The organism is Nostoc sp. (assembly GCF_036917755.1).
In the GTDB taxonomy this organism is placed as follows: Bacteria; Cyanobacteriota; Cyanobacteriia; order Cyanobacteriales; family Nostocaceae; genus Nostoc.
Genome location: NZ_JBALFC010000068.1, coordinates 173,014 through 215,480 on the forward strand (window position 1 = coordinate 173,014; position 42,467 = coordinate 215,480).

A 42,467-nucleotide genomic window follows, 5' to 3' on the forward strand; every position below is an offset into this window, starting at 1 on the left:
CTGAATGTTGGGACAATCTTCTAAGGGGGAAATGTAGACAATCCAAGGAGTGTCTGTTTTATGGTCTAGCTTGGTATCCTTGGCAGATTGCAACAAATGTTCGTGCGATCGCGTTAAGGTTTTCCACGTTTTTTTGATGTGCGATCGCACGGCATCAATTTCTGCGGGGGTAGGTGTTGGTGGAGTGATCATTTTTTCAATTATTTTTTAACGCAAAGGAACGCAGAGTTTTTACAACCCTTTGGGGCGGGAGTAGGGGCAATACGGTTCGGTTAGTGATATTTTGCCCAGGAGATCCCCCCAACCCCCTTAAAAAGGGGGGCTTATATCTTTTACCCCCTTTTGAAGGGGGTCGCCGCCGGCGGGGGGATCTTAACCAAACCGTATTGGAAGTACGGAGTAGGGAACAGAAGAGAAAACTAGAGATAGAAAACTTGGTTTTAAGCCTCGCCCAATGTTAAGCGAAAAAATCCCTATTTTCCAAGGTAGGTTGAAACCCCGATGCCAGTTCTCTCAAGTCGGGAAACCCGCTTACGAGACTCGCTCCCCGATGTTAAGCGACTTAGTTTCCCCACTCACCACTCCCCACTCCCCACTCCCCATTCAATCAGCAGTACTAATTAATAGGGCTACTGGAAAATGGGCGAGGGCGGCTGCGATCGATAATGTTTCTGTAGCCTGTAAGGGTTGTTGAGTGATGACGTTTTTCCAGGTGCGGGAAGTTCCAGGGGGTAATTGCAGGTGCGTATCTTGCCAAACTGACTCGCCCAAGGGGTTGTCTTCAGGCTGGATGAGGCTGGTTAGAAAACGAGGCGCGATCGCTATCGCTGTTTGATTCCCCTCCCGCCGCGCAAAGGCAATAATGTGATTGGCGTGGGTTCCCTGAACTTCTAACGGTAAATAGTCGCCGTCCTGGAATAATGAGACGTAGTTTGTTCTGGCTTGGAGTAATTGAGCCGTTAAAAATAGTTTAATTCTGCCGTCTGTTTTGTGGTTTAATAATTCTTGAATTAGTCGGAGAATGTCTATTTTTACTTGCTCGCGGATGGCGCTTAAGTAAGTACGTCTCTGTTCAAAATCTACGGGACGGCGATTGTCTGGATCAACTAAACTTAGTTCCCAAAGTTCTGTTCCCTGGTAAAAGTCGGGTACGCCGGGAGCGGTAATCTTCAGGAGAGTTTGGGAAAGGGAATTGAATATACCATAGGCTGCAATTCGCTGTTGAAAGGGGCGAAAAACTTCTAGAAATTCGCTGGAGATGGCAGGATCAAGTACTTTCTCGATAAAGGAGGTACAAGCCTCTTCGTACTCGCTATCAGGTCGCAACCATGCTGTATGCACTTTTGCTTCTCGAATTGCCTTAATTATATAGTCTTTCACCCGTTCCACAAAGGACGTATCTTCATCTTCCCCAAAGGGAAACGCCCCCACCAAGGTTTGATAGAGAAAATACTCATCGTTGCGATCGGGTATTGCGAATCCGTGGCGATCGCTGCGGTATCCTCGATTAATGGCGCTCCAAGTATTTACCTGCTGTTCCCACTCTTCGGGGATTTCTGAGAGGACATTCAACCTAGCCCGCACATCTTCGCCGCGTTTGGTGTCGTGGGTAGCTGTAGTGTTCATTGTGTGAGGCCAGGTTGTCTGGTGCTGTTGGTTAAAGGCATGAAATTTGGTTGCTGAAATCCCAAAATGACCGGGATTACCCCCCACTTCATTCAGCGACAGCAACCGATTGTAAACATATAATGTGGTGTCTTCTACGCCTTTCGCCATTAGCGGGCCGCTATATTGCTGCATTCGTAAGACAAAATATATCCACTGCTCGCGTTCTGTTTGAGTCAGAGAATTATCAAACTCTAGCAGCATTAACTTTTCAATAAAGGTCAATTCGTGCTGCAACAGGGGCGCTTGTTCTTTGGCTTGGTAAATTACTTTTTGAATGGTAGCGCGATCGCTATCCCCAATTCCATCTGGCGTAATATAGGTGCGGTAAATCGGGAACAATGTCAAAACTTCCGCGATCGCTCTTTTTAATCCATTCAGTGTAAAATCATTAGCATAGCGATATTTGCTAGAAACATTCTTTAACAAAACAGCCAGATTGTCAATATCACCGGCTAAATTCTTTTCTAATATTAGGTGCTTTTTCTCCTTGACAATGGTTGAATAATCTACTCGTGAACCGATAAAGTTATAGTAGATTTTATCGAATTGTGATTGATTTTCTGATTGACAAAATACGCCATTTACATAGTTGAGAAAGTCATATCCCGATGTACCTTCAATTCCCCAATCTTCCGGTAATTCTTCGGTGAGTTCCAAAATCTTTTCCACAGTGATATAAACATCACCTGTCTTTTCCCGCAGCCTTTCAAGATACTGGATTGGGTTATAAAGTCCATCAATATGGTCAATGCGTAAACCTGTAAATTTGCCCTCCTCAACTAGCTTTTGAATGAGGCTGTGGGTATTATTAAAAACCCGCAGTTCTTCAACTTTAACGGAAATCAGTTCATTGACAGTAAAGAAACGGCGGTAGTTCATTTCCTCCGCCCCAACTTTCCAGAAGGCGAGACGGTAAAATTGGTCATTCAGTAAGTCATCTAAGAGGTTAAAGCTTTCTGAATTACCCGCTTCTCCGTTGAAAGTTTCCAGATTTTCGTCAATGAACTCACGGATATGATCATTTGTGGTGTAGATTTCCCAAACCAATCCTTTAATAAATGCGATTTGGTCTTGTCGCTGTTTTCCCGCCACCTCTGAAGGCACACTTTTGAGAATATACAGAATTCCCAAGAGCTTAATAAAATCGGGGTGATTGCGTCCCAGTGTGCGCGTGAGTTTACCTAGATTATGAGTGATAAATTTTGTGTAAGACTCTAACCGCAGTGGGAGTTTTAAGCTGTAATAGTTTACAGTTAAACCGTTTTCTTCATATTGTAGTTGAATGTGTCCGTTTTCCAAGGATACACCGTAGAAGTCTCCCAGTAGCGGCGCTAGAATTCGCTCTTGGCGATCGCCAAAGGGAGCATTCCAAGAAAGGTCGAAGTAGTCGGTATAACTGGAATCTGGGCCGTGTTCCAATACGTCCATTAAGTAAAGGTTTTCGCTGGTATAAGCCATGTGGTTGGGCACAATATCTTGTAACCAGCCCATACCAAGGGATTGAACTTCGCCAACTAAGGCATCAAAGGATTCATTAGTTCCTAATTCTGGGTTTAGTTGAGTGGCATCTACTATATCGTAGCCGTGCGTACTCCCGGATCGTGCCTTGAAAATGGGGGAGGCATATAAATCGGAAATACCTAAATCTGCTAGATAAGCTGCGATCGCTTTAGCGTTATCAAAGCCAAACTGAGGTGTAAACTGAATTCGATAAGTTGCGGTGGGAATTCGCATAGTTTTTAGTGAGGGGGATGAGGGGGATGAGGGGGATGAGGGAGATGAGGGAGATGAGGGGGATGGGGGAGATGAGGGAGTTTGAAGTTTTGAGCTTAAAAGTTTCCTCGTCCTCGTGTCCTCGTTCCCATGCTCTGCATGGGAATGCATTCGTTGAGTCTCTGACTCAATATCTGACTGGAGGCGGAGCCTCTAATCAGTCATTCCCATGCTCTGCATGGGAACGAGAGAAAGTCCGTTGAGGCTTTAAGCTTGAACATTAAGCCTTTAAGCTTGAACATTAAGCCTTTAAGCTTGAACATTGAGGCTTTAAGCTTGAACATTAAGCCTTTAAGCTTGAACATTAAGCCTTTAAGCTTGAACATTAAGCCTTTAAGCTTGAACGTTGAGCCTTCGAGAGTGAAGTACCCCATCTTGCCTTCGGCTGAAGAAGTTGCTCTCCCAAATTCAACTAGCACAAAGACGGTCTTATTCTAATTACGAATTACGAATTACGAATTACAAATTATTCACCTTCCCCCTTCATATAGCACCAAACTGGTAGCTTTTACTCTCAGTTCTTGCCCCGCAGACAGATATTCTGCGGCTTCAGAACCAGTCCCAGACCATGAGGTATCTGCTGAGTCCAACAATTTATTAGCATTTTGCTCAAACGGCAAAGTTACTGTGACTGGAGACGAATTGAAATTCATCACAAAAATTAGTTCACTCGATTCGCACCAACGACGCACGATGACCACTTCCTTGTGTTCATCGCTAGTCCCTTCGATGAAATTGCGGTCTTGATTTAAAAGTGCTGGATGCGTCTTGCGTAAATTAATTAACTGGCGATACCAATCCCAGAGAACTTTGTGCTTACCATTATTGCGTAATTCCCAATTGAGTTTAGAACTGAGGAAAGTTTCTGCTGATTCGGGATCTGGGGGATCGTCTGCATAGTGAAATGCTTCAAATTCTTGTTTGCGTCCGGCTCGAACTGCTTGAATTAAATCGGGATCGGAGTGACTGACAAAGTAAATGAAGGGTGCTGTTTCGCCGTATTCTTCTCCCATAAACAACAGGGGTAAGTAGGGCGACAGCAACACAGCGCCAGCAGCTAACTTTAATCCTTCAAAAGAGATGCGCTGGGTGAGGCGTTCTCCTTTCATTTGATTGCCGATTTGATCGTGATTCTGGATGCAGACTGTAAACTGTGATAAAGAGCGATCGCGGCAAGATATGCCATGAAAACGTTTGCGATCGGGCGAGTATTTCCAATCGTAGACAAAAGTATCACTATAAGCTTTCGCCAGATCAGCACATTTCCCAAAATCTTGATAATATCCTTGGCGATCGCCTGTCAAGAGTGTATGCAATGCATGGTGAAAATCATCACTCCATTGAGCATCAAGACCATATCCACCCAATTCTGCTGGACGAATGATTTGGGGATTATTTAAATCACTTTCGGCGATTAAATGGCGTTTCCATTTTTGTCCTTGTTGTGAAAAATGATGAACCGCTTCCGCCAATTCCCATAAAAAATGCTTGGCTCCCAAGTCGTAAATTGCTTGAATAGCATCCAGCCGCAATGCATCAATATGAAATTCACCCAACCAGTAAAGCGCATTTTCGATAAAATAATTTCGCACACCCTGACTATGGGCGTCATCGAAATTCAGCGCTTCGCCCCACGGCGTTTTATAGGTTTTAGTAAAGTAGGGCGCGAACTGACTCATGTAGTTGCCTTCTGGCCCAAAGTGGTTATACACCACATCCAACACTACGGCGATATTATGTTGGTGGCAAGCATTTACCAGTTGCTTGAGTTCGGCTGGGCTACCGTAGGAATTTTGGACAGCAAAGGGATAAACGCCGTCATAGCCCCAGTTGCGGTATGCAAGAGTTGCCTCAATATGAGTATCTCCCGGAAACTGAGCGATCGGCATGATTTCAATGGCGTTAATTCCCAGTTCCCTGAGTTCCGCTAGGCGGGGAATGATGGCGGTGAAACTTCCTTCAGGCGTGAATGTCCCAACATGGAGTTCGTAGAAAATCATCGACTCCACAGGAATACCCGCCCATGCTTCATCAGTCCACTCAAAATGATGATCGACAATTTGAGAAGCACCATGCACCCCTTCCGGTTGATACTGCGATGCCGGATCAGGAAAAGTGTCTTGGCCATTCAAGACATACCGATAAAGCGCACCTGGATACACATCATTGACTTTAGTGTACCAGTATCCCTCAGACTGAGGCTTGAGGGGAATTAACTGCTGTTCTGGCGTTAAAATTTGTACGGTGACGCTATCTAATAGCGGCGACCAAACTGTAAATTCACATTCTCCGTCACCCAAGTAGTTAGCACCAATTCTCACGCAGTATCCTCCCATCAGATTCTATGTTGTGCCGAATTGTGGCATGACGACTGTAAATGTCATTGATTGCACAATGTTTACAAACGCGCCAGATAGCATAATGGTTGGTCTACCAGACTTTTGCTAGCACCGGGAGGCGGATTTTTTACCAGAACAAATTCTGTCTAATGATTAAGAAGAATTCAGAAGTCAGAATACAGAATTCAGAAAAAGAACCCCACCCCCAACCCCTCCCCGCCTGCGGGGAGGGGAGCTAAAGCGCAGCTTTGGCTCTTTGGGGTTCCTCGTTCCCATGCTCTGCGTGGGAATGGCTGATTAGAGGCTCTGCCTCCAGTTAAATATTGAGTCATGAGTCGGAGACTTAATGAATGCATTCCCATACTCCGTATGGGAACGAGGAAACCCCGCAGGCGAGGCCCGGTGTACACACAAGTTGAATTACCCCCCTTAATCTCCCCTTGTCAAGCTACGGTGTACACACACAAGTCTTGTCAGGTTGCCCCACAGCCTTTTGATCCCCCCAACCCCCCTTAAAAAGGGGGGCAAAAAATTCTCAAAGTCCCCCAATTTATCGGGGATTTAGGGGGATCTTACGATGTTTTGCATAGTGTGTAGAGATGATATAAAGCCTGTTTTACTTCTGAATTCTGACGCCTGAATTCTGAATTCTGCTATATTTAATCCCTAACTCAATAAATCAGCGCGGGGTTTAAAGGTTTCAATTTGACGCAACTTTTCGTAAAGTTCCCGTTCTTCTTCAGTAATATTTTTCGGGGTAACGATCTGAATTTCCACTAATTGATCCCCACGTTTCCCGTCATCGCTGGGGTAGCCTTTATTTCCTAGTCGGAATTTTTGACCAGACCTAACTCCTGTGGGAATTGTCATTTTCACTGGGCCATCCAAAGTCGGTGCTTCTACCTGTCCTCCTAAAACTGCCTCGCTGGGAGTAACGGGAACTTGGCAAAGTATATTTAAACCTTCTAGCTTAAATAATGGATGAGGCTCAACGGTAATTTTTAAGTAGAGGTCGCCACCACCAACGCCTTGATTCCGCAAACGGATAGTTTGACCTGTTACCATACCTGGAGGCATATTAACTTCTAGCGATCGCCCATCTTCTAAACGAATGCGTTCATTACCACCTTGATAAGCTTTTTCTAGTGGGAGCGTTAATCTGGCTTCTATATCCCGACGGGTGGTGCGAGGTGGGCTGTTAGGGGTATAGGCAACTTTTGTTCTGGGGGAACGAAACGGATCGTTAGTACCATTACTGGAGTTATTTGTCGCACTTTTATTTTTGACGCCGATAACTTGATTAATAAAGCTTTCAAAGTCGGAAAATTGACTGGGATCTACCTCCTGATTAGTGTTGCGATCGCTAGCACTACTCTGCCAAGTTTTAGCCTTGGGCGTTTGTTTGTTGCCCGCAAAGCCTTTTTGCTTCCAATAGCGGCTAAACTGGTCATACTGCGATCGCTTGGCTGGATCTGAAAGGACTTCATAAGCCTCACCGATATCCTTAAATTTCTCCTCAGATTCTTTGTTACCCGGATTGAGATCGGGGTGATATTGCCTTGCTAATCGCCGATAAACCTTTTTAATTTCCTCACTAGAAGCCTCTTTATTTACTCCCAAAATCTCGTAGTAATCTCGAAAGTTCGGCAAATTTTGCATAGTTCAGTTATTTAAATTTTAGATTTTAGATTTGGGATTAATTATGAGCTAGGAGTTGGGAGAGACGCGATTAATCGCGTCGGTACAGGAGTTAGGAGTTGAAAGATTTAATTTTTAACTTCTAACTTCTGTCTCCTAACTTTTAACTTTTATTAAAAGTACTACAACCAATCATTGTCTTCTTCATCATCCCAGTTATCTTGGTAGGTGGGACGGGATTTGCGTGGTGGACGGCTTTCATAGGAGGAAGAACGACTATCTCGGCTATAGTCTCTGTCATTATCTTTACCGTAATCTCTGCCATAGTCCTTACTGTTGTATGAGTCGCGTTCTCGATATGTCTCTCGCATAGGTTCGCGTTCTTTATCTTTATCACCGCCAGTAAAGATGTCCCGGATAGTACCAAATAAGTCGTCGTCTTCATCCTCAGCATAAGTCTCGCGGACTTCCCGATTTAGCTCATAGAGAGCATCTTGCAAATCGGCGTAGGCTTGATCGATACCGCGATCGCTATTTTCCTTAAGACTCTCTTTTAGTTGTCGGCAAATATTATCAATTCTTTGGCGGCGGCTGCGGGCAAACTGCATCCCAAATTCTAAAGCTACTTCTCTAAGTTGGCGTTCTGCTTGGAAAATCAACGCCTCAGAACGAGTCCGCTTTTCGACTCTTTCTTTACGTTCGCGATCGACATCGGCGTATTTTTGAGCGTCCTGAATCATCCGATTCACTTCTGACTCGTTCAAGGTGGAAGCGCCCTGAATGGTGATACTCTGCTCTCGTCCAGTGGTTCTATCGAGAGCTGTTACCTGTAAAATACCGTTAGCATCAATATCAAGTGACACCTGAACTTGGGGAATTCCTCGTGGTGCTGGCGGGATGCCATACAGCTTGAACCGTCCTAAAGACTTGTTGTTTGTTGCCATTTCCCGTTCGCCCTGGACTACGTGAATTTCCACAGTATTTTGGTTATTTTCGGACGTGGAAAAAATATCAGAACGGCGAACTGGGATGGTGGTGTTGCGAGGAATGAGTTTTTTCATCACGCCGCCGATGGTTTCCAATCCCAAAGAAAGGGGTGTAACATCCAAAAGCAGCACATCTTTGAGTTCGCCAGCGAGAATTCCTGCTTGAATTGCTGCACCCACTCCCACGACTTCATCGGGATTAACGTTTTCGTTGGGTTCTGTGCCAATCAAGTCGCGTACTAGCTGCTTCACCATTGGCATCCGTGTAGAACCGCCAACTAATACAACTTCTTCAATGTCTCTAGGTGAAAGTCCGGCATCTTTGAGCGCCCGTTTCACTGGTGTTCGCAAGCGCCCCACCAAATCACCACACAAGCCTTCAAACTGCGAACGAGTTAAACGAGTTTCCAGATGTTTGGGGCCATCTTCCGTGGCGGTGATAAAGGGTAAGTTAATATCGGTGACGCTGACAGCAGAAAGCTCAATTTTGGCTTTTTCCGCAGCTTCCATCAGACGTTGCAAAGCTTGGCGATCGCGTCTTAAGTCTACCTCTTCTGTTTCCAGAAATTGATCTGCTAACCAATCTACAATTTTTTTGTCAAAGTCATTACCACCAAGTTGCGTATCTCCACTGGTAGCTTTGACTTCAAATATCCCATCACCAACGTCTAAAATCGACACGTCAAAGGTGCCACCACCCAAGTCAAATACTAAGATAGTTTCCGTGTCACCCCGATCTAGTCCATAAGCCAAAGATGCAGCAGTTGGTTCATTGAGAATCCGTAACACCTCTAAACCAGCAATTCTGCCAGCATCGCGGGTTGCCTGCCGTTGAGAATCATTAAAATAAGCTGGTACTGTAATCACTGCCCCAGTCACTGGTTCACCCAAATAGCGACTAGCATCGTCTGCCAATTTTTTCAGCACCATTGCCGAAATTTCTTCTGGAGCGAAATCTTTATTCAGACGGGGACAGGCGATTTTAATATTACCTACTTCGTCTTTGCGGATGGTGTAGGGTACGCGCTTGGAATCTGGGTTAAGTTCGCCATACTTCCGCCCAATGAAGCGTTTCACTGCGAAAAAGGTATTTTGGGGATTGAGGACGGTTTGTCGCCGTGCCATTTGCCCAACCACCTTTTCACCATCTTTGCTAAAGCCAACTACGGAGGGGGTTGTTCGCATTCCTTCTGCATTGGCAATCACCACCGGCTTGCCACCCTCCATAACGGCGACTACTGAGTTGGTTGTACCCAAGTCGATGCCGACTACCTTGCCCATGCGTTACTCTTCTCCTAAAGTGTCTTATATATTTATTATGATTGGGCGGAACTACCTCTAGCTTTGTGCCACAGGATAAAAACACCCCAATGGTATAGTAGTGATCATTCAGGCAGTAAGCTAAGATGTGCAGCTAGAGGAGATAGTTGCAAGACTAGGATAGCATTGAGATGGTTGGTGTGCCTAAGCAGCCTCAATTCTTGTTATCCGCCTACTTCTGTTTACGGGATCTGCAAGTTGGTAAATAGACCTTAAGAATACTTGCTCTGCTTCTTTAGATTGGCTGAAAACCTTAATATTACGACTATTTTAAAAATTTGAATTTAACAGAGCAATTACAAACTTCCCTGATTGCGATCGCGCGAGAACGCGATCCTTACATGGCAACGGCTGGACATTTTTTTGTCCAAGAATATATCCGCCAGCAATTTTCCCAATGGGGGAGTGTGGAAATCCACACCTTTGAAGTCAGAGGCAAAGCTTGTAATAACTTGATATTAAATTTACCATCCCAAGGTAGAGGGCAAAAAAAGGATTTACCACCTATTTTAATTGCTGCTCATTATGATACCGTTCCGGGAACACCAGGGGCTGATGATAATGCCACAGGTGTGGCGGTGTTGCTGGAATTAGCCAGAAAGTTTGCTGCCCAAGCTGTCAGATATCCCTTAAGACTGGTTGCTTTCGATATGGAAGAATACGGCTTATTGGGTAGTGCTGCCTATGCAGCCCTGTTGCATCAACAAAAGCAACAGCTACGTTTAATGCTCTCCTTAGAAATGCTGGGCTATAAGGATTCTACACCCGGTTGCCAAAGTTACCCCTCTCCTCTGGAACGCTTCTACCCAGATAGAGGTGATTTTATTGCTTTAATTGGCAATTTGCGGACATTGCCTGACTTAATTGGCATGAGCCGTAATATTCGCAAAGCTGGCGTATCTAGTCAATGGCTACCGGTGCCGAATCGAGGTTTAATAGTTCCCGAAACCAGACGTAGTGATCATGCACCTTTTTGGGATTTGGGTTATCCGGCAATGATGGTTACAGATACGGCATTCTTGCGAAATCCACATTATCACAAAGCTAGTGATGCGATCGCTACTTTAGATTTAGATTTTCTGAGCGGTGTATGTGAAGGGTTGGAAATTGCGATTCGGGGGTTGTGAAAAGTTTTTGGTTAGTTCGTTGGTAAGACATTGCAGATGCACAACGAGACGCTGGTCAAAAATCCACATTGCCCGTTGTAGCGTTAATTACACCCGAAAATTTGGTGTGGGAGGAAACTTGATGATATATTTGCCGATTAGTCAAAACCTCTACAGGCAGGTTTGAGTTTAAATTTAGGTTAATAAAAAGTTATTTATCCTTAACCATTGTTTTATAATGCCCCTTAACTACAGCATCTAGCTCAAGTTACCGCAGATTCAGGGGAAAATTTGATGAACCAGGGGCAACGTACACCTAAATCAAGGAGATATTTGACTGAATTAGTTCAGACTTATATTGTTAAAGCTTTACACGCTGCAAGACAGTGGCGCGTACAACTAATACGAAATTGGTTGTACAAGTATTCTTCGTGGGGCGTTGTGTCTCTATTTTTGGTCGGAGTTAGTTTGAGTGTAGTGATGGCTGCCTGCTCTCCACCTAATGTCGATAACACTGGTAATACTGGCAGGGCTTCCCAGCGTGATGTAACCCTAACATTTGTTTCTTACTCGGTTACTAGTGCAGCATACCAGCAGATCATTCCCAAATTTATCGAACTGTGGAAGAAAGAACATAACCAAAACGTTACTTTCAATCAAAGCTATGATGGGTCAGGTTCCCAGACTTTTGCCGTGATTGACGGTAAGGAAGCTGATGTGGTACACCTGTCACTTGCCATTGACATTAATAAATTGGTTGAGGTGGGTTTTATTCAACCGGGTTGGGAAAAAGAAGCCCCTAATGATGCAATTGTTACCAAATCTGTAAATGCGATCGCTATTCGTGAAGGTAATCCCAAAAATATCAAAACTTGGGCAGATTTGGCACGAGACGGCGTAAATGTGGTTACACCTGACCCTAGAACCTCTGGCGGTGCTCGCTGGAACTTCCTTAGTCTTTGGGGTTCTGTGACAAAAACTGGCGGAAATGAAAATCAAGCAATAGACTTTACCTCCAAAGTCTATAAAAATGCACCTTTGTTGCCTAAAACGGCTCGAAATGCCACTGAACTGTTCTTCAACGATAATAAAGGTGATGTTCTACTCAACTACGAAAACGAGATGATTTTGTTAACAAAAAATGGCAAAAAATTCTCATATCTTGTGCCTGATGTGAATATCTCTATCGATAATCCTGTTGCTGTTGTAGACAAAAATGTTGATCAACATGGTACTCGCCCGATTGCAGAAGCATTTATCAAATTTCTTTACACCCCAGAATCGCAACGAGAGTTTACCAAATTAGGATTTCGTCCCGTTGACCTGACTGTTACAAAAGAAGTGGAAGGCAAATTTCCCAAAATTAAAACTATCTTCAAAGCTCAAGATTTAGGAGGATGGGACGAAATTCAAAAGAAATTCTTTGATGAAGGTGCAATCTTTGACAAAATTCGAGCGAAAAAGTCTTAGAATTTTTGTTATCGAAACAGAATTCAGGAGTCAGGAGTCAGAATTCAGGAGTCAGGAGTCAATAAAGCGCCCGGAACTGAAGTTCAGAGGCTCATAGCTAAAGTCGGTTTTAACGGACTATAACCTTTTCTCAGTCGTCTTTAGACGACTTTCGCTATTAGACTCAGAATTCATTCTGAGGCGGGCTAGATGAGAATGAAATAGCCCTGTAGCAGCAGCCATATCTAATGCAATTTATCATGCCACAGGTAAGCGGATTCGGGATTTGCCAATTACACCACATAAGTTACTGTGAGTGAATAGGTTTGTAGTTTGCGCTTGAGCGCATTTAGATAAACCCAAAAAGGAAGGGAGTTAGGGGTTAGGTTTCGCCTTAATTATTCTCTTTCCAGAGTTATAAAGAAGCATTAAAATGCTTGACAAAATTATTCTAGTTTTACAAAATCCTAATACAAGTATTTTTTGGAAACTCCTCATGCTAGAAACAACTTCTAAAACAGTAAAAGATTCTTTTTTCATTAGCTTTGATGACCTTGATGACAATTCATTATCTGAATTAAGCTCCAATGAAGCCTCTGAAATTACTGGAGGTTTTACAGTTATCAATAATTCCGGAAGTACGAGAGGTTTTTATAATTTTGGACAGAACGTAGTGCCAACTCAGGAACTTTTACAACCTGGACAAACCGGTAGTTATAATGGAGAATACATTTTATACAGTTCTTCAACAGCCCAATTTGCACCAGTATTATCACAGCAACTCGCCCCAACAGACACAGTAAGTTTTACTCTGCAAGGAGCAAGTACAATAGTTGTTGCTAAACCTATAAGCACTATTGGCGTTTTGTCGTTGAAAATCCCGAATTTATAAGCTGATTTGGAAAGATTGCTGTAAATTAGTAATGGCTTCAATTACTCGATTTGTACTTTTGAAAAGTAAACCAATCAATATAACCCAACGCCCTGTACAAGTTTTACTAAAACCTAACCTCCAGCCCCCTTGCTTCAGAGGGAAGGTGGAAAATTCAAAGCCTCTCTCCTTTTAGAAGAGAGGCTTTGAATATTAAGTTGCACATTGCGTAACCCAAGGTGTTACCTTCATCAGAGCGATCGCCTACAGCCAGAAAAATAATTCATAATTTGTAATTTGTAATAACCCTTGCGGACTCGCTACCGATACGCTAACGTAATTAAAAAAGTCAAAACTGCCCGCAATGCCAGCGAGAAGCAATCCCAAGCTCTGCTCCTGAATTCTTCTTCAACTAATCATCTTCTCCAACGCAACCTGCAAATCCTTTGTCAAATCGCTCACAGCTTGTCTAGCCGCCTGACGATCGCCCTGACAATTACCAAAGCGTTCTGTAACTGAAATTGGCTCTCCCACGGTGATTTGTGTCTGTCGCAAACCTAACTGAGGTCGCCCCGGAAGTGTTGTATCCTGAATTCTAGAAAGCATATCGAATACAAGCAAAGCTGTTTCTGCAAAACGTTCCGCCGTCGGTTGTTCCTGAATATAAGTAGCTGTGACAGCGACAAAACTTTCCACTATCCGCATATGTCGCATTTGTAAGTCTGCTTCCTGGGCAACCCAGTCTGCCAAACCGCGTTTAAAAGGTGGTAAAGCATTGATATCTGGCAAATCTTCCCGATAAATGTAATTCCAGCCAGCCTCTTCCAAACGGCGACATCGGTCAATGAAATTACCCTGCGCTTGAACTCCAAAATATTGTTCGGCAACTTGTAAAGCTTTATCCAGTAAGCGATGAAGTCGGGCAATCAACACCTGATTCGGATTAGCAGATTCATCGGTTGAGATGGTTTTTGGAATGTCTTGATGATAGAAGCGACGATAAAACTCTTCTATCTCTGTAATCAGATATTCAGCCAACCGATAGATACGTTGATAGTAAATCTCTTCCCTATCGCCCGAATCAATTCTGATTATCGGCAAGCCACTATCAGCTTCCAACTTACTTAGCAGCGAATCTAGTTTAGACCAAGGTGGCTGAACGTAGCGATACTGGATAGCGATCGGCACAATGATCACAGTTTCAGTCCGGTTAGCTTTTTGCAAGTCTTCTACACACCAGAACCCCATTTGAGCAACACCGGGTTCCAGTGGGCTAACAATGCCACTATGACCATTAGTACCTCCTTCTGGTGCCACTGCGATCGGTAGTTCGCCATTAGCAAACAACTCCCGTGCAGTTTGAATCGCTTGCCGATCTAGTCGCCTACCGCGATGAACCGGCACACCTCCGATTCTAGAGAACAACCAACCCAGCCAATCTCCAGCCCAAACCGTCATACCTCGGTCATAAAGAAAGTAGCTGTGAACAAGAGATTGCAGTGTAATACCTTCCTGACGAGCAACCCGTGGCACAATGCGGGAAAGCAAATACAGCATACAGAGAGGATCTTCGACTTCTGGGTGGCGAAATGCCAACAAAAAGCGAATTTTTCCAGCCTGAAATTGTTGATAAAGTTCAGCTAATACCTCAACATTTTTGGCTTCAATACGGACAATACCAGCTGTTAGCCAAGGTCGAGTGCGAAACCGTAGTGCGATCGGTAGTAACCACCGAACAATCTGGAGTATCAGGCGGTTAAACCGTTGATTAATAAATTTCAGTGGTGGTTGAGTAGACTGAATCGATCTAGGCAAGTCGCTCTCCAGATTGTATTTCTAGCGATTGTACAACGTGGGGTCTTGGTTTTGTCTAAACCCGCAGCCTCCTGTCGTCAAACATTTCAATCCCCACGTTTCGCCCTCTTGGTTACTCAGCATTGTTTCGGTGACAGATACAAACCCAGAAACCCAGATTAAATCAGGCTTTCTTAATGCAAGAATTTTGAATTTTGAATTAGTATTAGTTTGGATGTTTAGGAAAATTTCGGAATAAATAGCCAAACACTGCTAAATTCAACACAAGAATCAATATTTTTATTGCAGAGAACCCTCGGATCACTTCATAAATTTCTGGCGGAATACTGATACCGACAAGTACCAACACTAAGACATGCGCCCAACGCTTTTCGTACCATAAACCAACGGCTTCAATACTAGTAACAATAGCATAGACTCCTGCTGCAATGCCGCTAAATGCCAAGGTTCGGGGATTTAAGTTGAGAACTTTATTTAAAAGCCAATCAATAATTATCGATTTACCTTCTAAAACATAATCTTCTGAAAAAGCCTCTAGATTTTGATAATTTTTTAATGTCAATAATAAGGCGATCGCAGTAGCCATAAGCAGCAAGGCGGTAAATGTTTTGTAGAGAACAATTACCACTAATCCCAATGGACGTTTTTTCAAACAACCCCCTTAAGTATATATAAGTCTAACTTTGACTAACTGGCTCTGAATGATGCCAACTAAGACGCTTATTCTAGCAATACTTGATTGCCCGATCTTTCCACTTTTCCCAACAAGCAGGGGCACAGCATTGCTGTGCCCCTACGACAGATGTGGTTAAAATAAATGAAACCCTGTGTAAATGGAGGTTAGCGGACTCGAACCGCTGACATCCTGCTTGCAAAGCAGGCGCTCTACCAACTGAGCTAAACCCCCATAAAATTAAAATAGTAGGTAACTTTGGTTGCCGTTGTTATTGTACCTTATATTGTTCCATACCAAAGGGATGAAGCCAGAAAATATCCAAGTTGTCGCAGCACTGTATAAATTTGTTAAGCTGCCAGATTTTGCCGAGAAACGAGATCCTCTGCTGTCTTATTGCCAAGCGGAAGATGTCAAGGGGACAATTTTGCTGGCACAAGAAGGGATTAACGGTACAATTGCGGGTTCGCGTCAGGCGATTGACTCTGTTCTGTGCTTTCTGCGTTCTGACTCCCGTTTAGCAGACCTAGAATCGAAAGAATCCTATACCGAAACCCCGCCCTTTGAGCGGATGAAGGTGCGGTTGAAGCCAGAAATTGTTACTTTGGGGTTGCCTGAAATTGACCCAAGTGAGCAAGTTGGCACTTATGTCAATCCCCAGGAATGGAATAATTTGATTTGTGATCCAGAAGTAACTGTGATTGACACCCGCAATGATTATGAGGTGAATATCGGTACTTTCCAAGGAGCAGAAAATCCCCAAACTAGCTCATTCCGGGAATTTCCCGATTATGTGCTACACCACCTCGACCCAACTAAACACAAAAAGGTTGCTCTGTTTTGTACAGGCGGCATTCGCTGTGAAAAAGCCTCATCCTTCATGCTTGCCCAAGGCTTTGCTGAAGTCTATCATCTCAAAGGTGGCATTCTCAAGTATTTGCAGGAAGTTCCAGCACAGCAAAGTTTATGGGAAGGCGAATGTTTTGTCTTTGATGAGCGGGTAGCCGTTAGTCATGGTTTGGAAGAAGGCAGTTGTGAGCGGTGCTTCTGTTGTGGATGTCCGATTTCTGAAGAAGATAAGCTGTCTCCAAAGTATGAGCAAGGTATCTCCTGTCCCTATTGTTTTGATAGCCTCACCGATGAGAAAAGAGCGCGTCAGCAGCAAAAATGGCGCCACTATCAAACCCAAGTTGTTAACAAAAATCGGATGTAAATAAATAGATCCGCACTGTCGGGGTAAAGCGCATTGCTAAACCCCTACGACAGATCCGGTTTTTTCCACAACACATATAGGACTTACGCAAAATATCTCTGAAACTCTGATTTCTCCGTGTACTCTGCGCCTCTGCGGTACCCTTCTCCTGACGGAGACGCTACGCGAACGGGAAGCCACTTCGTGTCTACGTTATTCCGTAACTCGTGCGTAAGTCCTAACATATTTGGTATTTTCTGTGAATGCGTAAGTCCTAGTTTTATCTTGGGCGTCCCAATGTAGTGATATATAGAACAGCTTCATCAGCAGGGATACCCAAAACTTCATTTACTTGGTCATCAAAGAATCCACCGATTCCACTGACACCTACATTCAGGTGGATTGCTGCTAAATTCAGGCGCTGTCCTAAATGACCAGCATCCATGTGTAAGTAACGGTAAACGCGATCGCCATACTGTGCGATCGCAGCTTTCAGATCGGCTGTATGAAATAATACTGCTGCTGCATCTCGCCCTAATTCTTGTCCTAAACAGAGAAAATGCAACTCTCGCCGGAAGTTTTTAAACCGAATTTGGCGTAATTCTTGGGCTTTGGGTGCGTAATAGTAACAACCCGCCTCTAATCCTTGGACTCCGCAAACAGCAATGAATGTTTCGATTAAATTCAGATCAAAGTAGTCTGGAGAAATATCTAAACTTTGGTCGATGTAATTTTGCGGTTGGTAAGTGAAATCGAGTAAACTTTTCAATTCATCGAAGGTTAAATCATCACCATTGTAAGCGCGGGTAGAGCGTCGCTTGTACATAGTGATTTCCAGTTCTGACAGATTTTTTCCCCAGTCTATAGGCGCAGTGGTGGTAGGAATTTTTAAACAGAAAGGAAAATTGTATTTATCCTCCAAAGATTTTTCTTGTTTAATAGTTGGTAGATTGAGATTGCCAGTTATACCTAATTGGATCTCGGTGTATTGATGGAAATATGTCAGCAATTCACCATCGGGGATTTGAGGATAACTGGTTTCGGTGGCGGAAGGTAAAGCAGTACATCCCAATGGCAAATTTTGATTGATATCTAACAAGTCTGCCAGAGGTAAGACAGCGATCGCACCTTCTTGTTGCGGATCGATATAAAGCAGATCGTTCACCGATTCATCCACAAAACCGCCGATTAAATGGGGGCGATAGTCAGTAATCGCAGCAGCTAATTCGATATTGCCCAACAGATGTCCCGCATCTAGAAAAATCCGGCGGTAAGCCCGATCTTCATAGCGCCACGCAGAACGATAGAATACCGCAGTCACAATAATTGCTAGTTGGGTATTTTCTAAAGCAGGATGCCAGAAACAAGCTGCTTGGAGAGTTTGCCAAACATCATTTTCCCAATAATGCATCAGAGAATGAGTCCGACACTGATAGTTATACAGGCCGGGTGGCAATAACGAAGTCCCACGGGAAACCACATACACCTCGGCAGGGTATAATCCGCCGGCACTGGGAGCAGCGCGTAAATACACCGCACTACCCATAGAAGGCATTTTCGCCGTCAATCCATAGCTGCGAAATAGCAGCCGTGAAAGTCTTTGCCACCATTGAGCATCTGGGTTATTAGCAAATGCCTCTGGTTTTTCTTGGATATAGGGTTTGAGATCAAAAGTAGAGCCAATTTTGTACTCTTTAAAGGGTACTGGCTGTTTAGCCCAGTCTAACCTTTGATTTTTGGAGGCAAGAGTCTCAGGGTTGTATTTAGTCCGTTCGTGATAATGCTGGGCAATTGATTGGTGTAATTCTGGCATAGTACTTTCAATATCCTTGGGGCATCCTTTTTTTGATCTTGGCATTCATTAGCCCCATTATTTCGTGTCAATTGGTACAATCCTCAGAGTCACAAAGTGGTAGTTGGTAACAACTGTATTGGGGCATTGGGCATGGGGCATGGGGCATGGGGCATTGGGGAGGCAGGTGCTAACTCAACCGTATTGCCTAGTACTTACGCGCAATGTGCGACTTATTCTTAAAACTGATTTTTCACGTCATGTGGAAAAGCTAACGATTGACCTAACTCCCTAGCCCTCTTTCCGACATTCTAAGGGAGAAAATTCAAAGTCTCTCTCCTACAAGGAGAGAGATTTAGAGAGAGGTTTTCCAGATACCGTGAAAAGTCAGATTATTAAAACCCCGAAAGGTCGAGAGGCTTTGATTCTTGCTCCCCAACGCTACAAGGGTTGGGGTTGGGGGTTAGGTTTGAGAAAAAGTTGCACACCGCGCACTTTTGCGTAAGTCCTATAAATTAAACTTGACCAAAAAATCAGGATTTATCGTTTGCGACGACAAATAATGTGCGAATGTACATTTGTGAAAGCCAGCAGCGGGATTTGAACTCGCGACCTTCCGATTACAAGTCGGATGCACTACCACTGTGCTATGCTGGCAAATTAGGGTTCGCTCTTAAATAGCAACCACAATTTATCATTGTACCATAATCAACTTATTTGTCTAGCTGCGATCGCTAAAAAATATCTGTCTCTTCAGAAATTTACCACAGAGCAACTGACTGTATTAGCTTTATCGGTTGCTGTGCGAATTTTACAACTGATTCAGGGGCGTCTTAGGCCAGAGGAATCGAAGTCAGGGTGTATTGCATAGAAACGATCGCTATGGGATTCTATTGACTAATGGAGCGATCGCGCCTAAATCTGGCTCGATGAGTGAGTTCAGCAATGTCCACAACTGCAAATCAGTAAAATCTGGAATTGCCATAAATGCGCCGACTGACAGCAAAATTTGCGGATCGTGGGTGGAGGCGATGCCAATAGTGCGGATATCTGCGCCCAGCGCCGACCGAATACCAGAGGGAGAGTCTTCTAAAGCGATCGCTTCCTCTGCTGTAATCCCCAACTTATTCAGGGCAACTTGGTAGGGCGCAGGGTCGGGTTTACCTGCAATACAATCATCTGCTAAAACAACTGTATGGAAAGCTTCTTTAATTCCCAAAACCTCTAGCATATATTCTGCATTTAATCTAGGGGCATTAGTTACTAATGCACGTTTTAATTGATGTGTATCTGTCCATGCTAGTAGTTCAGAAAATCCACTCAGTGGTTGTAGATGTGGGGCGAGTTCGCGGAAAAGCGCCTCTTTTTCGTCTGCAAATTTTTGCCCTTCTGCTACTGATAATTGTGGCAGAATGTCCTTAACAATTTCTGGATTTAGCCGACCACTAATTCGAGATTTATAAAATGTTTCGTCAATTTCTATGCTGTAATTTAACAGCGTTTCCTGCCAAGCACGGTAGTGTATGGGGTCAGTGTTGACAATAGTGCCGTCTAGATCAAAGAGAATTGCAGCCAGCATAATTTTTGGGTAAAATGTAAATAATTGTTAACTTAATTTAAATAGTTTACATTGTTTTTGTCCTGAATGATTGTTCTTTCATCAATACATGACTTTTCACGGCATCTGGAAAACCTCTCTTCTTTATCGGGAGCATCCCAGTGAAAGCAAATATACCAGATGAGAAACAAGATTCTTGCTCCCTCTCCTTACCAAGGAGAGGGTTGGGGTGAGGTTTTCCCAGGCTTTTTACAAAAGTGAGATGTGTAAGCAAATGCTAGCCGCTACAAACTTTTTTCACGTTGATGATTTACTAGTGCAGATTTACAACTCTGAAGTCGAAATGGCTCAGGATGTTGCCGAAATCGTGCAAAAGCATTTACAGCAAGTTCTCAAGCAACAGGATACAGCTGCTGTATTGTTAGCAACAGGTAACTCCCAACTCAAATTTCTCGATGCTTTGATTGCATTGGGTAGTGTAGATTGGTCACGAATTATTCTGTTCCATCTAGATGAATATTTGGGAATTACTGCTGACCATTCTGCCAGTTTTCGGCGCTATCTGCGAGAACGTGTAGAGAAGCGGGTTGCTCCTAAGAAGTTTCACTATATAGAAGGTGATACATTGCAACCAGTGGGAGAGTGCGATCGCTACACAAAACTACTGCAAGCACAACCAATTGACTTATGCTGTCTTGGTGTTGGCGAAAATGGACATTTAGCTTTTAATGATCCCGCAGTAGCAAATTTTCAAGATCCTTACAGCGTGAAACTAGTGAAACTGGATACAGTGAACCGTCAGCAACAAGTAAGTACAGGTCACTTTCCGAATCTAGAAACTGTCCCGCAATATGCTTTTACTCTCACCATCTCAACGATTTGTTCAGCTAAAAAAATTATCTGTCTTGCTCCAGAAAAACGTAAAGCAAATGTGGTAAAAGAGATGTTGCAAGGAGCTATAAGTACAGACTGTCCGGCTTCTATACTCCGTCAAAAATCCCAAGCAACGTTATTTTTGGACGTAAATTCTGCTAGTTTGCTTTCTTGAACTTATCTCTGAATTCTCAGAGGATGTTTTAAAAGTCTTTGGTGATGTATCAAACATCAAGCTCGTGGAATTCACTATAACTTTTTGTCAACTGTTCCTAAAGAAATTTAGGATATTATTGAAAAGCAACCCTTTACATGGTCAGAAAACCCCTTTAGTTGTGCCTTCAGCAATACGTTCAGCAATATAAAGGTCAAAGGTAAAACCAGGGACGAAAACTCCGTCTTGCCGAACAACATCCCAGAGCTGACAAGGATCTTTGCCGGAACCATAAGTTTTAGTACCTTGAAGGTTGACTCTAGTGAAAGCAGTACTCGTAAGCTCAACATAGCGCAAAGTAGCCCCTCTCAAATCGCAGTCATAAAACCGAGTTCTTTCCAAGTCACAATGCTCGATAAGAGCATCCCTGAAGTTACAGTAAATGAATTGAGCTTTCAAATTGCAATCCCACAACTTAATACTACTCAAGTTGACATAACAAAATTGAGCGCCATGTAGATTGATACCTTGCAGTTCAACCCCACTCAAGTCAGCGTATTCTAAAAGGATCTGCTGGAAATCTCGTTCCCCAGCAGCATAACGTCTGAGAAATTCTTCTACAGTAACTCTCTCCCTTTCCATACCTCAACTCCCACGTCAAGTAACACATATTGCCCAATGCCCAATGCCCAATTCAAGCGATCGCGCCATCGGTGAGATATAATCCTAGAAAACACATACTGTTAACAGTATCGAATGCTGCCATCAACAGAAAGTGCATCCCCCTCCTACCAGTAATCAAAAAAAACCCCAAGACCTTTTCTTAGTATGCGGACTCCAAAGTTTAGGGCAACATTGTGTTGCAGTCCTAAAAGAGTACGATGTTAAAGTCAGCGCCATTGACGATGTGCAGCCCGAACATTGGGAAGTCCCAGAAGTACCTAGCTTACTAGAAAAGTTAATCATCGGAGACTGCCGCCAACCAAGTGTTCTAGAGCAGGCAGATATCAGCCAGTGTCGTTCAATACTTTTAGTGACCAGAAATGAGCGGATAAATATCGAAGCTGCCTTTGCAGCACGGCGTCTTAATCCGCACGTTCGCCTAATTGTACGTTCTGACAAACAAAATTTCAACAAACTCTTGTGGGAAAATCTCGGTAATTTTGTTGCTTTTGAGCCGACTCATCTCTCAGCTCATGCCTTCGCTCTGACAGCCCTCGGCTCTGAAGCTATTGGATATTTCACCTTAGAAGGGGAACTATTGCAAGTGATAAAGCACCAGGTACAAGCGAAGGATAGCTGGTGTAATGGCAAGCCAGTACATAGACTAAATCTCACAACTCGCCGCATCTTGAGTCATAGACCTGTTTCATCTAACCCACCAAAAGAATTGTTTGGCTGGAACCCAGAGGCAGAAGTGCAGGTAGGAGACACGCTAGTTTACATTGATGTTGCATACGATTTGGCTTTCTCTGAGCAACACCGGAAATCTCATCGCCAAAAGTGGCAGTGGCAACATTTTATCCAAGGCATCACAGCGAAAAATCTCAAGGATAAAATAGCCCAATTTTGGCAATCTTACTACCAAAGCCAAAATCAAATCCGGCGAATAGCGACAATCTATGCGATTACTGTATTTATTCTCTGGCTGGTTGGAATAGTTCTTTACCGTTTATATTATCCTGACATCTCCCTCGAAGAAGCTTTCTATGCAACAGGAGTCTTGCTGTTGGGAGGATACGGAGATTTATTTGGCGGTGTTAAGTTTACATCGCAACCACAACCCTCAGACCATATGCCTTGGTGGTTGCGGTTGTTTAGCCTAGGACTAACGTTGACAGGTCAAGCTTTCGTAGGAGTATTATATGCACTGCTAACTGATGCCCTTGTCACTTCCAGATTCCATTTTTTCAATTCTCGTCCTCCCATGCCACAACGCAACCATGTGGTGATTATTGGCTTAAATCGCTTGGGACAAAGAGTGGCTGCTCTTTTGCAAGAACTCAACCAGCCGTTAGTAGGAATTCATCCTACCACTCTCGACCAAGGGACTTTACCCGATATGCCGCTTATCGTTGGCAATGCTAGCGAAGCACTGACTAAGGTGAATCTCTCCCATGCCAAAAGCATCGTTTTAGTTGGGGACGATAACATGGAAAATCTGGAAATTGGTTTGATGGCTCATGCAATGAACCCCGCCACTACCTTAATTATCCGCTCTCAAGACCGCCAATTTAGTGATAATATCGCCCCTCTGTTTCCCTATGCTGAAGTTCTGTGTGGCGCGGCTTTGTCGGCGGAAGTCTTTGCTTGTGCTGCCTTTGGAGAAAATGTTCTGAGCTTGTTTCACTTAAATGAGCAAATAGTCATGGTGACGGAATACAAGATTGAAGATGGTGATACCCTGAATGGGTTGCTTCTATCTGAAATAGCCTATGGCTACAGTGTTGTGCCGATTCTCTACCAGAAATATCGGCAAGACAATTACTCCTTAATGCCCTGGTATGATGTTAAACTTCATGCTGGCGATCGCTTGATTGTTTTAGCCACAAGCACTAGTTTACAGCAAATTGAATGGGGTGAAATGCTGCCTCGCCTTTGGCAGGTGCAGATTGAAAAAGCTCTGACGACAAATGCGATTATGTATAGTGCTGAAGAAATAGTCTTGATTACCGGATGTAGTTTGAATACTGCTAGGCAATGGATGAATAATTTGCCTATAGTATTGCCAATACCACTTTATAAACATCAAGCTCAACGTCTGGTGCGCGAGTTAACAAAAATACAAGTTTTGGCAAATGTAATCTTCATTGGGCAATCATCAAATAGCTGAATTAAGTAAGTCGGCAAGAATAAATCAAACTACAGCAGATTTCAAGGAAAGTGAAGTACACAACAATTCGTGCCAAAGCCAGGTATAAGTAGGTAGGCAGAAAAATTTATAGGTATGTAACGAAAATTTAACCAGAGCTATTAAAGTTAAATTTTACACGCTGAGTACTGTAGTTACCTTTCTCTCCCCTAGCTTTAACACCATCGATAACGGCATAAGCAAGGTCTAACTCATCATCAAATATTTGCCCAGATAGCTCCGATTTTTTTAGGTGTTGCCATTCCAATTCAATTGGATTCATTTCGGAACAGTATTTTGGTAAAAAGAAGATGTACAAACCCATGTATTCCCACTTTTTCCATAACTGCTGAACTTCCTTGCATCGATGTATCGGCCCGTTATCTTGCACAATTACCCTAGTACGTCCCGTTCTTTGGGCATCAGCCGCTTCTTGTTCCATCATTTGGATATAAGACTTGCGGTTAACACCTCCGATCACCAAACCGTAAACAAAACTGATAAAAGGTTGAAAAAATCCAATAATACTTAATCTCCGACCACGGCGCTTCTTTTGCTCTAAGCGTTTTTGTTCACCCTTAAAGTAATAGGTATAACCCGGTTCGCTCCATACACAAAATCCTGATTCATCCAAATATTTGAGGTCTATTTCTCCGGCAGCAGCAGATAATTCGAGTATATCTAAGTCTGATTGCTTATTTGCTCGTGCTATCGGGTCTTGGTTTCGTTTATGGCAAATTCAAAGCTCGTTTCCAATTAACCCCCTTTTTTTGAGTACCCGTCTTAATCTATCGGGACTCAGTTTAATTGAGCGATCGCGTTCTAATTTCTGGGTGAGTTGAAGACTATTGTATGTACGTGGTTCTTCTTTGAGGCATTTTTCCAAAAACACTATGTCAACTTCAGTCCATTTTGACTTTCTTCCTCGACCTGGTACTTCCCAAAGCCCTTTCAGCCCTTGTTTTTCCCATTTGTGCAAAACCTCTCTTACCGTTTGAACAGTCAAATTAAAGTGAGCAGCTATTTTCTCCACGTACCAGCCATGTGCGTTCAGCCTAATTATTTCTGCTCGATCTTTTACCTTCTGTGGTACCTCTGCTGTTCTCAGATTTAATAGGGTTTTGTTTTGCTCACGAGTCAAAAATACTCTTAGACGAGCGCCCATGCTTTAAGTTACCTCGGTAGATGCATTCTCCGTATTTATTTATCTTTACATAGTTAGTTTTTTTTGTGCCTACCTACTTAAACCATGTTTTACTTCTGAATTCTGAATTCTGGATTCTGAATTCTCCTGTATATTATATCACATCCTGGCAATTAAGCATAATACCCGGAACCCCAAAGACCCAAAGCTGCGCTCTAGCTCCCCTCCCCGCAAGCGGGGAGGGGTTGGGGTTCTTTTATTATGGGTATGCTACGGGACATGATATTACGCAATTTAAAATTAATTAAATAGGTTTGTAGTAATGGCTTCAGCCCTTACTACAAACCTATATATGCAACAAAAGTTTTAAAACTCCAGCAAGAACTGCCTCAGCCCAACAAATAACTATTCAACTTTTTCATACCAAATACCGACTCTCTCAAAAGCACTATAAGCAAGCTTCAGAAAATTCACTACTCTCTGTCTCCCAATTATCCCAAATTCTTTATACTCTCTCGCCTCCGCAAACGTCAGGCGATTTTGGTCAATGATGTTTCTTTCTTTATATGCTAACTTCGGAAAATCTATAACTTTTATCTTATATTTATTGACTATTTTCTGAAAGTTTGAGTCTGACTCTATATGCTCCCAATCATCACACAGCCCTAAATTCCTCACCAGAATATGAGGGATTCTCTCACCGTAGGTATTCAGTGACTGAGCAAACAGGTTCATGCTGTCGTATCCTCCAGTCGATACAAACCATTTGCAAAACATCACTCCCTGCGAACTCCCTAGTTCAAATAATTGATTAGAGTCAATCCATCCTTGTACTGCTCTATGCGATTGGGCGGCTAAATTCACAATTACTGGCTTCTCTATCGCCCACTCAAATATTTTATCTGCCTTATCTGCATGCCGTTCATTCTCACTAAACACAGCATACTTACATATTTCCTTATACACCCCTGCTACATCAGGATTCGACCTATCTGTATCCACTGGTACAAACGGGATTTTCTTATCCAGACAATACTGAATCATTGTCCTAGTAAAAAGAGACTTTCCTACCCCGCCTTTTTCACCATCCACCAAATGAATCGTCGGCATTACAGCCACCTCTAATACTTATTAAACTTGTCTGATACATCTTTCCCAGGCTGAGAACTATTTGGCGGTTGCCGTCTAGTAATTTTGGTAGTTTTCTGAGATGCCTTTATCTCATCCTTTGATTCTTGCTGAACTTGAATCTCTGGAGTTGGCTTTTCTAAAGAAATCTCAAGAACAGGAATTTTCTGTCCTGGAGTTGTGCGTACCATTCGTTCTGTTGAATTGGCTGAAAATTTAATTAATCCTATCACCACAGCCTGTTGTTTGATTGATAAGATTATACATATTAATTAAAGCAGATCCACTGAATGAACCAGTACGTGACCTTTATTTCTTCCGCTTTCTGAAACTCCCCAGAGAAGATGTACTTTCTCAAACTCCTTGGAGTCACTAGGCATCCCTAACTAGTAGCGCAAGGCAAAATTCCAAATTCCAAATTCAAACAGGTATACAGCGTAAGCGTTTCATTTATTTGGAATGGGTGGTTTATTTACGCCAACCTGTACTAGGGTGCTGACTGCGGTAAGGAAGTTGTGACTATCCCTCTACACGATTATCATTTTTAATAAAAACTCGGATATCGCGTAATAACGACCAAAAAGCAGCTTATTAATCTTGCGTTTAAGTTTTTGCATAAATCTGCTTTGGTCTGATTTAGTTACTATTAAAATATAAATATTAATAATATGTAATATTATTCCTCTCCTTCTTCAGACTGATTATTAATAAAAAAATTAACTAAAATACATGATTTAAGTATGATTTTCTACTCTGAAATTTGACGTTAGCAAAAAGATATGAAGACTATATAAAGACTATGCCTTGATTAGTAGAGTTTTTAGTGAGAGCAGACAGATGTTAGTATTTGAAAGCTGATGTTTCAGAAAGTTGGAATCAGCACTAATCATACTGTAGGTAGATTCCAATAAAATGAGAAAATATCGAAAATAGAGTTACAAATATTAATAATTGTTGATTGTGGATGAAATACTGTGTCGCTGCTCCTGGAGATGGAAAAATGGTTTTTATGGAAAGTAAGCGCTTACTCTTCGTTGCTGACTTTCCATCTGTACAGCTCGATAAAGAGTTTTCTCAAACTTTAGTCCAAATACCGCCGTCACCGCATTGTGAAGTTTGTGTAATTGTTCCAGTTCGCAATGAAGCTCAGACGTTGGCAGCAACCCTTACTGCCCTGATACATCAAGTTGATCTAGAAGGACAGCTTTTAGATCCTAGACGTTACGAAATAATTGTGTTGGCAAATAATTGTAGCGATGATTCAGCAGCTATAGCCCTGAGTTTCGCTCAACAACATCCAGATATAGCACTGCATATAGTTGAAAAAACTCTGCCTCCTGCACAAGCCTATATTGGTCGAGTGCGTCAGATTTTGATGGATGAAGCATACCGCCGTTTGTCTAGCTTAGGACGCACAAGGGGGGTAATTGCTTCAACTGATGGAGACTCGCAGGTAAGCCCAACTTGGATTGCTGCCAACCTGTACGAAATTAACTGTGGTGCTGATGCTGTCGGTGGGCGAATTCTTGTTGAACGCGCTGGTCGTGCTTCACTAGACCCTTACGCCAGAGCTTGCTATCTGCGTGAAGTAGGCTACCGCTATTTAATTACCGAATTAGAAACTTATCTTGATCCCGACCCTTGTGACAGCTTTCCCCGCCATTATCAACACTATGGAGCAAGTTTGGCAGTAACAGCAGAAATGTATGCACTGGCAGGAGGCTTACCGGCAGTGCGGACTCCTGAAGATGTAGCTTTTTACCGTGCCTTGCAACGGGTAAATGCCCGTTTCCGCCACAGTTCGTTAGTACGGGTAGTAACTTCGGCAAGACAAATCGGACGTACCAATGTTGGTTTAGCAAATCAGCTGAGTGAATGGATAGAAATGGGACGGCAACAGCAATCATTTGTAGTCGAGCCAGCAGGGGCTATCGAAACTCGTTTTGTTGCACGTCGCCAATTACGAGTGATGTGGTGGTGCGTTCTTAATGGCTATCAGCCAAGTCATACCAGCGTCGCGTCCTTGGCAGAGATGCTGGGAGTTTCAGCCCAATGGCTTGTGCAGAAATTGACCCAACCTTATACCTTTGGTCAGTTGTTTGAACAAGTCGAAGAACGTCAGCAGTCAGAACAAACGTGGGCTTCGCGCTGGAAATTTGTGGAAATCCAACAAGCAATTGGAGATTTGCGCTTGCGTCTTGAGAGTTTGCGTCATTGACCTCTCCCCGCCATAAATGGACGGGGATTCTAAACTGTTGCTACAGAGAGGGCTGAAGCCACTCTCTGTAGCTTTTTAGTTTTGGTTTCCCAGATCCGAAATCTGGTAGGCACGGTCAATAATGCCCTACAGACCTTGACTAGAACGAGTCCTAATTGTGTCTCTACTTTACGAAGTATATTCGCGGCTCCATTTAAATCAGCGTTGATTAACTGTCCTTTGCCATTTGCTGGTGTACGATTCCTCTGTTTCTATGAATTTAATGCTGTAGTATTCGCACAATTCTTGAACTCGTTCTTTCAGTTTCGCCGTTGGTATCTGGACAAAAGATTGAGTTGTTTTACCGAGATTAGCATCTTGTCGCTGTCCTCGATTCCAACCAAATACTACACTACCTATCTGGTGTTGGACACAATAATCAACAACTAATCTAGCTGCTTTGTTCACGGCATCCCGCATCTGTCTATTGCGTTTTTCCGTGATGTGGATAGGTCACTAAAGCATATCCGTTACCTTGGCGATACCTGGGTAGCTTTGGCTTAAAGTGCAATTGACATCCGTTGTACTTCTTGTCTAACTCCTTGACTCGACTTTATCCATTTTTTTCGCAAGGCTCAAGCTATCGCTGTAACCTTTGTGGGACAGTAGTTTTACTTTTTTCGCTTCATTGATAATCTGTGACGTGGAAAAAGTATTTGCCAAAAAGCCAGGGTTTTTGCCGGATAAAGAAAACCAGTTCTTAATTTTGGATAAAGTCGAGCTTGAAAGGCAGGGGCTTTCACACTCCCGTAAAGTTACTTGTAAAATTAAACACCAAAAAATAAGGCAGGTTTAATTTTTTAGACTCGCTCGAATAAATCAAGTCGATATTCTTCTTCGCGTTGACCTTTTAAATGCCGCAGTTTATTTGAGGGCAACTCCAAAAACGAGTCGTGAACTTCATCTCCACTTAAAGGATAATCACGAGCATAGAGTGTCCAATGAACTAAAAGTAAATGTCCTCCTAGTTCCAGGTGTTCTAAAATGCACTGTTGGGATTTTTTCAGGTCTTCCCAGCTCCAGTAATAGCCAACTTCCGAGACTAGGGTCAAATCAAACATCTCATCAGGATATTCCTCTGGGACACACATAATCTGGAAGTTGACATTGGAGAGATGCTGACAGCGCTCTTTTGCTCTATCCTGCGCCAGTTTTGATATATCAACTGAGAGCAATCTGTCGCAACGCGCTTGTAGCTTCTCAGTTAAAACGCCAATGGAACCACCGATTTCAAAGGCAGACCGATAACGCTCTTTGGGTAAAGCTGCGATCGTGGCAGCATATTTGTTAGCTTCGTAAACACTTGTCTCAAACTTCCACGGGTCAGGATCTTCGCTGTAGAGTTGATCAAAGTAGCTGGATGGTAGGGAATTGGATTGTAACGGGTTCATAAGAAAATCCTCGATACGGCTGGAAACCACTTGACTTTAGACAGTGGAGGAAAGCCGAACGGCAGTAATAATAGCCGTGCTTCTCCATGAAGAATATGCTTTGAACAAACAATCATTTGAAAGTGCATTTTGTGTTAATCGTTTACCAGTGTCTAAACTGTGTAAACTAATTGTTTTTCTGCTTGGATCTTTTTTTGTTGGTGATTCCTGCCAACCCCCGACATAACAAAATCCAAATTTTGGGTGTTTGATTATTGAGCCGCGTTTAAATCCGGCACTAATCGTTCCACCATATCTAGAGCGGATATGTCCAGCAGAGTGCTGCAATCGGTGAAGTTGACGGCGATGAAATTCCAAAGGAATAACTTCAATTAGTTGAATATTTTCAGGCTTTGTATGTCCACCAACAAACCAGTTAGCTAGCACCCATGAATCAACACAGTGGGCTGAAAAGTTATTAGACAATTTATTTTTAGACTTTTTCAACCCTAAACTTTGACGCATCTCGTAAGTGTCGTTCCCTGTGCGAGTTTCCATGTTGGCAAGCCTTTTAAGTTCTGAGTAGAACCACTTTTTACCAACTTCTAAAGGACTAAACATAATGTTCCACTTTTTCCCACCTTTGCGGGTTTTGGCTTTGATGTCCTCAACCACAAAAGTTGAAATTGGAAATATTAATGTTAACCACTTGCAAATACGCAACTTCCATTGCCACCTAGCTTTAGTCGATGGTGGTGAGGCAGTCGCTGTCTTGGCGGTTCCCGTCGATAGCGAACTGCCGAACCCGGAGGGTAATTTTTGTTTGTTTACAAGTCGGTTCTTACGATTCTGTCGGCAAGGGGTATTACGAAATCGCCTAGCACGCCCCATATTACGACGAACTTCCACATGGTCTTTTACCCAATCAATGGCATGAGTCTGGATATTTAGATATGTGTGCATTTTCGACTTTACTGTGAACCCCTCGCGCTTGCTGCCAGGGTCAATTCCAACGGCAATTGGCTGAGTATTTCTATTGCTTGGCTCTTGATTTAATCGAACACAGAATATCCCCTTTTTAAAGAATGGCGTAGCTTTGCCTGATTTAATCCAACGTTTAGCTCTGCTAGGTGTCGTTGGCATCAGGGGACGGTTATTTTGGTCAACTACTGGTACAAACATTTACGATAAATCCTATTGCTAGGTGTGTATATCCCATCGCTACTGACTGCCTAAGAGGTTAAAAACTTGGGAAGCATTCTTAACGTTTTCTGGGCTACCACGCCCAGGCAATTCAGTTTAGGCTCTAAGCCTGTAAGCTAGATACTTTTTTAGTCTTGTATCGGAAAGGTGGTTAGTCTTTCTCTTACAAGCCCTGTCTCTTTAGAGCAGGGTTTGTGACCGGTTTTCCTCTATATAAACTTCCCAAGGACGAGTGAAGTTCGCTAACATTTCGGGAGTCAGGCGAAAGCCTTCTGGGTCATCATCAATTAAGTCTGAAATTTGGGAACGATAAGCAGCGATCGCTTGCTGTTTCAACTCCACCACCGTGCTAATATTTAACCGCCAGGTTGTCACCTCAACACATGCTGGCAGACTCCCCCGTTGCTCTGAGTCCCAATCCCAAATAGGATACTCAATCAATCGGGGGGATAAGCGCAAATCATCCAGCACTGCATGAATTAACTTCCACGTCGCTCGGTGGTCGGCGTGAGGGTCATATCGCCACGGTAAAAAGATAATTTGTGGGGCGATTTCTGTGATGTAAGCACGACAACTCGCTACTGCACTTTGATACTGTGTTGGAATTGACCCATCCTGCATTCTCAAGAAGGTGACATCATTAACTTCTACACCCAGCAATTTTAATGCTGATAGCGTTTCCGCTTCCCGCAGAGCTTTGAGTCTATCTGCGGGATATTTCTGGGAACGAGGGTGTGAAAGAGTACCATCACTGATGACTAAAACTTGCACATGACAATTTAAAGACCGTAACAGAGCGATCGCACCCCCACAACCTAACGTCTCATCATCAGGATGAGGTGCAACGATTAGTACCGGACTAGAAGCGATCTCGTTAACTGAACGCCAGGGCAAAACACTAGGATTGTTTAGTGGTAATCCAATCAAGCCGAACTTATTCATCATTCCAAAGGATTGAAGCCGGATTACTTTGCTGCAAGGCATACTGCCCGACATTTGCCAAGGCCGCATCAAAAGCCGGTTGACGCAGATATAGAGTCAAATCTCGGATAATGCGTTCCATCGGATTTGGTGGTAGTAAGCCGCGAGTCCCAACAGAACGTTGACACAATTGCATCACATCAATGCAAATTTGTTCAATTGCTGTCCTCACCATGTTTGCATAGGCGACGAGTTGATCTGCTTGCGGATGAGTAACTGTAGGATCGCCACCAAATACTGGCGCATAGGCTGCTACCTGATCCGCAGCCCCCCGTAACCAGAGATTACCACTTTCAATAGCGATCGCCATTCTGCCAAGCCGTTCCTGTTGATATGGATCTTTTGTATATTCCAACTTTTGGAGATACTGACGAGTCAGGTTAAACAGTGCTTCTGCCCCACCTAGTTGCACAGCAGCAAACCGAATCACCCCAACAGACAACCAAGGCTGGCGAAAGTAATCTCCTGCCTGGCCGATTAAATAGCTCTGATCCAACTCTACACCGCTAAAATCCACTTTGTAACTAGCAGTAGCTCGCATTCCACAAGGTTGCCACCAAGATCGATCGCTAACTGTTGTCACTTCGTCCATCGGCACAATGGACATTTGCCAACCGCCTTCTGGCAATACTCCATTCACGAAAGGACGTTCAACATAGCCTGCACCAGTACAAAACGTTTTAGAACCTTCCAGGCGATAACGTCCATTCTCAAAAGGGATTATCTTGACACCATCAGCGGCTTCAGCATTCCAAACGCCAAATATTTTATGGCGATCGCGGGCATCACGGGCGTAGCTTATGATCTGTTCTGTAGAACCAAAGGTCTGAATCAGTTGCAGGGCGTTGATATGTCCTTCATAAATTCGCCCAACTGCCAGATTGCCATGCCCTATCTGCTTTAATAGCATTAAAAGCTCGTAGGTAACATTAGCATCAATTCCTGCACCCCATCCACCTAATTCTTTCGCCAATGGTGCAGCCAACAACCCTGCCTTAGCAATCAGTTCAAACTCCTGCTTGGGAAAAGCACTATTGCAATCTATAGCACTGGCATTGTTTGCACAATAATCCGCAATTTCCGTAGCACGCTTTAGATCCAGGGCAATGTTAGAATCATGCCATTTTGGGATGACCATATTATTTGATAATTGGATGCTAATAGCCGACTCCTTTCTGTAATATTTCTTTATATATTCTTAATAATAATCGAATTAAGTCGATTAATGCCTCTATCTTTTGTGTGATTCTATACTCAATAAAAAGGGGGAAAATTAAAATATCTCTAAGAGGATGTTTTAAAAGCGTCTTCAGGATTTCTCCCAGCAAGTAGATCCCGGTTCAGCAACAATTGCAGTTAGTGCTGTCGAAGTTCCATTGAGTGAGGAAGAATAGAGCGATAAGCCTGACGGCATGGCTACGCTTACCGCGTGCATCAACAATTAAGGCACAATCTCAAAAGTTTTGGTAGTTAATTGGCTGCTTATTAAAATGGAAAGCACTGAAGAAAGGCTAAACTATAAGCTTGAAAACTAACTGGCAGCGATCGCGGACAGCACAAATTGTCAAAACAGTTAATATGTAAACTCATAATTTTTTAGGCGAAATAGACAGTCATATCGCCTAAGTCGCTAACAAACTATGCTCAATATCAGTCAACTTGAATCTTCTCTGTGGGAAGCCGCAGACCAACTCCGTGCTAACTCAAAACTTAACGCTAATGAATACAGTATGCCCGTACTGGGGCTAATCTTTCTTCGCCATGCGACAAATCGCTTCATTGCTGTAAAAGCCGAGATTGAAAAGGGTTTATCCTCGCGGGGTGGAAAAAAACGCCCGATTACTATAGATGACTTTAAAGGAAAGTCAGCAATTTTTTTACCAACAGAAGCTCAGTACGATCGCATCTTGAATTTGGCAGAAAACGCAGATATTGGCAAGGCAATCAATGCAGCGATGAAAGCGATTGAGGATGAAACTCAGATGTTGCAAGGGGTGTTACCGAAAGAGTACACCAGTTTTGAACAAGATTTGCTGTATAACTTAGTGCGAATTTTTGACCGGGAAGAGTTACGGAAAGCCACGGGTGATGTCTTTGGACGAATTTATGAGTATTTTCTGAATAAGTTTGCGATGAGTGGCGCACAGGAAGGAGGAGAATTTTTTACACCGCCTTCTTTGGTACGCACGATTGTAAATATGATTGAACCTGAACGAGGAAATATTTTAGACCCTGCTTGCGGTAGTGCGGGTATGTTTGTGCAGACGGGACATTTTGTGGAAAATCGCGGTGAGGATGCGGCTGCAAAGATTACTTTTTACGGACAGGAAAAATCGGATACTAACACCCGTTTGGCGCGAATGAATTTAGCGGTTCACGGATTAGAAGGGATAATTCGCCAGGGGAATACTTTTTACGATCGCTGGGAAGAGTTGCTGGGTGAATGTGATTTTGTCATGTCTAACCCGCCGTTTAATGTGGATGGGGTAAGTCCAGAGAAGGTGAAGACTGACTCGCGGCTGTTTACTGAGAAAAAGATACCGGGAATTGCTGCCAAAACTAAAGCAGTGAGCAATGCAAATTACCTCTGGATACAGTATTTTTACAGTTATTTAAATGAGCGAGGTAGAGCCGGGTTTGTGATGGCAAGTTCGGCATCGGATGCGGGACATGGGGAAAAGGAGATTCGAGAGGAGTTAATCGCCACCCAAGCGGTGGATATGATTATCTCTATTGGGACGAACTTTTTTTACACAAAATCGCTACCTTGTACATTGTGGTTTTTTGACAAGGGAAAACCAGCAGAACGCCAAGACAAAGTGTTGATGATTGATGCGCGGAATGTTTACCGAGTAGTGACGCGCAAAATCCGCGATTTTAGTGAAGAACAACTCCAGAATATCACTGCGATCGCTTGGTTGTATCGTGGACAGCAGGAACGTTATTTAGGGTTGGTGGGGGAATATTTAAACAAGACGCACCAAGAAGCGGCGACTATTGAGGGTGTGTTGACTCAGTTAGAGTCACCGTTAGCTAAGTTGACGCAATTCTTGCATACTTTTAGCGATCGTCTTGGGGCTTCGCTTCCTTTATTAAAGGATTTACCGGAAGTAGAGGGATTAGTTGCTGAAGATATGGCTAATCAGAATATAGGGACTTTCCGCGCTACTTTGTCTGAGTTGGAAGCGGGAATTCAAGAATTGACTGCGGCGAGAGTTGGTTTAATTGGTGAGTTACAAGTGCATCTTGCATGGTTTGCAGAGAAGAACCCCACCCCCAACCCCTCCCCGCAAGCGGGGAGGGGAGACTTAGCGCCAGCTAAGGCGGGGTGGGGTTCTTTGGGGAATTTAAACGAAGCGCAAAAAGACTGTGCAGCAAGGTTTGTACAATTTATTCCCCAGTTGAAAACTCTGCAAAAGCACATTAACGAAGTGCATAAACTCGCTAGCCGTGCTGTGGAACTGGCGGAGAAAAAGCTAGAAGCGCGGAAACAGGATACTTGGGATGGGAAGGAAGTTAAAAAACAACGTGATGCATTGGATATAGTGCGAGATCAGGCTATTTTTGCTATTAAGTCTACGCTGTATGTGAAAGCGCAAGTTACCTGGTTACAATCTCGCTTTCCCGAAGCGGTATTTGTGGATGTATCAGGGTTGTGTAAAGTGGTAACGCGGGATGAAATAACCCAGCAGGATAGTAGTTTAACACCTGGGCGTTATGTGGGTGTGACGGTTTTAGATGGGGAAGATGAGGAGGAGGTTGAGGAGAGAATGCGGGAAATTCATTTAGAGTTGGCGAGTTTGAATGAGGAAGCGGTGGAGTTAGCGGCGGCGATCGCGGCGAATTTTGAGGAGTTATTCCCATGAAAACAGAAATTACAACTTTAGATGAAAAGTGTTTGTTTATTAATGGTGGTGCGTGGAAACAAACTGAGTATGCAGACTATGGTATACCTGTTGTCCAAGTAAAGGATATGCAAGGTGGAACTGTTATATGGACACAGCCAAAATTTTTACCAGAATCAAGCTATCAAAGATATTCTCAACATAAACTTGAAACAAATGATTTAGTAATAGCTACGGTAGGCTCACATCCAGATCAACCAAACTCAGTAGTTGGTAGAGCAACCATTATTCCTCAATATGCTGAAGGTGCGCTCTTAAATCAAAATGCTGTTTGTATACGTCCTAAAGACTCAACACTGGATAAACGATATCTGGGATACATCGGTAAATCCCCCGAATTGCAACACTTTATTGCAGCTATGGCTAAAGGTGCTGCAAATCAAGTTCGTATTGCAATTGGAGCGTTAAAACAATTTCCCTTTAATTTCCCGCCATTAGAAGTACAACAACGCATAGCTGAGATTCTCTCAAATTACGATCGCCTCATCGACAACAACAACCGCCGAATAGCACTGCTAGAAGAGTCTATCCACCAGCTTTACAAAGAATGGTTTGTGCGATCGCGCTTTCCTGGCTACGAGTCAGTGAAGGTAGTTGATGGCATTCCAGAGGGATGGAAGTTTAAAAAGCTTGAAGAACTTGGGTTACTTGGTAGAGGTAAATCTAAACATCGTCCAAGAAATGAACCTTCCTTATATGGAGGAAAATTTCCATTTATTCAAACAGGAGAGGTTAAAGAAGCATCTTTATACATTACAAATTACAGCCAAACATATAACGAAAAAGGTTTAGCTCAAAGTAAACTGTGGGATGCTGGAACATTGTTAATTACTATAGCTGCCAATATTGCGGAGACAGCTATATTAACTTTCTCAGCTTGTTTCCCAGATAGTATAGTTGGTTTTATTGCTGATTCTAACCAAGTAAGTGCAGAATTTATCAAGTACTCTATCGATACTATTAAAGTAAGAATGCGGAATGTTTCAACTGGTGCTGCTCAAGACAATTTAAGTTTAGAAAAAATCAGAATTTTTAATTTTTTAGTTCCTGATAAAGAAACTATGCAACTTTTTACAAGAATAACTAACCCTATATTCTTGCAGATGAAAAACCTACTTATAACAAATGAGAATCTTCGCCAAGCCCGTGATTTACTCCTTCCTCGCCTGATGAACGGAAGCATTGCCGTGTAAAAAGCAAATAGTCATCACATCCTACTTGACAAAATACTCTCATAATGAGCCTTACTTTTAATCCAGAAACTTACGCACTTTTACTAGCTAAGTATCAACCAAAAGTAATTACAAACGACGCAGAAAACGAACAAGCAACACTCATAGCCGAAGAACTCGCACACCGAACAAACCGAACATCTGAAGAATCGGCTTTATATGACTTGTTGATTGCTTTAATAGAAAAATATGAAGATGAAACACAAGGACTTTTGTTCACAACACAAGGACTTTTGTTCACAACACAAGGACTTTCGTTCACAACACAAGTCAATGCGGTTCGGATAAGGTTTTTGCTCACACGCCCTAGATAGCAAAGACGCGATAAATCGCCGTCTTTACAATAACCAGTCCTTTGTAGAGACGGCGATTTATCGCGTCTCCTTTGATTTTTTAACCTCATGAATATGAAGTATAGAAAATAACAAAATTCAATTAATCAGGTAAAAAATCTTCATCTAAACATTCATCCGCAGTAAATGGAGAGTCTACGGGAAAAGTATCAAGAGATAAAGCAGTTTCGTCACTGGCTTGCTTTCTTGCATCTTGATAACACTCAGTAAAAACTTCCTGAAAATATGGTTTTAAACTAGGACTATCCTTAAAAGTCCTTGTCAACCTGCGGCGATGTTCTCTAATAGTTCCTTTCCAACTATTAGAGCGTTTCTCCTGCTGGTATTTATATTTTAGTAGATGCATTAATAGAACAACTAAATTACTCTCAAGCGCGTGTTTTTCACTTCTCCCCATGCTTTCAATCTCTTCGATAAGATTTTCTAAATCAACCTCAGAAAATCTCCCTTCCTTTAATTGTTTAGCAGTTGTCTCTATCCACAAATAAAAATCTTGGTCGTAAAGATGAGAGTTTGCAAAGACTGTTGGTTGAGGCGCTGTCATCTGATTTTTCAACCTCCCAAAATCCAACCACTATACTTAATTTAATCCCGCTCTTGCTATGCCCGTGACATATCCCGTTCGCGTAGCGTCTCCCCTTGGGAGAAGGATTGCTTTTGGGTGTATCCCAAGTAGAACTTGAGACTTTGCAAGTAGCAGGGTAAGTATATAATAACAAGTTTTTAGCAAATCTAGGATAATAACATATCTGAGATTGTAGCTAACCAGTATCATTAACAAAGCTACAGATGGGAATAAGTATAATTTAAGAGTATTTTAAGTGATAAGCTGCTACTCTGTAACAATTAAATGACTCTTACTTTTAACTCTGAAAGCTATACCCTGTTACTAGCCAAGCATCAGCCAAAAGTAATTACAAATGACGTAGAAAACGAACAAGCAATACTCATAGCCGAAGAACTGGCACATCGAACAAACCGAACATCTGAAGAATCGGCTTTAGAATATCTGGATGATACAACTATACACCGCTATCGTGTAGTGCGGATGTGGGAGCAGGATTCAGACTTATTCCTCAATAATTTAAATTTATTGCCTCTAGCTACTCTGAGTCGCACAGATTCTCCGCAAAATTTATTATCTCAGGTTGCTGAAAAAGTGGCTAAAATTTTAGATAGAGAGACAAAACAGAATATTGCCGGGTATACGGAAATTTTAGCTGGTTTGCGGTTTGACAAAACTTTGATTCGTCAAATGTTAAGTGAGGATATTATGCAAGAGTCGGTTATTTATCAGGATATTTTACAGAAGGGAAAAAAACAAGAAGCTTTTTCCTTGTGTATGTCTCTGTTAGAAGAACGTTTTGGTGAGATTGATGATGCAATTTATCAAAAAGTTCAAGCTTTGAAAATTGAACAATTAGAGGCTTTATGTCGCGCACTTTTCAGAATATCTGAGGTAGATAATTTAGTTGATTGGTTGGATGAGCAACAAACTATTTGAAGTTAAGTTTTTTTCAAACTACTATCGAGCAACGCTTGGTAAATCTTGAACGTACAGTTACCGAACTCAAACGTCTGCTGATAGCATCTCCCATCCCTAGCAATTGGTTGGAAAAAGTGACTGGTTCCATTTCTGATGAGCAAACTTTCCTGGAAGTTTTGGAATATGGAAAATCTTTACATTACGCTGATAAACCCACAGACGAAACGAGTGAATAAGTGTGAAGTACCTTTTTGATACCGACCATATTAGTTTTATACAACGCCCTTCCAGTCAATAATACGCAAATATAGCTGTTTAAAAAGGAATTATGTTTTTTATCTCCATCAATTAATTGAGTTACTCTGTACCATTAATTACGAATTACGAATTACGAACTCGTACTGAGCGCAGCCGAAGTATTACGAATTATTTAAAGGTGATAGTTGCTACTTTCTCAATTGCAAGGCTATTTTTAGAATAGCTACCTGTATCACCTATCACCTCCATGAGTTCCGAATATTCCGAAGACCGCTTAGTACAACAAACTACCGCTAACTTCTTTGAACAAACCCTGAAATGGCACTCAGTTTACGCATACAAAAAAGAAACTTTCGGGATTAACGGCACACTAGGACGCAAGGATAAACGGGAAGTTGTTCTCACACGCTATCTGCGCCAAGCACTAGAGAGATTTAACCCTGGTCATCCAAACCAAGTATACGACGATGCGACCCTTGCATTCACCACATCCAATATTTCAGACCAATTAGTTACCATTAACCAGAAAAAATATCAACTCATCCGTGAAGGTATCCTAGAGAAACCCTACAAAAACTCAGAGGGTGAAACCATCAATCCCCGCCTGAAAGTAATTGACTTTCAAAACCCAGAAAATAATCATTTCCTGATTGTGCGGGAGTTGTCTATTGAAGGTTCTCTATACTCCCGTCGTCCTGATATCATCGGTTTTATTAACGGCATTCCTTTATTATTTATTGAACTTAAAGCCACCCACCGCAACGTCAGAGTCGCTTACGAAGAAAACTACACCGACTATAAAGACACTATCCCCGAAATTTTCCATCATAACGCCATAGTCATGTTGAGTAATGGAATAATGGGGAAAGTAGGTAGCATCACCAGTAACTACAGTCACTTTCAAGAATGGAAACGTCTAGAGGAACTCGAACTCGGCAAAGTTGACTACCAAACAATGTTAATCGGGATGTGTAGTAAAGACAATTTCCTCGACATCATTGAAAACTTCATCCTCTTTGATGACAGTAGCGGTAAAACCATCAAAATTCTGACTCGTAATCACCAGTTTCTTGGTGTTAACCGCGCATTTACCGCCATTCAACAACGTAAAGTCCGAGAAGGTAAACTTGGCGTTTTCTGGCATACTCAAGGTAGCGGTAAATCTTACTCAATGGCATTTCTGACTCGCAAAGTCCACCGCCAATTAACAGGTAATTTTACCTTTGTGATTGTCACAGACCGCCAAGAATTAGATAATCAAATCGTCAAAACCTTTGCTGGGGTTGGTGCTGTCAAAGAGACTAATACTCAAGCTGCCAGTGGTGAACAATTAGCGGAATTACTCAAAGACAACCATCGCTATGTTTTCACGCTGATTCACAAATTCAACAAACCCGGTGAGATTTACTCTCTCCGTCCCGATATTATCGTCATCTCCGACGAAGCGCACCGCACCCAATACGGTAAACTCGCGGAAAATATGCGTTTTAGCTTACCCAATGCATCTTTCATCGGCTTTACTGGTACACCTTTAATGGAGTCGGAAGAAGACCAACTTACTCGTCGGGTTTTCGGTGGCTACGTTTCCACCTACGACTTCCAACGCGCTGTGGAAGATGGCGCAACTGTACCCCTCTACTACGACAATCGAGGCGAAGAATTATATTATGGCGACAAAGGCACTCAACGTCAGGTTGCAGCTGACAAGGAACTAAATCAACGCCTCGCTACTGCGATTGAACAATTTGAACTCGACGCTGAACAAGAAGAAGCCGTCCGTCGTCGCTTGGGGGGAGAATATCTCATCCTCACCGCCGAAAAACGTTTAGACCGAATCGCCCAAGACTTAGTAGCTCACTATACCCAACGTTGGCAAACAGGAAAAGCGATGCTTGTTTGTCTAGATAAGATTACGGCTGTGCGAATGCACGGACTTATCGATAAATACTGGAAACAAGCAATACAAGCACAAAAGCAATTAGTCAAACAAGCTGCTGATGAACAAGAGGAAGTGGAACACCAGCAAGTGGAACACCAGCAAGTGGAACACCAGCAACATCTGCAATGGTTGCAGTCAAGCGAATATTTAGTTGTGATTAGCGAAGCCCAAAATGAAGTTAAAACTTTCAAAGATTGGGGTTTAGATATAATTCCCCATCGCCAAATTATCAAAAGTCGCAACTTAGAGGAAGAATTTAAGAACGAAAAACACCCTTTCCGCTTTGCTATTGTCTGCGCGATGTGGTTAACAGGCTTTGATGTCCCCAGCCTGGCCACATTATATATAGATAAACCCTTGCAAGGACATACTCTCATGCAAGCGATCGCTCGTGCAAACCGCGTCTACGAAGGGAAAAATAACGGCTTGTTAATTGATTACAACGGTATTTTAACAAGTCTCCGTGCCGCCCTTGCCAGATACTCCCGTGCAGAAGTAGGAAGCACAGATGAAAGTATAACACCTTACAACGACCTAGATCAATTACGAGAAGATTATGCGATCGCGCTTCAAAGTTGTATTGACCACATCGCCAATCTGGGGTTTAACCTGCAAGAACTGGTGGAAACAGCAGGATTTGATAAAATTACTGCTTTAGCAAGTGCAGTTAATGCAGTTTGTACTAACGATGAATCTCGCGCCCGCTTTGAAGTATTAGCCAGGGAAATCTTCAAAAAGAAACAGGCGCTAATCACTGAACCGAAATTAACCGCACCTTACCAAGGAAGATATAACGCCATTGAGCAAATTTACAAACACTTACACGAACAACACAAAATATCTCTAGATATCAACGCTGTCCTTCGTTTCTTACAAGGTGTCGTTAGCGAGTTCATCAACGTTGATACTTCCCGCCTTCCAGGTGCAGAATCAGGCAAAACTTACGATATTAGCAAGATAGACTTTGAGTTATTAAAAGCAGAATTTGCTAATTCCCCAACTAAAAATACCTCAGTCCAAACCCTGAAAGAAGCCGTCGAACGCCAACTTCAGCGAATGATAAGCTGTTCCACATTTAACTTGCTATAACAGCATTACCTTTGTTTTTGACTTTGCGATGCCATTTAATAATTAATTCGCCTTGATTTAGCAA

31 protein-coding genes, 2 tRNA genes and 1 pseudogene (1 of these 34 running past the window's edge) are annotated in these 42,467 nt (G+C 42.8%); 13 read left to right on the forward strand and 21 right to left on the reverse strand.

The window, feature by feature from the left end; genetic code table 11:
- From V7L05_RS16715 to dnaK, 5 genes are all read right to left on the reverse strand, one after another.
- On the reverse strand, positions 1 to 192 hold the beginning of the coding sequence (locus tag V7L05_RS16715; RefSeq protein ID WP_335165577.1) for a trehalase family glycosidase. Its footprint begins 1,326 nt before the window's first position; only the first 192 of its 1,518 coding nucleotides appear in the window; the start codon lies at positions 190 to 192; its stop codon lies beyond the left edge, outside the window.
- 411 nt (positions 193 to 603) lie between these two features.
- Positions 604 to 3,402: a malto-oligosyltrehalose synthase gene (gene treY, locus V7L05_RS16720; protein WP_335165628.1), complete on the reverse strand. Its 2,799-nt coding sequence runs from the start codon at positions 3,400 to 3,402 to the stop codon at positions 604 to 606.
- 509 nt (positions 3,403 to 3,911) lie between these two features.
- Positions 3,912 to 5,762, reverse strand: coding sequence for a malto-oligosyltrehalose trehalohydrolase (gene treZ / locus V7L05_RS16725; RefSeq protein WP_335165578.1), 1,851 nt, complete (start codon positions 5,760 to 5,762; stop codon positions 3,912 to 3,914).
- 684 nt (positions 5,763 to 6,446) lie between these two features.
- On the reverse strand, positions 6,447 to 7,439 hold the full coding sequence (locus V7L05_RS16730) for a J domain-containing protein (RefSeq protein WP_335165580.1): 993 nt from the start codon (positions 7,437 to 7,439) through the stop codon (positions 6,447 to 6,449).
- 161 nt (positions 7,440 to 7,600) lie between these two features.
- Positions 7,601 to 9,685, reverse strand: a complete 2,085-nt coding sequence (gene dnaK, locus V7L05_RS16735; RefSeq protein WP_335165582.1) for a molecular chaperone DnaK — start codon at positions 9,683 to 9,685, stop codon at positions 7,601 to 7,603.
- Positions 9,686 to 10,002: 317 nt separating this feature from the next.
- Between dnaK and V7L05_RS16740 the strand changes: the two genes are divergently transcribed.
- The 3 genes from V7L05_RS16740 (at position 10,003) to V7L05_RS16750 (ending at position 13,171) form a co-directional block, all read left to right on the forward strand.
- On the forward strand, positions 10,003 to 10,851 hold the full coding sequence (locus V7L05_RS16740; RefSeq protein WP_335165583.1) for a M28 family peptidase: 849 nt from the start codon (positions 10,003 to 10,005) through the stop codon (positions 10,849 to 10,851).
- Positions 10,852 to 11,124: 273 nt separating this feature from the next.
- Positions 11,125 to 12,300, forward strand: a complete 1,176-nt coding sequence (locus V7L05_RS16745; protein WP_335165585.1) for a sulfate ABC transporter substrate-binding protein — start codon at positions 11,125 to 11,127, stop codon at positions 12,298 to 12,300.
- Between the two features lie 412 nt (positions 12,301 to 12,712).
- Positions 12,713 to 13,171 (forward strand): hypothetical protein, encoded by a 459-nt coding sequence (locus V7L05_RS16750; protein ID WP_335165587.1) that lies wholly within the window; start codon positions 12,713 to 12,715, stop codon positions 13,169 to 13,171.
- A 387-nt stretch (positions 13,172 to 13,558) separates the two neighbouring features.
- Here V7L05_RS16750 and V7L05_RS16755 read toward each other — a convergent pair whose 3' ends face one another.
- The 3 genes from V7L05_RS16755 to V7L05_RS16765 form a co-directional block, all read right to left on the reverse strand.
- Positions 13,559 to 14,965, reverse strand: a complete 1,407-nt coding sequence (locus V7L05_RS16755) for a lysophospholipid acyltransferase family protein (RefSeq protein ID WP_335165589.1) — start codon at positions 14,963 to 14,965, stop codon at positions 13,559 to 13,561.
- A gap of 205 nt (positions 14,966 to 15,170) precedes the next feature.
- Complete coding sequence (locus V7L05_RS16760) at positions 15,171 to 15,617, reverse strand: DUF2127 domain-containing protein (RefSeq protein ID WP_335165591.1); 447 nt, start codon at positions 15,615 to 15,617, stop codon at positions 15,171 to 15,173.
- 182 nt (positions 15,618 to 15,799) lie between these two features.
- A tRNA-Ala gene (locus tag V7L05_RS16765) sits at positions 15,800 to 15,872 on the reverse strand.
- A gap of 70 nt (positions 15,873 to 15,942) precedes the next feature.
- On the opposite strand from V7L05_RS16765, the gene trhO reads away from it, so the two are divergent.
- Positions 15,943 to 16,851 carry an oxygen-dependent tRNA uridine(34) hydroxylase TrhO gene (gene trhO, locus V7L05_RS16770; protein ID WP_335165629.1) on the forward strand — a complete coding sequence of 303 codons (909 nt, stop codon included), beginning with the start codon at positions 15,943 to 15,945 and terminating at the stop codon, positions 16,849 to 16,851.
- A 259-nt stretch (positions 16,852 to 17,110) separates the two neighbouring features.
- On the opposite strand, the gene V7L05_RS16775 is transcribed toward trhO, so the two are convergent.
- The 3 genes from V7L05_RS16775 to V7L05_RS16785 all read right to left on the reverse strand — a co-directional run bounded on the left by V7L05_RS16775 (position 17,111) and on the right by V7L05_RS16785 (position 20,201).
- The gene (locus V7L05_RS16775; RefSeq protein ID WP_335165630.1) at positions 17,111 to 18,643 is read right to left on the reverse strand and encodes a SagB/ThcOx family dehydrogenase; all 1,533 of its coding nucleotides are present in this window, start codon (positions 18,641 to 18,643) and stop codon (positions 17,111 to 17,113) included.
- A gap of 564 nt (positions 18,644 to 19,207) precedes the next feature.
- Positions 19,208 to 19,279, reverse strand: a tRNA-Thr gene (locus V7L05_RS16780).
- A 223-nt stretch (positions 19,280 to 19,502) separates the two neighbouring features.
- Entirely contained in the window at positions 19,503 to 20,201 is a 699-nt protein-coding gene (locus tag V7L05_RS16785) for an HAD family hydrolase (protein ID WP_335165593.1), read from the reverse strand.
- Between the two features lie 253 nt (positions 20,202 to 20,454).
- Between V7L05_RS16785 and V7L05_RS16790 the strand changes: the two genes are divergently transcribed.
- On the forward strand, positions 20,455 to 21,228 hold the full coding sequence (locus V7L05_RS16790; RefSeq protein WP_335165595.1) for a glucosamine-6-phosphate deaminase: 774 nt from the start codon (positions 20,455 to 20,457) through the stop codon (positions 21,226 to 21,228).
- Between the two features lie 141 nt (positions 21,229 to 21,369).
- On the opposite strand, the gene V7L05_RS16795 is transcribed toward V7L05_RS16790, so the two are convergent.
- Entirely contained in the window at positions 21,370 to 21,849 is a 480-nt protein-coding gene (locus V7L05_RS16795) for a pentapeptide repeat-containing protein (RefSeq protein ID WP_335165596.1), read from the reverse strand.
- 133 nt (positions 21,850 to 21,982) lie between these two features.
- Between V7L05_RS16795 and V7L05_RS16800 the strand changes: the two genes are divergently transcribed.
- Positions 21,983 to 24,040, forward strand: coding sequence for a potassium channel family protein (locus V7L05_RS16800; RefSeq protein WP_335165598.1), 2,058 nt, complete (start codon positions 21,983 to 21,985; stop codon positions 24,038 to 24,040).
- 127 nt (positions 24,041 to 24,167) lie between these two features.
- On the opposite strand, the pseudogene V7L05_RS16805 reads toward V7L05_RS16800, so the two are convergent.
- The 3 genes and pseudogenes from V7L05_RS16805 to V7L05_RS16815 form a co-directional block, all read right to left on the reverse strand.
- Positions 24,168 to 25,223, reverse strand: a pseudogene (locus tag V7L05_RS16805) (IS630 family transposase).
- Positions 25,224 to 25,607: 384 nt separating this feature from the next.
- Positions 25,608 to 26,312 (reverse strand): mobilization protein, encoded by a 705-nt coding sequence (locus tag V7L05_RS16810; protein ID WP_334948920.1) that lies wholly within the window; start codon positions 26,310 to 26,312, stop codon positions 25,608 to 25,610.
- An 11-nt stretch (positions 26,313 to 26,323) separates the two neighbouring features.
- Complete coding sequence (locus V7L05_RS16815; RefSeq protein ID WP_335165600.1) at positions 26,324 to 26,521, reverse strand: hypothetical protein; 198 nt, start codon at positions 26,519 to 26,521, stop codon at positions 26,324 to 26,326.
- Positions 26,522 to 27,294: 773 nt separating this feature from the next.
- Between V7L05_RS16815 and V7L05_RS16820 the strand changes: the two genes are divergently transcribed.
- Positions 27,295 to 28,548 carry a glycosyltransferase family A protein gene (locus V7L05_RS16820; protein WP_335165602.1) on the forward strand — a complete coding sequence of 418 codons (1,254 nt, stop codon included), beginning with the start codon at positions 27,295 to 27,297 and terminating at the stop codon, positions 28,546 to 28,548.
- A 198-nt stretch (positions 28,549 to 28,746) separates the two neighbouring features.
- Here the strand turns inward: V7L05_RS16820 and V7L05_RS16825 are convergent, their stop codons facing one another.
- The 5 genes from V7L05_RS16825 to V7L05_RS16845 all read right to left on the reverse strand — a co-directional run bounded on the left by V7L05_RS16825 (position 28,747) and on the right by V7L05_RS16845 (position 33,279).
- Entirely contained in the window at positions 28,747 to 29,007 is a 261-nt protein-coding gene (locus V7L05_RS16825) for a hypothetical protein (RefSeq protein ID WP_335165604.1), read from the reverse strand.
- A gap of 380 nt (positions 29,008 to 29,387) precedes the next feature.
- The gene (locus V7L05_RS16830; RefSeq protein WP_335165606.1) at positions 29,388 to 29,978 is read right to left on the reverse strand and encodes an SAM-dependent methyltransferase; all 591 of its coding nucleotides are present in this window, start codon (positions 29,976 to 29,978) and stop codon (positions 29,388 to 29,390) included.
- 36 nt (positions 29,979 to 30,014) lie between these two features.
- Complete coding sequence (locus tag V7L05_RS16835; RefSeq protein WP_335165608.1) at positions 30,015 to 31,139, reverse strand: RRXRR domain-containing protein; 1,125 nt, start codon at positions 31,137 to 31,139, stop codon at positions 30,015 to 30,017.
- 201 nt (positions 31,140 to 31,340) lie between these two features.
- Entirely contained in the window at positions 31,341 to 32,105 is a 765-nt protein-coding gene (locus V7L05_RS16840) for a PIG-L deacetylase family protein (protein ID WP_335165610.1), read from the reverse strand.
- Positions 32,095 to 33,279 carry an acyl-CoA dehydrogenase family protein gene (locus tag V7L05_RS16845; protein ID WP_335165612.1) on the reverse strand — a complete coding sequence of 395 codons (1,185 nt, stop codon included), beginning with the start codon at positions 33,277 to 33,279 and terminating at the stop codon, positions 32,095 to 32,097. Before V7L05_RS16845 ends, V7L05_RS16840 begins: the two co-directional genes overlap by 11 nt.
- A gap of 502 nt (positions 33,280 to 33,781) precedes the next feature.
- Between V7L05_RS16845 and V7L05_RS16850 the strand changes: the two genes are divergently transcribed.
- Genes V7L05_RS16850 through V7L05_RS16860 form a run of 3 tightly spaced genes read left to right on the forward strand, consistent with a single transcriptional unit; the run spans position 33,782 to position 37,592 of the window.
- Positions 33,782 to 36,007 (forward strand): N-6 DNA methylase, encoded by a 2,226-nt coding sequence (locus V7L05_RS16850; protein WP_335165614.1) that lies wholly within the window; start codon positions 33,782 to 33,784, stop codon positions 36,005 to 36,007.
- On the forward strand, positions 36,004 to 37,239 hold the full coding sequence (locus V7L05_RS16855) for a restriction endonuclease subunit S (RefSeq protein WP_335165615.1): 1,236 nt from the start codon (positions 36,004 to 36,006) through the stop codon (positions 37,237 to 37,239). The genes V7L05_RS16850 and V7L05_RS16855 overlap by 4 nt, the downstream gene beginning before the upstream one ends.
- 44 nt (positions 37,240 to 37,283) lie before the next feature.
- On the forward strand, positions 37,284 to 37,592 hold the full coding sequence (locus tag V7L05_RS16860; protein ID WP_335165616.1) for a hypothetical protein: 309 nt from the start codon (positions 37,284 to 37,286) through the stop codon (positions 37,590 to 37,592).
- A 121-nt stretch (positions 37,593 to 37,713) separates the two neighbouring features.
- Here the strand turns inward: V7L05_RS16860 and V7L05_RS16865 are convergent, their stop codons facing one another.
- A complete protein-coding gene (locus V7L05_RS16865) occupies positions 37,714 to 38,175 on the reverse strand; it encodes a DUF29 domain-containing protein (protein ID WP_335165631.1) in 462 nt (153 codons plus the stop codon).
- A 306-nt stretch (positions 38,176 to 38,481) separates the two neighbouring features.
- Between V7L05_RS16865 and V7L05_RS16870 the strand changes: the two genes are divergently transcribed.
- The 3 genes from V7L05_RS16870 (at position 38,482) to V7L05_RS16880 (ending at position 42,403) form a co-directional block, all read left to right on the forward strand.
- Positions 38,482 to 39,135: a DUF4351 domain-containing protein gene (locus tag V7L05_RS16870; RefSeq protein WP_335165617.1), complete on the forward strand. Its 654-nt coding sequence runs from the start codon at positions 38,482 to 38,484 to the stop codon at positions 39,133 to 39,135.
- Positions 39,132 to 39,353, forward strand: coding sequence for a transferase hexapeptide repeat containing protein (locus V7L05_RS16875; protein ID WP_335165618.1), 222 nt, complete (start codon positions 39,132 to 39,134; stop codon positions 39,351 to 39,353). Before V7L05_RS16870 ends, V7L05_RS16875 begins: the two co-directional genes overlap by 4 nt.
- A 269-nt stretch (positions 39,354 to 39,622) precedes the next feature.
- Positions 39,623 to 42,403 (forward strand): type I restriction endonuclease subunit R, encoded by a 2,781-nt coding sequence (locus V7L05_RS16880; RefSeq protein ID WP_335165620.1) that lies wholly within the window; start codon positions 39,623 to 39,625, stop codon positions 42,401 to 42,403.
- Positions 42,404 to 42,467: the final 64 nt, after the last annotated feature.

Excerpts from the sequence above, each read along its gene's own strand:
- V7L05_RS16730 (WP_335165580.1), bottom strand. The coding sequence starts at position 7,439 with ATGCAAAATTTGCCGAACTTTCGAGATTACTACGAGATTTTGGGAGTA.
- V7L05_RS16835 (WP_335165608.1), bottom strand. The coding sequence starts at position 31,139 with ATGTTTGTACCAGTAGTTGACCAAAATAACCGTCCCCTGATGCCAACG.
- V7L05_RS16855 (WP_335165615.1), top strand. The coding sequence starts at position 36,004 with ATGAAAACAGAAATTACAACTTTAGATGAAAAGTGTTTGTTTATTAAT.
- V7L05_RS16850 (WP_335165614.1), top strand. The coding sequence starts at position 33,782 with ATGCTCAATATCAGTCAACTTGAATCTTCTCTGTGGGAAGCCGCAGAC.
- dnaK (WP_335165582.1), bottom strand. The coding sequence starts at position 9,685 with ATGGGCAAGGTAGTCGGCATCGACTTGGGTACAACCAACTCAGTAGTC.
- V7L05_RS16775 (WP_335165630.1), bottom strand. The coding sequence starts at position 18,643 with ATGCCAGAATTACACCAATCAATTGCCCAGCATTATCACGAACGGACT.
- V7L05_RS16820 (WP_335165602.1), top strand. The coding sequence starts at position 27,295 with ATGAAATACTGTGTCGCTGCTCCTGGAGATGGAAAAATGGTTTTTATG.
- treY (WP_335165628.1), bottom strand. The coding sequence starts at position 3,402 with ATGCGAATTCCCACCGCAACTTATCGAATTCAGTTTACACCTCAGTTT.
- V7L05_RS16815 (WP_335165600.1), bottom strand. The coding sequence starts at position 26,521 with ATGGTACGCACAACTCCAGGACAGAAAATTCCTGTTCTTGAGATTTCT.
- V7L05_RS16865 (WP_335165631.1), bottom strand. The coding sequence starts at position 38,175 with ATGACAGCGCCTCAACCAACAGTCTTTGCAAACTCTCATCTTTACGAC.
- V7L05_RS16830 (WP_335165606.1), bottom strand. The coding sequence starts at position 29,978 with ATGAACCCGTTACAATCCAATTCCCTACCATCCAGCTACTTTGATCAA.
- V7L05_RS16785 (WP_335165593.1), bottom strand. The coding sequence starts at position 20,201 with ATGCTGGCTGCAATTCTCTTTGATCTAGACGGCACTATTGTCAACACT.
- V7L05_RS16750 (WP_335165587.1), top strand. The coding sequence starts at position 12,713 with ATGCTTGACAAAATTATTCTAGTTTTACAAAATCCTAATACAAGTATT.
- V7L05_RS16790 (WP_335165595.1), top strand. The coding sequence starts at position 20,455 with ATGCTAGCCGCTACAAACTTTTTTCACGTTGATGATTTACTAGTGCAG.
- V7L05_RS16860 (WP_335165616.1), top strand. The coding sequence starts at position 37,284 with ATGAGCCTTACTTTTAATCCAGAAACTTACGCACTTTTACTAGCTAAG.
- V7L05_RS16845 (WP_335165612.1), bottom strand. The coding sequence starts at position 33,279 with ATGGTCATCCCAAAATGGCATGATTCTAACATTGCCCTGGATCTAAAG.
- V7L05_RS16870 (WP_335165617.1), top strand. The coding sequence starts at position 38,482 with ATGACTCTTACTTTTAACTCTGAAAGCTATACCCTGTTACTAGCCAAG.
- V7L05_RS16795 (WP_335165596.1), bottom strand. The coding sequence starts at position 21,849 with ATGGAAAGGGAGAGAGTTACTGTAGAAGAATTTCTCAGACGTTATGCT.
- V7L05_RS16840 (WP_335165610.1), bottom strand. The coding sequence starts at position 32,105 with ATGATGAATAAGTTCGGCTTGATTGGATTACCACTAAACAATCCTAGT.
- V7L05_RS16880 (WP_335165620.1), top strand. The coding sequence starts at position 39,623 with ATGAGTTCCGAATATTCCGAAGACCGCTTAGTACAACAAACTACCGCT.
- V7L05_RS16810 (WP_334948920.1), bottom strand. The coding sequence starts at position 26,312 with ATGCCGACGATTCATTTGGTGGATGGTGAAAAAGGCGGGGTAGGAAAG.
- V7L05_RS16745 (WP_335165585.1), top strand. The coding sequence starts at position 11,125 with ATGAACCAGGGGCAACGTACACCTAAATCAAGGAGATATTTGACTGAA.
- trhO (WP_335165629.1), top strand. The coding sequence starts at position 15,943 with ATGAAGCCAGAAAATATCCAAGTTGTCGCAGCACTGTATAAATTTGTT.
- V7L05_RS16825 (WP_335165604.1), bottom strand. The coding sequence starts at position 29,007 with ATGCGGGATGCCGTGAACAAAGCAGCTAGATTAGTTGTTGATTATTGT.